General features: G+C 70.6%; 55 protein-coding genes (2 of these 55 cut by a window edge). 27 read left to right on the plus strand and 28 right to left on the minus strand.

Annotated elements, in window-relative coordinates:
• From ACIA5C_RS03705 to ACIA5C_RS03715, 3 genes are all read left to right on the plus strand, one after another.
• Positions 1-155, plus strand: partial view of a cupin domain-containing protein gene (locus ACIA5C_RS03705; protein WP_396050871.1) — the 3' end only. 235 nt of this gene lie to the left of the window's left edge; 155 of the gene's 390 nt are visible here — the last part of the coding sequence; its start codon lies off the left edge, out of view; its stop codon occupies positions 153-155.
• Positions 152-481: a hypothetical protein gene (locus tag ACIA5C_RS03710; RefSeq protein WP_396050873.1), complete on the plus strand. Its 330-nt coding sequence runs from the start codon at positions 152-154 to the stop codon at positions 479-481. Before ACIA5C_RS03705 ends, ACIA5C_RS03710 begins: the two co-directional genes overlap by 4 nt.
• A 75-nt stretch (positions 482-556) precedes the next feature.
• Positions 557-718 (plus strand): hypothetical protein, encoded by a 162-nt coding sequence (locus ACIA5C_RS03715; protein WP_396050875.1) that lies wholly within the window; start codon positions 557-559, stop codon positions 716-718.
• Positions 719-852: 134 nt separating this feature from the next.
• Here ACIA5C_RS03715 and ACIA5C_RS03720 read toward each other — a convergent pair whose 3' ends face one another.
• From ACIA5C_RS03720 to ACIA5C_RS03740, 5 genes are all read right to left on the minus strand, one after another.
• Positions 853-1,635, minus strand: a complete 783-nt coding sequence (locus ACIA5C_RS03720; RefSeq protein WP_396050877.1) for an SDR family NAD(P)-dependent oxidoreductase — start codon at positions 1,633-1,635, stop codon at positions 853-855.
• A 16-nt stretch (positions 1,636-1,651) separates the two neighbouring features.
• A complete protein-coding gene (locus ACIA5C_RS03725) occupies positions 1,652-1,993 on the minus strand; it encodes a methyltransferase family protein (protein ID WP_396052009.1) in 342 nt (113 codons plus the stop codon).
• A gap of 135 nt (positions 1,994-2,128) precedes the next feature.
• Complete coding sequence (locus tag ACIA5C_RS03730) at positions 2,129-3,094, minus strand: MurR/RpiR family transcriptional regulator (RefSeq protein WP_396050879.1); 966 nt, start codon at positions 3,092-3,094, stop codon at positions 2,129-2,131.
• A 22-nt stretch (positions 3,095-3,116) separates the two neighbouring features.
• Positions 3,117-4,754: a serine hydrolase gene (locus ACIA5C_RS03735; RefSeq protein WP_396050881.1), complete on the minus strand. Its 1,638-nt coding sequence runs from the start codon at positions 4,752-4,754 to the stop codon at positions 3,117-3,119.
• Complete coding sequence (locus tag ACIA5C_RS03740) at positions 4,751-6,019, minus strand: exo-beta-N-acetylmuramidase NamZ domain-containing protein (protein ID WP_396050884.1); 1,269 nt, start codon at positions 6,017-6,019, stop codon at positions 4,751-4,753. The genes ACIA5C_RS03735 and ACIA5C_RS03740 overlap by 4 nt, the downstream gene beginning before the upstream one ends.
• Positions 6,020-6,277: 258 nt before the next feature.
• On the opposite strand from ACIA5C_RS03740, the gene ACIA5C_RS03745 reads away from it, so the two are divergent.
• The 4 genes from ACIA5C_RS03745 to ACIA5C_RS03760 are packed head-to-tail and all read left to right on the plus strand — an operon-like array spanning position 6,278 to position 10,231.
• Complete coding sequence (locus ACIA5C_RS03745) at positions 6,278-7,216, plus strand: N-acetylmuramic acid 6-phosphate etherase (protein WP_396050885.1); 939 nt, start codon at positions 6,278-6,280, stop codon at positions 7,214-7,216.
• Positions 7,217-7,233: 17 nt separating this feature from the next.
• Complete coding sequence (locus tag ACIA5C_RS03750) at positions 7,234-8,505, plus strand: ABC transporter substrate-binding protein (protein ID WP_396050887.1); 1,272 nt, start codon at positions 7,234-7,236, stop codon at positions 8,503-8,505.
• The gene (locus ACIA5C_RS03755; RefSeq protein ID WP_396050889.1) at positions 8,490-9,413 is read left to right on the plus strand and encodes a carbohydrate ABC transporter permease; all 924 of its coding nucleotides are present in this window, start codon (positions 8,490-8,492) and stop codon (positions 9,411-9,413) included. Before ACIA5C_RS03750 ends, ACIA5C_RS03755 begins: the two co-directional genes overlap by 16 nt.
• On the plus strand, positions 9,410-10,231 hold the full coding sequence (locus ACIA5C_RS03760) for a carbohydrate ABC transporter permease (RefSeq protein ID WP_396050891.1): 822 nt from the start codon (positions 9,410-9,412) through the stop codon (positions 10,229-10,231). The genes ACIA5C_RS03755 and ACIA5C_RS03760 overlap by 4 nt, the downstream gene beginning before the upstream one ends.
• 2 nt (positions 10,232-10,233) lie before the next feature.
• Here ACIA5C_RS03760 and ACIA5C_RS03765 read toward each other — a convergent pair whose 3' ends face one another.
• Entirely contained in the window at positions 10,234-11,211 is a 978-nt protein-coding gene (locus tag ACIA5C_RS03765; RefSeq protein ID WP_396050894.1) for an NADPH:quinone reductase, read from the minus strand.
• Positions 11,212-11,282: 71 nt separating this feature from the next.
• On the opposite strand from ACIA5C_RS03765, the gene ACIA5C_RS03770 reads away from it, so the two are divergent.
• Positions 11,283-13,331, plus strand: coding sequence for a prolyl oligopeptidase family protein (locus tag ACIA5C_RS03770; protein ID WP_396050896.1), 2,049 nt, complete (start codon positions 11,283-11,285; stop codon positions 13,329-13,331).
• Here the strand turns inward: ACIA5C_RS03770 and ACIA5C_RS03775 are convergent.
• Positions 13,307-14,194 carry a hypothetical protein gene (locus ACIA5C_RS03775; protein WP_396050898.1) on the minus strand — a complete coding sequence of 296 codons (888 nt, stop codon included), beginning with the start codon at positions 14,192-14,194 and terminating at the stop codon, positions 13,307-13,309. The two genes, ACIA5C_RS03770 and ACIA5C_RS03775, sit on opposite strands and share 25 nt — an antisense overlap.
• A gap of 137 nt (positions 14,195-14,331) precedes the next feature.
• On the opposite strand from ACIA5C_RS03775, the gene ACIA5C_RS03780 reads away from it, so the two are divergent.
• The 6 genes from ACIA5C_RS03780 to ACIA5C_RS03805 are packed head-to-tail and all read left to right on the plus strand — an operon-like array spanning position 14,332 to position 18,754.
• On the plus strand, positions 14,332-14,856 hold the full coding sequence (locus ACIA5C_RS03780) for an RNA polymerase sigma factor (protein WP_396050900.1): 525 nt from the start codon (positions 14,332-14,334) through the stop codon (positions 14,854-14,856).
• Positions 14,853-15,653 carry a zf-HC2 domain-containing protein gene (locus ACIA5C_RS03785; RefSeq protein WP_396050901.1) on the plus strand — a complete coding sequence of 267 codons (801 nt, stop codon included), beginning with the start codon at positions 14,853-14,855 and terminating at the stop codon, positions 15,651-15,653. The genes ACIA5C_RS03780 and ACIA5C_RS03785 overlap by 4 nt, the downstream gene beginning before the upstream one ends.
• Positions 15,650-16,447, plus strand: coding sequence for an ATP-binding cassette domain-containing protein (locus ACIA5C_RS03790; RefSeq protein ID WP_396050903.1), 798 nt, complete (start codon positions 15,650-15,652; stop codon positions 16,445-16,447). Before ACIA5C_RS03785 ends, ACIA5C_RS03790 begins: the two co-directional genes overlap by 4 nt.
• Positions 16,444-17,769, plus strand: a complete 1,326-nt coding sequence (locus tag ACIA5C_RS03795; protein ID WP_396050904.1) for a hypothetical protein — start codon at positions 16,444-16,446, stop codon at positions 17,767-17,769. The genes ACIA5C_RS03790 and ACIA5C_RS03795 overlap by 4 nt, the downstream gene beginning before the upstream one ends.
• A complete protein-coding gene (locus ACIA5C_RS03800; RefSeq protein WP_396050905.1) occupies positions 17,766-18,371 on the plus strand; it encodes a hypothetical protein in 606 nt (201 codons plus the stop codon). The genes ACIA5C_RS03795 and ACIA5C_RS03800 overlap by 4 nt, the downstream gene beginning before the upstream one ends.
• Positions 18,368-18,754, plus strand: coding sequence for a nuclear transport factor 2 family protein (locus ACIA5C_RS03805; RefSeq protein WP_396050907.1), 387 nt, complete (start codon positions 18,368-18,370; stop codon positions 18,752-18,754). Before ACIA5C_RS03800 ends, ACIA5C_RS03805 begins: the two co-directional genes overlap by 4 nt.
• On the opposite strand, the gene ACIA5C_RS03810 is transcribed toward ACIA5C_RS03805, so the two are convergent.
• From ACIA5C_RS03810 to ACIA5C_RS03820, 3 genes are all read right to left on the minus strand, one after another.
• On the minus strand, positions 18,751-19,323 hold the full coding sequence (locus ACIA5C_RS03810) for a redoxin domain-containing protein (RefSeq protein WP_396050909.1): 573 nt from the start codon (positions 19,321-19,323) through the stop codon (positions 18,751-18,753). The genes ACIA5C_RS03805 and ACIA5C_RS03810 overlap by 4 nt on opposite strands.
• Positions 19,324-19,850: 527 nt before the next feature.
• Positions 19,851-20,090, minus strand: a complete 240-nt coding sequence (locus tag ACIA5C_RS03815) for an alpha/beta hydrolase fold domain-containing protein (RefSeq protein WP_396050912.1) — start codon at positions 20,088-20,090, stop codon at positions 19,851-19,853.
• Positions 20,087-20,407: a hypothetical protein gene (locus ACIA5C_RS03820; protein WP_396050914.1), complete on the minus strand. Its 321-nt coding sequence runs from the start codon at positions 20,405-20,407 to the stop codon at positions 20,087-20,089. The genes ACIA5C_RS03815 and ACIA5C_RS03820 overlap by 4 nt, the downstream gene beginning before the upstream one ends.
• Before the next feature lie 70 nt (positions 20,408-20,477).
• On the opposite strand from ACIA5C_RS03820, the gene ACIA5C_RS03825 reads away from it, so the two are divergent.
• Complete coding sequence (locus ACIA5C_RS03825; protein WP_396050916.1) at positions 20,478-21,311, plus strand: polysaccharide deacetylase family protein; 834 nt, start codon at positions 20,478-20,480, stop codon at positions 21,309-21,311.
• On the opposite strand, the gene ACIA5C_RS03830 is transcribed toward ACIA5C_RS03825, so the two are convergent.
• The 4 genes from ACIA5C_RS03830 to ACIA5C_RS03845 form a co-directional block, all read right to left on the minus strand.
• A complete protein-coding gene (locus tag ACIA5C_RS03830) occupies positions 21,308-22,735 on the minus strand; it encodes a glycosyltransferase family 2 protein (RefSeq protein WP_396050917.1) in 1,428 nt (475 codons plus the stop codon). The two genes, ACIA5C_RS03825 and ACIA5C_RS03830, sit on opposite strands and share 4 nt — an antisense overlap.
• Positions 22,728-23,780, minus strand: coding sequence for a HEAT repeat domain-containing protein (locus ACIA5C_RS03835; RefSeq protein WP_396050918.1), 1,053 nt, complete (start codon positions 23,778-23,780; stop codon positions 22,728-22,730). The genes ACIA5C_RS03830 and ACIA5C_RS03835 overlap by 8 nt, the downstream gene beginning before the upstream one ends.
• Positions 23,777-24,154, minus strand: coding sequence for a response regulator transcription factor (locus tag ACIA5C_RS03840; protein WP_396050920.1), 378 nt, complete (start codon positions 24,152-24,154; stop codon positions 23,777-23,779). The genes ACIA5C_RS03835 and ACIA5C_RS03840 overlap by 4 nt, the downstream gene beginning before the upstream one ends.
• 75 nt (positions 24,155-24,229) lie before the next feature.
• Positions 24,230-24,604: a response regulator transcription factor gene (locus ACIA5C_RS03845; protein WP_396050921.1), complete on the minus strand. Its 375-nt coding sequence runs from the start codon at positions 24,602-24,604 to the stop codon at positions 24,230-24,232.
• Positions 24,605-24,797: 193 nt separating this feature from the next.
• On the opposite strand from ACIA5C_RS03845, the gene ACIA5C_RS03850 reads away from it, so the two are divergent.
• Together ACIA5C_RS03850 and ACIA5C_RS03855 are read left to right on the plus strand one after the other, a co-directional pair.
• On the plus strand, positions 24,798-25,031 hold the full coding sequence (locus ACIA5C_RS03850) for a hypothetical protein (RefSeq protein ID WP_396050923.1): 234 nt from the start codon (positions 24,798-24,800) through the stop codon (positions 25,029-25,031).
• Positions 25,032-25,217: 186 nt separating this feature from the next.
• Positions 25,218-27,044, plus strand: coding sequence for an anthranilate synthase family protein (locus ACIA5C_RS03855; protein ID WP_396050925.1), 1,827 nt, complete (start codon positions 25,218-25,220; stop codon positions 27,042-27,044).
• A gap of 57 nt (positions 27,045-27,101) precedes the next feature.
• Here the strand turns inward: ACIA5C_RS03855 and ACIA5C_RS03860 are convergent, their stop codons facing one another.
• Complete coding sequence (locus ACIA5C_RS03860) at positions 27,102-27,590, minus strand: DinB family protein (RefSeq protein WP_396050927.1); 489 nt, start codon at positions 27,588-27,590, stop codon at positions 27,102-27,104.
• A 186-nt stretch (positions 27,591-27,776) separates the two neighbouring features.
• Here ACIA5C_RS03860 and ACIA5C_RS03865 point away from each other — a divergent pair, with 186 nt between their 5' ends.
• A complete protein-coding gene (locus ACIA5C_RS03865; protein ID WP_396050929.1) occupies positions 27,777-29,333 on the plus strand; it encodes a family 16 glycosylhydrolase in 1,557 nt (518 codons plus the stop codon).
• Here ACIA5C_RS03865 and ACIA5C_RS03870 read toward each other — a convergent pair.
• A complete protein-coding gene (locus ACIA5C_RS03870) occupies positions 29,330-30,553 on the minus strand; it encodes a serpin family protein (protein WP_396050931.1) in 1,224 nt (407 codons plus the stop codon). The two genes, ACIA5C_RS03865 and ACIA5C_RS03870, sit on opposite strands and share 4 nt — an antisense overlap.
• A gap of 140 nt (positions 30,554-30,693) precedes the next feature.
• Here ACIA5C_RS03870 and ACIA5C_RS03875 point away from each other — a divergent pair, with 140 nt between their 5' ends.
• The gene (locus ACIA5C_RS03875; RefSeq protein ID WP_396050933.1) at positions 30,694-30,990 is read left to right on the plus strand and encodes a GNAT family N-acetyltransferase; all 297 of its coding nucleotides are present in this window, start codon (positions 30,694-30,696) and stop codon (positions 30,988-30,990) included.
• Here ACIA5C_RS03875 and ACIA5C_RS03880 read toward each other — a convergent pair.
• From ACIA5C_RS03880 to ACIA5C_RS03890, 3 genes are all read right to left on the minus strand, one after another.
• Entirely contained in the window at positions 30,965-31,675 is a 711-nt protein-coding gene (locus tag ACIA5C_RS03880) for an alpha/beta hydrolase (protein WP_396050934.1), read from the minus strand. The genes ACIA5C_RS03875 and ACIA5C_RS03880 overlap by 26 nt on opposite strands.
• Positions 31,676-31,714: 39 nt before the next feature.
• Positions 31,715-33,364, minus strand: a complete 1,650-nt coding sequence (locus tag ACIA5C_RS03885; protein ID WP_396050936.1) for a glycoside hydrolase family 43 protein — start codon at positions 33,362-33,364, stop codon at positions 31,715-31,717.
• Between the two features lie 636 nt (positions 33,365-34,000).
• The gene (locus ACIA5C_RS03890) at positions 34,001-34,270 is read right to left on the minus strand and encodes a hypothetical protein (protein WP_396050937.1); all 270 of its coding nucleotides are present in this window, start codon (positions 34,268-34,270) and stop codon (positions 34,001-34,003) included.
• A 184-nt stretch (positions 34,271-34,454) separates the two neighbouring features.
• Between ACIA5C_RS03890 and ACIA5C_RS03895 the strand changes: the two genes are divergently transcribed.
• From ACIA5C_RS03895 to ACIA5C_RS03915, 5 genes are all read left to right on the plus strand, one after another.
• Positions 34,455-35,741, plus strand: a complete 1,287-nt coding sequence (locus tag ACIA5C_RS03895; RefSeq protein WP_396050939.1) for an ABC transporter substrate-binding protein — start codon at positions 34,455-34,457, stop codon at positions 35,739-35,741.
• Positions 35,738-36,673 (plus strand): carbohydrate ABC transporter permease, encoded by a 936-nt coding sequence (locus tag ACIA5C_RS03900; protein WP_396050942.1) that lies wholly within the window; start codon positions 35,738-35,740, stop codon positions 36,671-36,673. The genes ACIA5C_RS03895 and ACIA5C_RS03900 overlap by 4 nt, the downstream gene beginning before the upstream one ends.
• Positions 36,673-37,506, plus strand: coding sequence for a carbohydrate ABC transporter permease (locus tag ACIA5C_RS03905; protein WP_396050945.1), 834 nt, complete (start codon positions 36,673-36,675; stop codon positions 37,504-37,506). Before ACIA5C_RS03900 ends, ACIA5C_RS03905 begins: the two co-directional genes overlap by 1 nt.
• A 10-nt stretch (positions 37,507-37,516) precedes the next feature.
• Positions 37,517-38,722, plus strand: a complete 1,206-nt coding sequence (locus tag ACIA5C_RS03910) for an ABC transporter ATP-binding protein (protein WP_396050946.1) — start codon at positions 37,517-37,519, stop codon at positions 38,720-38,722.
• Between the two features lie 288 nt (positions 38,723-39,010).
• Positions 39,011-40,255 (plus strand): IS701 family transposase, encoded by a 1,245-nt coding sequence (locus ACIA5C_RS03915; RefSeq protein ID WP_396050948.1) that lies wholly within the window; start codon positions 39,011-39,013, stop codon positions 40,253-40,255.
• A gap of 363 nt (positions 40,256-40,618) precedes the next feature.
• Here the strand turns inward: ACIA5C_RS03915 and ACIA5C_RS03920 are convergent, their stop codons facing one another.
• From ACIA5C_RS03920 to ACIA5C_RS03950, 7 genes are all read right to left on the minus strand, one after another.
• A complete protein-coding gene (locus ACIA5C_RS03920) occupies positions 40,619-41,002 on the minus strand; it encodes a nuclear transport factor 2 family protein (protein ID WP_396050950.1) in 384 nt (127 codons plus the stop codon).
• Positions 40,999-42,456: an MFS transporter gene (locus ACIA5C_RS03925; RefSeq protein WP_396050952.1), complete on the minus strand. Its 1,458-nt coding sequence runs from the start codon at positions 42,454-42,456 to the stop codon at positions 40,999-41,001. Before ACIA5C_RS03925 ends, ACIA5C_RS03920 begins: the two co-directional genes overlap by 4 nt.
• Positions 42,453-43,712, minus strand: coding sequence for an aminotransferase class I/II-fold pyridoxal phosphate-dependent enzyme (locus ACIA5C_RS03930; RefSeq protein ID WP_396050954.1), 1,260 nt, complete (start codon positions 43,710-43,712; stop codon positions 42,453-42,455). The genes ACIA5C_RS03925 and ACIA5C_RS03930 overlap by 4 nt, the downstream gene beginning before the upstream one ends.
• Positions 43,709-46,777 carry a putative bifunctional diguanylate cyclase/phosphodiesterase gene (locus ACIA5C_RS03935; RefSeq protein ID WP_396050956.1) on the minus strand — a complete coding sequence of 1,023 codons (3,069 nt, stop codon included), beginning with the start codon at positions 46,775-46,777 and terminating at the stop codon, positions 43,709-43,711. Before ACIA5C_RS03935 ends, ACIA5C_RS03930 begins: the two co-directional genes overlap by 4 nt.
• Before the next feature lie 103 nt (positions 46,778-46,880).
• Positions 46,881-50,600: an SCO7613 C-terminal domain-containing membrane protein gene (locus ACIA5C_RS03940; protein WP_396050959.1), complete on the minus strand. Its 3,720-nt coding sequence runs from the start codon at positions 50,598-50,600 to the stop codon at positions 46,881-46,883.
• A gap of 61 nt (positions 50,601-50,661) precedes the next feature.
• Positions 50,662-51,213 carry a TetR/AcrR family transcriptional regulator gene (locus ACIA5C_RS03945; RefSeq protein ID WP_396050961.1) on the minus strand — a complete coding sequence of 184 codons (552 nt, stop codon included), beginning with the start codon at positions 51,211-51,213 and terminating at the stop codon, positions 50,662-50,664.
• Positions 51,206-52,021 carry an alpha/beta fold hydrolase gene (locus ACIA5C_RS03950; RefSeq protein WP_396050964.1) on the minus strand — a complete coding sequence of 272 codons (816 nt, stop codon included), beginning with the start codon at positions 52,019-52,021 and terminating at the stop codon, positions 51,206-51,208. The genes ACIA5C_RS03945 and ACIA5C_RS03950 overlap by 8 nt, the downstream gene beginning before the upstream one ends.
• Positions 52,022-52,103: 82 nt before the next feature.
• Here ACIA5C_RS03950 and ACIA5C_RS03955 point away from each other — a divergent pair, with 82 nt between their 5' ends.
• Positions 52,104-52,781: a GNAT family N-acetyltransferase gene (locus ACIA5C_RS03955; protein WP_396050966.1), complete on the plus strand. Its 678-nt coding sequence runs from the start codon at positions 52,104-52,106 to the stop codon at positions 52,779-52,781.
• Between the two features lie 3 nt (positions 52,782-52,784).
• Here the strand turns inward: ACIA5C_RS03955 and ACIA5C_RS03960 are convergent, their stop codons facing one another.
• Positions 52,785-53,732, minus strand: coding sequence for a helix-turn-helix transcriptional regulator (locus ACIA5C_RS03960; RefSeq protein ID WP_396050967.1), 948 nt, complete (start codon positions 53,730-53,732; stop codon positions 52,785-52,787).
• A 58-nt stretch (positions 53,733-53,790) separates the two neighbouring features.
• Here ACIA5C_RS03960 and ACIA5C_RS03965 point away from each other — a divergent pair, with 58 nt between their 5' ends.
• Positions 53,791-54,519 carry an alpha/beta fold hydrolase gene (locus ACIA5C_RS03965; protein ID WP_396050969.1) on the plus strand — a complete coding sequence of 243 codons (729 nt, stop codon included), beginning with the start codon at positions 53,791-53,793 and terminating at the stop codon, positions 54,517-54,519.
• Between the two features lie 18 nt (positions 54,520-54,537).
• On the opposite strand, the gene ACIA5C_RS03970 is transcribed toward ACIA5C_RS03965, so the two are convergent.
• Complete coding sequence (locus tag ACIA5C_RS03970; protein ID WP_396050971.1) at positions 54,538-54,765, minus strand: hypothetical protein; 228 nt, start codon at positions 54,763-54,765, stop codon at positions 54,538-54,540.
• A gap of 284 nt (positions 54,766-55,049) precedes the next feature.
• Between ACIA5C_RS03970 and ACIA5C_RS03975 the strand changes: the two genes are divergently transcribed.
• On the plus strand, positions 55,050-55,475 hold the beginning of the coding sequence (locus ACIA5C_RS03975; protein ID WP_396050973.1) for a DUF6879 family protein. It continues 546 nt past the right edge of the window; the window shows 426 of its 972 coding nt (coding positions 1-426); the start codon lies at positions 55,050-55,052; the stop codon falls past the right edge of the window.

A 55,475-nucleotide genomic window follows, 5' to 3' on the forward strand; every position in this document is an offset into this window, starting at 1 on the left:
CGGGCGGCGACGTCATCCACTACTCCGACGGCAACGCGCGCGACGACACCACGTTGCGCTTCACCGTGACCATGCTCTGCCGGCCCGGCCAGCCGATGCTCGTGCTGGTCGACGAGGATGAACTGGCCGCGCGCCAGGATCGGCGGGTCAAATGAGCGGGACCTACCAGCTGGCCGTGCTGCTCGACGACCCGGAGATCCGGGAAGTGATCGTTGCCCTCGGCCACAGCTACCCCGGTGGCCTGCACGGGCTGGCGACCACCGGCGGCCAGGTCATGCTGAGCGACGACGTCGTGGGCGGCGTGGCGGCCGACGTCGAATCCGAGCCGGCCGAGGTAGCCCGGCAACTCCGCCAGCTGCTGCCGGACCTGCTGGACGCCCTGGCACCCGGCGGCGAGGTTCTCTCGGCCACCGAACTGGCCGTCCTCATCCGCACCGACATCGTCGTCGACGACGGGGAAGCCGGAGCGTTCGGGGAGTAAGCCCCGCACTGGCAACCGCAACCCACCCCCGATGTACTCGAGCCTGAACTACGAGCACATCGGGGGATTCGGCAAATGCCGATCACTCACGGCCACCCCCGTACTGTTTCTGGCCGGCGGCCCAAGGCGTTCCCGCAACCGGGCGACGGCGCGGACGTCGACTCGGCCGACGTCCCGCTGCGCCGGGCCGAGCCGGCGATGTACGACCAGAAGCGCGGCGGTGGCAGGCAGGCCTGAAGCGGACGCGCTCGCTACCGACCTCGAGGAGGCCGAGCTCACCGTCTCCTTCCGCCCGATCGTCGCGCTCCGCCAGGTCTGTCGGAGGAGGAATTACGCCTCCACCGCTCGGCCTCACCGTCGTTGCGGCTGGGTCAGGGCAGGATCGCGTCGACGTAGCCGCCGTCGACGCGGACGGCGCCGCCGGTGGTTGCCGAGGCGAGCGGGGAGGCCAGGTAGACCACCATGTTGGCGATCTCTTCCGGCTCGATCAGACGCTGCAGCAAGGATTGCGGGCGGTGCTTGACCATGAACTCGCGCTGCGCCTCGTTCCACGGCAGGTCGTCACCGACCAGCGAGCGTACGAAATCTTCCACGCCGCCGGTGTGCGTCGGCCCGGCGATCACGCTGTTGACCGTGACTCCCGACCCGGCCGCCTCCTTGGCGAAGCCGCGCGAGACGGCGAGCAGCGCCGTCTTCGTCATCCCGTAATGGATCATCTCGGCCGGGGTGACCACGGCCGAGTCGCTGGCGATGTACTGGATGCGGCCCCAGCCGCGGTCGCGCATGCCGGGCAGGTAGGCCCGCGTCAGTCGCACCGCCGCCAGCACGTTCACCTCGAAGTAGCGCCGCCAGTCGTCGTCGGTGATCTCCAGTGCGGGCTGAGCGCCGAAGATGCCGAGGTTGTTGACGAGGATGTCGACGGCGGGCAGCCGTTCGAGCACCGCCTCGGCGCCCTCCGCGGTCGCCACGTCGGCCGGCACCGCTACGAAGTCGCCGTCGCCCATCTCCTTCAGCGCTTCCGAGACCGAGGCCGCGGACCGGCCGTTGACCCCGACCCGCGCCCCGGCGGAGGCGAGACCGCGGGCGATCGCCCGGCCGATGCCCTGCGTCGACCCGGTGACGAGCGCGGTCTTGGAGGTGAGGTCCAGTCGCATGACCCCATCCTCCTCCTCACCAGAGGCCGGGGATCAGCCGCTTGGTGCGGCGGCGGTAGGGTCGGTACGGCTCGCCGAGCACACGGCTCAGGGCCGCCTCCTCGACGCGGATGCGCAGCAGCATCGCGACGGGCGGCAGCACGAGACAGACCGCCAGGCCGGGCCCGGTGCCGCCGGCCAGGCCAAGCCCGGCCGCGATCGGCAGGATGCCGGTGTACGAGGGGTGCCGCACCAATCGGTAGGGTCCGCCGGTCACCACCTGTTGCCCGGCGTCGACCTCGACGGTCGTCCGGAACGAGCGGCCGAGCACGGCGATCGCCCAGATACGCAGGGCCAGGCCGAGCCAGGCGACGGCGATGCCGGTAGCGGCCGGCCGGCCGGGTCACCCGCGCGGCGGACGGAACGGTCGCCTGGAATCCGGTGCCGAGCACGGTCATCTCGGGCCCGCCGCGCCTGCTGGGCGGGCGAGGCGGCGCCGGGTCGGGGGAAGCCGTCAGCTGGGTCGCTGAATACCGTTCTTGTAGGGGGTGTGGCGGCTGCCGACGGCGCTCCGGGTCGCCTCCAGAGCGGCCACCGTCTGGCCGTACGTCCGCTGGGCCACCCCGACGAAGAGGCAGTCGACGACCGTCAGCTGGGCCAGGCGGCTCGCGGTGGCGCCGGACCGGAAGGTGGTCTCGCGGGCGGCCGTGGTCAGCACGTGCTCGGCCGCCTGGGCGATCGGCGAGCGCGGGAAGTTGGTCAGGGCGACCGTGAGCGCGCCGTGGGCCCGCGCCTCGGTCAGCGCGTCGATGGTGTCGATGGTCGTGCCGGTGTGCGAGATGCCGATCGCCACGTCGCCCGGGCGCAGCAGGGCGGCGCTGGTCAGCGCCACGTGGGTGTCCGGCCAGGCGAAGGCGACGCGGCCGATGCGGTGGAGTTTCTGCTGGAAGTCGAGGGCCACGAAGGCGCTCGCGCCGACGCCGTACAGGTCGACGCGCTGGGCGCGGGTCAGGGCCTCGACGACGCGTTCGAGGACGACGACGTCGAGCTGGGCGCCGGTCTCCTCGACCGCGCGGGCATCGGCGAAGGCGATCTTCTCGACGACGCGGGCGAGGTCGTCGCCGGGCTGGATGTCGGTGTCGATGACGCGTCCGCTGCGGTCGGCGCCCTGGGCGCGCCCGGCCTCGGCGGCCAGCGCGAGCCGCAGCTGGGGGTAGCCGGCGAAGCCGATCGCCTTGCAGAACCGGATGACCGTCGCCTCGGAGACGCCGGAGGCGGCCGCCAGCTCGGTGACCGTGAGGGTCGCGGTGGCGCTGGTGTCGGCCAGGACGTGATCGGCCACCCGCCGCATCGACGGCTGCAGGCTCGGCAGCAGCGCGCGGATGTGCACCGCCGTCGACTCGGACGAATGTCCCGTCGGCGAGGAAGAAGCGGCCGTCGACGAAGAGGCGGGCGAGGGAACAGCGCGGGTGCGTGCCATGGCAGTCAACGTAGCCGAGCCGTCAGACCCGGCTGACCTGCCATCCGCTGAGCTGGACGCGGGCGGCGTCGGCCGGCCGGCGATCGTCGAAGAAGGTGCCCCGCGGCCCGGTCACCCGGATGCCGTCCACGTAGACGCCGCGCCCCTCGTAGACCGCGTCGGTGGTGTAACGCCAGCGCAGGTCGGTCGTGCCGCCGGGAATGACCGCCGACTCGCGCAGCCACCGGCGGCCCTCGAAGCCGGCGAACGACGCCAGCGGCTGCCAGGTGCCGCCACCGTCCGGGGACGCCTCCAGGTAGGCGACGTCCGAAGCCTCGGTGTCGTACCAGAGATGGAAGGAGAGCCGGGCCCCCGAGGCGGGCACGCTGACCGGTACGCCGAGGGTCGCGCTGCTGGCATCCGCGGTGCCGGAGAAGTATGCGGTCGGGCCGGATGCCGGGCGTACGGGAATCGCCAGCGCGAGATCGCGTGCCACCGCTCGCCGGGCGGGGTTGTTGCTTCCCCAGTTGCGGCTCGGATGAACCCGGTTGGCCAGCAGGATGACGAACGAGTGCGACAGCGGGTCGATGACGATGTCGGTGCCGGTGTAGCCGGTGTGGCCCGCGGTGACCGGGGAGCTGAGCGCGTCCATGTAGAACCGCTGATCGAGTTCGAAGCCGAGGCCGTGCGCGTTGCCGGGGAAAGCCTGGTTGTAGTCGGTGAACAGCAGCCGCGTGCTCGACGGCGACAGGATCCGGGCCCGGCCGTACGATCCGCCGTCGAGCAGGGTCTGTGCGAGGACCGCGAGGTCGTGCGCGGTCGAGAAGATGCCGGCGTGGCCGGAGACGCCGCCGACGCAGTACGCGTTCTCGTCGTGCACCGTGCCCCAGACGATCCCGCGACCGGTCCACGGCTGGTATTCCTCGGCCGCGATGCGGGGCCGCAGCGAGGCGGGCGGGTTGAACATGGTGTCGCGCAGGCCGAGCGGGCCGGTGATGCGCTGCCGGATGACCTGGTCGAGCGACCGGCCGGTGATCGCCTCGATGACTTTGCCGAGCGTCATCATGTTCATGTCGCTGTAGAGGTAGGTCGTGTCGGGGGCGGCGACCGGCTTCACGGTGTAGACGGCGGCCCAGCGCTCGTCGTCGGTGGCGTAGTCGCAGAGCGACGGCACCGGGTCGGCCGGGAGCCCGGAGGTGTGGGTGAGCAGGTTCCGGATCGTGATGCGGCCCTTGCCGTTGGCCGCGAACGACGGAAGGTACCCGGCGACCGGCGCGTCGAGGCCGAGGCGTCCCTGCTCGATGAGCTGCACCGCGGCGAGCGAGGTGAACAGCTTGGTCATCGAGGCGATGTCGAAGATGGTGTCCCGCCGCATCGGGATCCATTGGTCCGGCGGCAGCTCGGTCGGCTTGTCGTCGGCGTATCTCAGGGCGTAGCCGGTGACGTCGTGGGCAACGATTACGCCGTTGTGGGCGGCGAGCGCGACGGCGCCGGGGTATTCGGGATAGGTGGGCGACGGCTGCGTGTAACGGGCGATGTCGTCGGCGATCCGGTCGATGTCCTCCGGCACGAGGCCGGCCTCGGCGGCGCTTCCATAGTGGAGCGTCCGGCCGGGGGTGAAGTGGATCGGAACGGGCGTGAGCGTGAGCGCCGCGACGGCCGCCACCACGATCGGCATCATCGGCTGCCCCTGTAGATGAGGAATTTCGCGCGTAGCCGCCGGAAGGCCACCAGCTCGCCCTGCCAGCTCGCGACGATCTCGTCGGCGCTCCGGCCGGCGTCGACGGCCTCCCGCACCGCCGAGGACCCGGTCAGGTCATCGATCCAGTGGTCCGGCCGCCACGCGAAGTCCTTCGGATACAGGGTCTTCAGCGAAACGATCATCGAAAGGGCGGTCCGGATCGGGTCGCACGCGCGGCGGTCGGTCACGATGACCTGCACGCCACCGACGGTCTGCCCGGCGAACTTGGCGAACGTCGGCGTGAAGTAGTTCTCCCGGAAGACCACGCCCGGCAGACGCTGGGCGGTCAGGGCTTCGGCCCAGAGCCAGTTCCCGTACGGCGCACCGATCATCTCGAACGGCCGCGTGCTGCCTCGCCCCTCGGATGCCTGCGTCCCCTCGAACAGGCAGGTGCCCGGGTAGAGGACCGCGGTGTCGACCGTCGGCATGTTGGGCGAGGGCGGCACCCAGGGCAGGCCGGTGTCCTCGAAGTACATGGTCCGCGACCAGCCGGTCAGCTCCACCACGGTGAGTGGAACCGACCGGCCGGCCTCCCCCGGAACCCAGACCGCGTTGAACATCCGAGCCAGCTCGCCGACCGTCATACCGTGTGACTGTGCGATCGGTCTACGGCCGACGAAGGTCGCGTAGGCGGGGTGCAGGACCGGGCCGGACGCCGGTCGGCCGGAGATCGCGTTCGGCCGGTCGAGCACGACGAACCGCTTGCCGGCCACGGCCGCCGCGACCATCGAGTCGTAGAGCGTCCAGATGTACGTGTAGAACCGCGCGCCCACGTCCTGGATGTCGAAGAGGATCGTGTCGACGCCGGAGGCGGTGAAGATGTCGGCGAGTGCCCGGCCGCTCTTCTGATAGGTGTCGTAGACCGGCAGACCGGTGCGCGGGTCCTCGGAAAGGCCCTCCGAGCCGCCCGCCTGGGCGGTGCCGCGGAAGCCGTGCTCGGGCCCGAACACGGCGACCAGATCGACCGCCGGGTCGCCGTGCATGACGTCGACCTCGTGCTCGAGTGACGGCAGAATGCCGGTCGGGTTAGTGATCACGCCGACGCGCTGTCCGCGGAGGATCGCGTAGCGGGTGGCGATGAGCCGCTCGATGCCGGTGCGGACCCGGCGCTCGCTCCGAGGCGCGGCGACCGCGACGGACGGGCGCGGCCCGAGGGCCACCGCACCGACCGCTCCGGCGAGGAGCCCGCGACGGTGGACCGGCATGGCTGCCCCCTCACGGGATGCCTGATCTTCCAGCGGGGCGCGGCTGGGCGCGGACAGCGCCCATCCGCGGGCCCCCGTTGCTGGCCGGTGCATGCGGAAGGCCGATGTAGACACCCGGCCTGACACTTGTTGACCGGCTTTTAGCTGAGTCCGAAGGTTACCTACCGCCCTCTCGGAACGTCAATGACTTTCGATATAAGGATCTAGGACACTTGTAATTTCTTGACTGGATTCGAGCCGTGGTGGAAAGTTCCTGTCGTGCCGCGTGAAACGAACCGAACTGCCGACACCCCGCTCTGGGTCATCGCTCCGACCGAGGAACGCAACCCGGACACGCTCGACATCGACCTGGTCGGCACGCTCGACATGCTCCGGATGATCAGCGACGAGGACGCCAAGGTGCCGGCCGCCGTGCACGCGGTCCTCCCCGCCCTGGCCGTGGCGGTCGATCTCGCCACCCAGTCGCTCAAGGACGGCCACCGGGTCCACTACTTCGGCGCCGGCACGTCCGGCCGGGTCGCGGTCATGGACGCGGCCGAACTGATCCCGACCTACAACATCGACCCGCTCTGGGTCACCGCCCACCAGGCCGGCGGGGCCGAGGCGGTGCAACGCTCGGTCGAGAACGTCGAGGACCATGCGGCGAACGGCGCCGCCGAGGGCGGCGCACTCGAGGCGGGAGACGTCGCGGTCGGCCTCACGGCCAGCGGGCGCACGCCGTACGTCACGGGTGCTCTCGCCGCGGCAAGGGCGACCGGCGCGCGTACCGTATTGATATCTGCCAATCCCAGCGCGACGTTCGGCAGCGAGGTCGACGTGCACGTCGCCGTGGCGACCGGCCCGGAGGCCGTCGCCGGATCGACCCGGATGAAGGCCGGCACCGCACAGAAGATGCTGCTCAACGCCTTCTCCACCGCGCTCATGGTGCGGATGGGCCGCACCTACTCCAATCTGATGGTGGCGCTCGACCCGCGCAACGCGAAGCTCCGCGGCCGCGTGGTGCGGATCCTGGCCGAGGCGACCGGCCTCGACCCGCAGGTCTGCGCCGACGCCGCGGAACGGGCCGGCGGCGACTGCCGGATCGCCATGGTTTCCCTGCTCGCCGACGTTCCCGTCGACACGGCGAAGCAGGCGTTGGAGCAGGCGGCGGGCGGAGTCCGGGAGGCACTGGCGATAGCCGGGCTCGACAGAGACTGACGCGAAGGGGACGCCATATGAGAGCGCGCAACGGTTTCGCGGCCCTCGCGGTCGCGGCCTTGATGGCCGGCACCGCCGCCTGCACCGCGACGGGTTCCTCGAACGGCAGCGGCGGTGACGTCAGCCTGTCGGTCTGGTCGTGGCGGCCCGAGGATGCCGCCCTCTACAAGCAGATCTTCACCGAGTTCCACCAGTCGCACCCGCACATCACGGTCGACTTCAAGCCCTACAAGCCCACCGAGTACAACACGATTCTCTCCACCGGCCTGACGCAGGCCGGCGGACCCGACGTGATGCAGCTCCGAACGTACGGCCTGCTGCAGCCCCTGGTCCAAGCCGGCGACCTGACACCGCTCGACGGCCACGTGGCCGGACTGTCCAACTTCGACGTCACGGCGCTGAACGGCGCGCGCGGCAAGAAGGACGGGAAGGTCTACGGCGTACCGCTCGAGGTGTCGACCTTCCAGGTCTACTACAACAAGGCCATCTTCGCGAAGTACCAGCTGCAGCCGCCGACCACGTGGGATCAGATGATCGCGGCGGCCCGGGTTCTGCAGAATGCGAAGGTGACGCCGTTCGCCGCGGCCGGCAAGGACTCCTGGCTGCTGCCACTCTACAAGGACGCCTTCGCCGCAACCCGTTACGGCGGACCGGATTTCGAGAAGAAGGTGCTGGCCGGGCAGGCGAAGTTCACCGATTCGTCCTATGTGGCCGCACTGGACGTGCTGCGTCAGCTCAAGCCGTACTTCCCCAAGGATCAGATGGGCCTGGGCGAGACCGACGTGCAGACGCTGTTCGCGACCGGCAAGGCGGCGATGATTCCCGAGGGTTCGTTCGCGCTCGCCCCGATCAAGTCGATCAACCCCGACCTCGACCTGGGCGTCTTCAACGTTCCCCCGGCACCCGGCGCGGTGGTGAACAAGCCGCTGCAGGTCGGCTGGGTCGACGCCTCGTACGGCCTCAACGCCAAGTCGGCCCATCAGAAGGAAGCCCTGGAACTGCTGCAGTGGATGACCACCCCCGACTTCGGGAAACTGGTCGCCGACAAGCTCAAGCAGGTCTCGCTGGTCAAGGGCGTGCAGTCGAGCGACCCGCTGCTCGGGCAGATGGTCTCCGCCTACCGCACCGATCCGACGCCCTACCTGATGCTTGTCGACTTCCGCTACGGCACCCCGCTCGGCAGCGACCTCGAGGCGGCCGGCCTGCAGAAGCTGCTGCTCGGCCAGCAGAGCGCGACCCAGGTCGCGACCGACATCCAGACCGGCATCTCCCAGTGGTTCAAGCCGTAATGCGGTGGCGCAAGATCATCTGGTTCCTGCTCCCCGCGTTTCTGCTCTACACGATTTTCATGGTCTATCCGCTGGTGTCGGCGCTGGCCGACAGCCTCTGGCGATGGGAGGGCACCGCCCGCCGCGACTTCGCCGGCACCGGCAACTTCTCGAGCCTGTTCGACACGTTCCCGCTCAACCACCAGCTGTGGCCGGCGTTCTGGCACACCATGGTGTTCTTCGCCGGCACGATGGTCGTGCAGAACACCTTCGGGCTGCTCGTCGCCGTGCTGCTGTTCGAACTTCCGGTGGCCCGCCGGTTCCTGCGCACCGTCTACACCGTGCCCTACCTGATCGGCGGGCTGGTCGTCGGCTATCTGTGGAGCCTGCTGCTCAGCCCGGTCTTCGGGCCGGTGAACGCCCTCCTCCACGGCGTCGGGCTCGACTCGCTGGCCCGGCCCTGGCTCGGTGACCCGGCGACCGCGCTGCCGGTGGTCGTGCTGGTCAACGCCTGGCAGTACGTCGGGTTCCCGGTGCTGCTGTTCGGCGCCGCGCTGGCCGGGCTCCCGCCCGAATATTCGGAGGCGGCCCGGGTCGACGGCGCGGGCGCGTGGCACCGGTTCCGGAAGGTGACGCTGCCGCTGCTGCTGCCGTCGATCGGCGTGGTCTCGATCCTCACGTTCATCGGCTCGATGAACACGTTCGAGCTCGTCTATTCGCTCGAAGGGGCCCAGGGCAACCAGCCGACCGGCCCCGGCGGCGCCACCGACGTGCTCGGGCTCATCTTCTATCGGGTCGCCTTCCAGGAGGGCGGCGTCAACGCGATCGGCCAGTCGTCGGCCCTGGCCGTGCTGCTGTTCCTCGTCACCTTCGGCATCGCGGTCATCGCCAACCGGATCGTCCGCCGGCGCGAGGCGGTCCTGTCATGAAGACCCAGGTGGTGCGGCTGGGCGGTTACCTCCTGCTGTGGGGGTACGCGGCGGCGGCGCTGATCCCCCTGATCATCATGCTGCTGGACTCGCTCCGCCCGAATCGTGAGGTGCTGTCGCACCCGCTGGCGCTGCCGTCGTCGCTCGACTTCTCCAGCTATTCGACCGCGTGGACGCAGGCGTCGTTCGGCACCTACGCCCAGAACTCGGCCATGGTGACGATCGGGGCGGTGGCGCTCGATGTGGTTGTCTCGCTGCCCGCGGCGTACGTGCTCGGCCGTTATCAGTTCCGCGGCAGCGGAACCCTCATCGCCTTCTTCCTGGCCGGCCTGATGCTGCCGGTCCGCCTCGGCATCGTGCCGATCTTCTATCTGATGGGAAGCCTGGGCCTGACCGACTCCCGGCTCGGGCTGGTGCTGATCTACGCGGCGAGCGGCATCCCGTTCTCGATCTTCATCCTGTCGGCCTTCTTCCGCACGCTGCCCCGCGAGCTGGAGGAGGCCGCCCGCATCGACGGCGCGGGCGACTTCCGGATCTTCGCGCGCGTCATGGTCCCGCTGGTCAAACCGGCGATCGCGACCGTGGTGGTGTTCCGCTTCGTGCCCCTGTGGAACGACTTCTTCTTCCCGCTCGTGCTCCTGCGCACGACCGACCGCTACACCCTGCCGGTCGGCCTGACCCAGTTCTTCGGCGAGTTCCAGACCAACTGGTCGGCCCTGTTCGCCGGCCTGGTCATCGCCACCGTCCCCCTCATCGTCCTGTTCCTGGTCGCCACCAAGCAGATCGTCCAGGGCCTGACCGCCGGCATGGGCCGCTAGGACTATTCGGGTATGGCGAGCAGCACCCGTTCGCGCGTGCCCGCATCGACGCGATCGTGCGCCTCGGCCGCCCGCTCCAAGGGCAGCGGAGCACCGATGCGGACGGACAACGCGCCGTCGCGGGCCGCGGTTGTCAGGTCGGTCGCCGCCTGCTGCCGGGCCTCGGCCGGGAAGTCGTCGCTGCCGATCAGCCGGATCGTGACATTGCTGAACAGCATCGGCCAGAACGGAAAGTCCGGCCGGTCGGCGCGGGTGGCGTACGCGGTGATGACGGCCCCGTTCCCGGCCACCGCGGCGTCGAGGTCGACGTTGTCGGAGAACGAGACCTCGACGATGCGATCCACACCCTCCGGCGCGTGAGCGCGGATCGCCGCCGCCGGATCGGCATCGTCCAACGCGACCACCGGCGCGCCGGGAACCGTCACCTGACTCAGGTCGCCTTGCCGGCGCACGGTGGCTATAACGTGCGCCCCACCCCAGACCGCCAGCTGTGCTGCCAGGGCACCGACTCCGCCGAGAGCCCCGTGCACCAGCACCGTCCGGCCAGTGACCGGCCCGTCCGCGAACACCGCGCGGTGCGCGGTGATGCCCGGAATGCCGAGCGACGCCCCGAGGTCGTCGCTCACCTCGTCCGGCAGATCCACGGCCTGCCCGCTGGGCACCACCGTCATCTGCGCGGCGGTCCCGAACGGCCGGTACGACTGGGCGCCGAACACCCAGACCCGCCGCCCGGCCCGGCCCGGGTCGACGCCCGCGCCGACCGCATCGATCACCCCGGCGCCGTCGCTGTGCGGGATGACCCGCGGGTACGGCATCCCGTAACCGGCCCAGTCCGCGCGCTTCTTCGTGTCGCCCGGATTGATCCCGGACCGGGACAACCGCACCCGGACCTCACCGGCGCCCGGCGTCGGATCGGGCATCTCGCCGACCTGAAGGACATCGGCCGCACGACCCGGACGTTCGTACCACACCGCACGCATCGATCCCCCGATCCCGAGCCTGCGCCCACTCTAGGCAACGCGGCGTACGGGTGGCAGGGTCGGGCTATCCGATGCGACCGGGGGTAGCTGTGCTGGACGCCGACGACCCGTACCTCTGGCTGGAAGACCTCGACTCCCCCGACGCCCGGCGGTGGGTCGCCGACCGCAACGACGAGGCGCTGGCCGCGGTCGCCGGCGACGGATTCGCCGCCCTGAAGGGCGCGATCCGCGAGGTTCTCGACAGCAAGGACCGCATTCCCTATCCCGGCTGGCGCGGCGACGGCTTCTACTACGACTTCTGGACCGACGCCGACCATCCGCGCGGGCTGTGGCGGCGCACCACCCGGGAGCAGTACCGCCGCGACGACCCCGAGTGGGACGTGCTGCTCGACGTCGACGCGCTCAACAAGACCGAATCGGAGAGCTGGACCTGGGGCGGCGTGACCGTTCTGCGGCCGGTCTACGACCGCTGCCTGATCAGCCTCTCCCGGGGCGGGGCCGACGCGGTGGAGGTCCGCGAGTTCGACCTCACCACCCGTGCGTTCGTGCCGGACGGCTTCGCCCTGCCCGAGGCGAAAAGCCGGGTCGGCTGGATCGACTCCGATCACATCTTCGTCGGCACCGACTTCGGGCCCGGCTCGCTGACCTCCTCCGGCTACCCGCGCGTGGTCAAGCGGTGGCGGCGCGGCACCCCGTTGTCCGAGGCGGAGTTCGTCTTCGAAGGCGACGCCGACGACGTCTCGGTCGGTGCCGACCACGACGCGACGGTCGGATACGAGCGCGACTTCGTCGTGCGGTTCCTCGACATCTTCCGCTCGGAGCAATACCTGCTGGCGCCGGGCGGCGGGCGCACACCGATCGACGTCCCGGCGGACGCCGACTGGAACGTGCACCGCGACTGGCTGCTGATCCGCACCCGGTCGCCGTGGACGGTCGGCGACCTGACCTACCCGGCCGGGGCCCTGCTGGTCGCCGACGTCGGCTCCTACCTGGCCGGCGGCCGGGATCTCACCGTGCTGTTCCAGCCGGACGACCACACCTCGCTCACGTCCTGGTCGTGGACGCGCCATCACCTGCTGCTGGCCACGATGACCGACGTCCGGACCTCTGTGCAGATCCTCACGCCGGGGGCGGCGGGCTGGGGCACGCGGCCGATGCCCCGCCAGGCCGCGTTCACCGACACCGAAATCGTCGACACCGACCCCGACAACGGTGACGCGTACCTGATCTCGTCGCAGGGCTTCCTCGAGCCGGCCGCACTGAGCCTGGGCGACGTCGGCGGCGACCTCACCGTCCTCAAGCGGGAACCGGCGTTCTTCGGCGCCGACGACATGGAGGTACGCCAGTTCTTCGCCGTGTCCGACGACGGCACGCGGGTGCCCTACTTCGTCGTCGGCGGCGACGGTCCCGGGCCGGCACTGCTCACCGGCTACGGCGGCTTCGAGGTCGCGCTGACCCCGTTCTACAGCGGCGTCATCGGCCGCGGCTGGCTGGCCCGCGGCGGCACCTACGTCGTGGCGAACATCCGCGGCGGCGGCGAGTACGGCCCGGCGTGGCACCGGGCCGCGCGACGGGAGAACCGGCCCCGGGCGTTCGAGGACTTCGCGGCGGTCGCCGCCGACCTGGTGGCGCGGGGCATCACCACCCCGCCGCAACTGGGCATCAGCGGCGCCAGCAACGGCGGCCTGTTGATGGGCGTGATGCTTACCCGCTTTCCGGCCCTGTTCGGCGCCGTCGTCGCCTCGGTGCCGCTGCTGGACATGCGCCGCTACACCCGGTTGCTGGCCGGCCGCTCATGGATCGCCGAGTACGGCGACCCCGACGATCCCGGCGACTGGGCCTTCCTGAGCGAGTTCTCGCCGTACCAGAACGTCGTTCCCGGCCGGCCCTACCCGCCCGTCCTCCTCATCAGCTCGACCCGCGACGACCGCGTGCACCCGGGCCACGCCCGCAAGATGACGGCCCGGCTACGCGAGTCCGGCTACGACGTCACCTACTACGAGAACGTCGAGGGCGGGCACGGCGGCGCGGCCGACAACGACCAGGCCGCCACCGTCTCCGCTCTCACCCTCGACTTCCTCCGGCGGCGGCTCGCTCACTCGTCGGGGTTCTCCAGCTGAAAGAAGTTGCTCCGCTCGCCGCCGATGCGCCGTTCCTGGTAGATGAAGTTGAGGCGCCGCTGGTCGAACGCCTCGAACCATTCCGCCCAGCTCACCTCGACGAGCCGGTCGTCGGTGGAGTAACCCGGGAAGTCGAGTCGCAGGACGCCGAGGTGGCCGTCGTGCTGGGTGCCGGCGATGGTGGAAGGCACTGCCCGGCGGCTCTTGGCCCACTTCCGGATGACCTCGTGATCGGTGGTGACGAGGCTGCGGCCGTCCCGCTCCGGCCGCTCGGCGGTCGACCTGATCTCCTGCGAGTAGTCGACGGACTTCGAGGTGTGCTTACCGGTCCGTTTGCCGCCGGACGTTTTCGCGGCCTTGGTGGTCTTCGCAGCCTTGGTGGTCTTAGCAGCCTTGGTGGTCTTCGCAGCCTTGGTGGTCTTCGCGGCCTCGGTGGTCTTCGCAGCCTCGGTGGTCTTCGCGGCCTTCGTCGTCTTCGCGGCCTTGGTCGCCTTCAGCTCGGCCTTGATGAACCGCTCGACGAGTTCCGCCTTCTTCATGTCGGCGGTGCCCTTGACCCCGCGCCGGACAAGCCGGGTGCGCAGCTCGTCCGCCTTCATCCGGGCGATCTTGCTCTCGCTGACCTCGGGGGTGTCCGGGGTGTCGTTGTGGCCGGTCGGATTCTTCCGACCGTTCCTGGCCGACCGCACCTCCGCCTTGATCAGTTTCTTGACCAGCTCCGGCTTCTTGACGTCCTCGGTGCCCTTGACGCCCCGCTTGCTCAGCTCGCGGCGCAGCTCACCGACCTTCATCCGGGCGATCTTGCTCTCGCTGACCTCGGGCGTGTTCGGAGTGTCGTTATGGCTGGTTCTGGTGGCAGCCACGCCACTTCACCTCGCATTCATCGGGGTTTCGTCCCTCGCACCTCTGCTACCCGCCTGGCCCCGGCCGACACAATTGTGACCGGGGTCACTCTCGATCGTGATCCGGCGAGGGGTCCCGTGCCGTCTGACGGGGTGTGATGGACGACGAGCAGCTGCTACGGCACGTGGCGCGGGCCGACCGGGCCGCGTTCGACGAGCTGTACCGGCGGACCTCGCCCTGGCTCGCGGTGCGGCTGCGCCGCCGCTGTTCCGACGACGGGCTGGTCGCGGAGGTTCTGCAGGACACCTACCTCGCGGTCTGGCGGGCCGCCGGCTCCTTCGCCGGCGTCGACGGGACGGCCGCGGGCTGGCTCTGGACCATCGCGGCACGCCGGCTCGTCGATGCCTTGCGCCATCGGGCGCGACGGCCGGAGGTGCCGGCCGAAGTCCTTCCCGTACGCAGCGTCGCCGCGGCCGAGGACGAGGCGCTCGCCGGAACCGTGGGCGACGAGGTCGGGGCGGCGCTGTCACAGCTGGCACCGGAACTGCGCGAGGTGCTGCGCGCGATGGTCCTCGACGGGCTCACCGTCCGCGAGACGTCCGTCCTGCTCGGGTTGCCGGAAGGCACCGTGAAAAGCCGGGCGCGTCGCGCCCGCAGTGCGCTCCGGGAGGCGCTGTCGTGACCAGTCATGCTTCGGCCGCCTCGCTCGCGGCCTACGCGGCCGGCGATCCGGCCCTCGACGACGCCGGCGCGTGGGCGGTGGAGGCCCACCTCGAAGGGTGCGCCGAGTGCCGCTCCCGGCTGGTCGGGCTGCCCGGTCCCGGGTTGCCTGAGTTGCTGGAGGACGTGCAGGTTCGCATCGACCGCGGCGTACGCAACGGGCCGCAACCAACCCGGAAGCGTGCCTGGCGTCGCCGGGCGCACCGATGGTCGGCGTGGGCCTTCCTTCCCTGGGCCGCGCTGACCGTCGTGGCCGTGTTCACCGCCTTCCTGCTCGATCGGAACTTCCCGGAACGGCCGTCGCTGGTGCTGCTGCTCGCCCCGGTGGCACCGCTGGGTGGCCTGGCCGCGGCGTGGTCGCGGCGCAGCGACCCGGCCTGGGAAATCATTGCCGGCACCGCCCGGGCCGGCATCGAACTGCTGTTGCGCCGCACGCTGGTCGTGCTCGCGACGGTGATCCCCCCACTGGCCCTGACCGGTTGGTACCTCGGGAAGTCGCCCGCCCTGTGGCTGCTCCCCTGCCTGACCTTCACCGCGACGACTCTGCTGCTCGGCGGCTGGATCGGGGTCGCCCGTGCGGCCGCGATCCTGAGCGGCGCCTGGCTGGTCGTGGTGGCCGCACCGGCGGTTGTCACCGAAAGCCTGCCGGTGCTGATCCGCCCGGCCGGCGTACCGGGCTGGCTCGCCGCCGCGGCGATCCTCACCGTGCTCACGGTGCTGCGCGCCGTCTTCCTACAATCCGCAAAGGAGAACCGATGATCCGCGCGGTCAGCGCCGAAGAGGTTTCCCCCACGCTGCACGCCTGGGACGTCGAAGCGGCCGGCCTGCGGGTCAAGGCCGGTCGGCACCTGGCCGTGGACGGTCTCGACCTGCGGCTCGGCACCGGCGTGCACGGCTTGCTCGGCCCGAACGGCGCCGGCAAGACCACCCTGATGCGGGCCCTGTCGACGGTGGTCCGGCCGAACGGCGGACGGCTGGCGCTGCTCGGCCTCGACGCCGCCGACCGCCGGGGCCTTCGGGGGCTGCGCCGGCGGCTCGGCTATCTGCCCCAGCACTTCGGGTTCTACCCCCGGTTCACGGTCCGCGAGTACGTCGAATACCTGGCCTGGCTGCGGGAGATGCCGGCGTCGTCGATCCCGGGCGCGGTGCAACGGGCCATCGAGCGGGTCGGCCTGACCGACCGGGCCGACTCGCGGCTCAAGTCGCTGTCCGGCGGCATGCTGCGCCGGGCCGGGATCGCCCAGGCGATCGTCAACGACCCGGCCCTCCTGCTGCTCGACGAGCCGACGGTCGGGCTCGACCCGGAGCAGCGGGTCGAGTTCCGTTCCCTGCTGCGCGGACTCGGCACCGACAGCTGCGTCGTCGTCTCGACCCACCTGGTCGAGGACGTGGTGGCGGCCTGCACCGACGTCGTGCTGATCGACAAGGGGAGACTGGTCTTCCAGGGCGTGCCGGACGACCTGACCCGGCTCGGCGAGCCGGGCGGGGTGGGCGACAGCCCGGCCGAACGCGGCTACACCTCGCTGCTCAGCCGGCACCGGAGCACGTCATGATGCGGATCGCGTGGATCGAGCTGCGCCGCTCCAACGCCCGCTTGGTCGGCCTCCTGATCGTGGTCCTCACCGGGGTCGCGCTGCTCACCGACGTCCACTACTGGGACACCCAGTGGACGCGGCTGGCCAACTATCACGCCAGCGCGGTGTTCGTGCTGCTGCCGATCGCGCTGGCGGGCGGGGCGATGCTCGGGCGGCGGGAACGGCGTACGCGGGCCGACGAACTGCTCGGCAGCACCGGCCGGCCGCGCTGGCAGCGGATCACCCCGGCGATGGCCGCGATGGCCGTCGCGGTGGTCCTCGCCCACCTGTTCGTCTTCGCGGCCGGCGGCGTCCTGGTCGCCCGCATGACCGATTACACCAGCGTGCGGTCGATGATCGTGCCGGTGGCCGACAGCGTGATCCTGGTCGGCGGAGCGTGGCTCGGCTTCGCGGCCGGGCGCTCGTGGACGTCCCCGCTCCTGCCGCCGGCGCTGGCCGCGACCGGCCTGCTCGGACAGCTGGGCCTCTCGCTGGCCGAGGCGCCCGGCCAGATGTCCCGGCTCGACAACCTGATCCTGGTGCCCCAGCCGCCGATCTACGACTGGGAGACCGTCACGGGCCGGGCGATCCTGGGCCACCTCGCGCTGGGCGCCGGCCTGGCCACCGCGGGCTTCCTGCTCGCCGCCGCCCGCCGCTGGCCCGCCCGCATCGTGGCCGTCCCGGTGGTGGTCGGCGCGATCCTGGCCGCCGCCCTCATCCCCGGCGTCGGCCAGGCCGGCCGCTACCGGGTCGACCACGCAGCCCAGCGGCTCGTGTGCAGCGGCCGGGTGTGCGTGACCGCGGTCCATCAGACCTCACTCACCACGATCGTCCCGCAGGCCGGCCGCGCCCTGACGCTGCTCGCCAAGCTCCCCGGTGCGCCGACGAAGGCCGTCGAGTGGCGAGCCGCGACCGTCTACATCCCCGGTGAGGCCGACCCGTCGGCGGTGCCGGTCGGGCCGGGGACGATCGCGTTCACTCTCGACCAGGAAACCGGGCAGCCCGGCCGGCACCTGGTCGAAGACCTCGTCTGGGGAGCCGGCGCCCCGCAGGAGCGGTGCGAGCACGCCGACGAGGTCGGTCTCGCGGCGGCCGGCGCATGGCTGCTCGGCACCGACACCATCACCACCGACGACCTGGTGCCGGAAGCCACCTTCGACACCCAGGTCCGCGACACCGTCCAGGCGCTGCGCCGTGCCCCCGCAGCCGAGCAGACCCGGCGGGTGACCGCCCTGCGCGACGCGGCCACCGCCTGCAAGCCCGGCCTGACGTCGATCCTGACCGGGAAGGACCACGGGTGACCGGCTGGCTTCCGCTCTACCTGCGCTCGCGGCGGCTGCCCGCCGCGCTCGGCACCTCCCTCGCCGCGGTGGTCGTCACCTGGGCCGCATGGTCGGCGACGACCGACCGGCGGGAGGTCAACCAGTCGCTCATGGTGCTGACCGTCGTGCTGGCCCTGGCGCCGCTGATCCCCACCCTCTCGAGCGACGACGACGCCCTGGAGTCGACGGCGGCCCTGCGGTGGCCGCCGCGCCGGGCCCTGCACCTGATCGCGTGCTTCGCGGCCGTCGCGGTGGCACTCGTAGTCACCCGCGCGACCGGCGCCCGGTTCGGGCCGGCCTGGGAGATCGTCCGCGACAGCGCCGGGCTGACCGGGCTGATCGGCCTGTCGGCGGCACTGCTCGGCACCCGCATCGCCTGGGCGCCGCCGATCGGATGGGCGGCGATCCAGGTCCTCTTCGGCGTTCCGGCGGGCGATGCCGTGCTGTTCTGGCTGCTCCAACCGGCCACCAGCCGCCCGGCGGCCCTGACCGCCGCCGTGCTGTTCGCCGGCGGGGTCGTGGCGTACGCCCGGCGGCCGGGGCCCTCGAAGAACCCGGCCGAGGCGACAATGAGCCAATGACCGACAGCGACGCCCGCACCCGGGCTGCCATCGAGGAACACTGGCAGGCCTCCGAGAGCGGCGACATCGAGACCGAGCACGCCATCTACGCCGACGACGCGATCCTCGACTACCCGCAGTCGGGCGAACGTTTCCTGGGCCGCGAGCGCATCGCGGCCCAGCGCGGCGGCCACCCGGCCGACCGGCACTTCACGGTCAAACGGATCACCGGCCGCGACGACCTGTGGGTGAGCGAATGCATCATCACCTACGACGGCGCGCCCACCCACTCGGTGAGCATCATGGAGTTCACCCACGAGCGGGTGGTGCACGAGACGCAGTACTTCGCCGACCCGTTCGAGCCGGCCCCGTCGAGGGCCGCGCTCGCGTCGCCGATCCCCTAGGACTTACCCCACCCGTGGAACTTCGAGAAGTCGCCGGACTCCCAGGCCTCACGCAGGCCCGGCGTGCTCAGATCCCAGTCGGTGCGGGCCTCGGCGCTCGCCTCCCGCAGGTCACGCCACAGGTCATAGACCGACGGCCGCCCCCAGAACCAATAGCCGTTGTAAATGCTGTGCACGACCAGCCCCGGCTTGAGCACCAGCGTGTGCGGCACCATGGGGTTGTTGTCCGGGTCGGTGTACTCCTGGATGTCGAGGTCCTGCTGCACGACGCGGCCGGGGTCGGACAGGAACGGCCACTGGGCGCCCACCGACAGCCGGAACTCCTGGGTCGTGTGGTGGTCGTCGGTCGAGATGGTGACGATCGACGTGTAGGCCACGGCGACCTTCGGCTGCAGCACCGTGGCCATCTCCAGGTGCTGCATGTGCTCCTTGGGGCAGTAGTGCCCGCGCGCCAGGGTCACAATCATCGGGTCATCGCCCTGCAGCTCACTGAGCCGGCGGACGGTGTCGGTGTGGTCGGGCAGGGCATAGTCGGGAAAGACCGCCCCCGGAACGATGTCGGAACGCATGGTCCCACTCTGACCCGGCTCGGCGGGCGCTCGCGCCCGTGGAACTCCCGGGCACAGCGCGATCCGGCTCCCGGCGACCGCCACCGCGACGAGGAACGGCCGAGCCAGGCGGCGAGCGACGGGATGCTGCGTTCAAGGCCAGGGCGAACAGAAAGATCGGCATAGTGCTGACGATCGGGCCGGTGGCCTCGACGCCCAGCAGCCCGTCGGAGCCGAGGCGCGTCCCTCCGGGAGACGGCCGAGCGGGGTCGGCTCCTCCACCTCGGCCGGATCCCCGAGTCGCTAGGCCCGGACGTGCTGCCTCAGGAACAGGGCCGCCCGGTCGAGCGCCGCGTCGGCCTCGTCGAGCACCCCGGCGTATGACTGGAAGACGTGCGGCACGTCGGCCGTGATGTCGAGGATGACGTCGACGCCGGCTTCCCGGGCTCACCTGGCGAATCGAGTTGAGTCGTCGAGCAGGACCTCGTTGGTGCCGCCCTGCAGGAGGATGGGTGGGAATCCGGTCAGGTCGGCGCGGCTTGCCGGGCTCAGCATCGGCCGCAGGTGGTGACGGTGAGGCCGCCGCCGGCCGAGTCGCCGGCGAACGGCACCGACCGGGGGTCGACCTCGTCGGCCAGCAATGCCCGGTAGGCAGCGACCGTGTCCTCGATCGCCGCCGGGAACGGATGCTCGGGCGCGAGCCGGTAGTCGACCGAGATCGCCCGCATTCCGGTGCGGATGACCAGGTTGGCGGTGAGCGACAGCGCGGTTTCGGGCGAGCCGATCACGTTCCGCCGCGTTCGCCATCGGCATCGGGGCGGCCGGCAAGGGCGTCGACCGCGTCGAGCAGCGCGGCTGGGTCGCCCGGCAGGCCAACCCGGCCGACCGCCGCTCGTCGCTGCTCGTGCTCACCGCCGACGGGGAAAGGCTGACCGGCGCGGCCGAGAAAACCCTCGACGACCTGCTCGGACAGCTCGTCGGCGAGGAGGTCGGCGAGGCCGTGCCGCGATTCCTCGCGACCCTGCGCGCGGCCCTGGAAGCCGATCAGGTCGGCATGCCGACGGGTTGAGCCGCCCGATTGGTTGACCGAAGTGAAGAACTCCACGCTCCGCAACTTTTGGCCCTCCTCGACGCATCAGGACGAGTGAAGATCAATCGAGGTTGAGGACGGGCGCGTGAAGAGAATCCGGGTGGCCGCGGCGGCCGCGGCGCTGATGATCCTCGCCGGCTGCTCCGGCGGGACGAGCTCACCGCGTACGGAAAGCCAGGCCGCAGCCGGCAACTGGGCCCAGCCCTCGGCCTCGGGCCCGCCGGCGTCGCCGCAGGCAACCGCCCAGGCGGCCGCCTTGGCGGCCCTGCCGGAAGCGCTGCGCAACCGGGTCCCCAAGTTCGGCCCGCCGCCCGCCCCGACCAAGGTGACGCTGCCCGGCGGCGGCGGTGCCGGGTGGTTCAGCGCCATCCCGACCAACGAGAAGATCGCGTTCATCACGATCGACGACGGCTGGTCGAAGGACCCGATGGCGCTCAAGCTGTTCCAGGCCGCGAACGTGCCGATCACGCTGTTCCTCGAGGTCAACGCCATCAAGGACGACCCCAACTACTTCAAGCCGTTGCGCGACCTGCCGGGTGTGACGATCGAGGACCACACCATCAGCCACCCCAACCTCAAGGGCCGCTCCTACGACTTCCAGAAGCACGAGATCTGCGGGGGCGCCGACAAGCTGGAGCAGTACTACGGGAAGCGGCCGACGCTGTTCCGGCCGCCGGGCGGCACGCACGACGCGACCACGCTCAAGGTGGTGCACGACTGCGGGATGAAGGCGGCGTTCTACTGGCATGAAACGACCGACCACGGCGTCGTCTTCTACCAGAGCGTGCACAAGGTTCAGCCGGGCGACATCATCCTCATGCACTTCCGGCCGCGCTTCGTCGACGACTTCCTGGCCGTGCTCAAGGCGATCCACAAGGCGGGTCTGACGCCGGCGCGCCTGGAGGACTACATTCCTTAGTCCGGGCGGTGGCCGGCGCCGACCATCTCGAAACCGGACCGGTTCGTGGTTCCCCGGACCGCTTCGCGGCCGCGCCCGGCACCGAGCGCGCCGGCCACCTGCCACAACGCGAGGATCTGCCGGTAGCCGAAGTTCTCCAGCGCGGCCGCCCCGACCCCGCGCAGGATGTCCGTCCATCGCGGACCGCGATGGACGAAGAGGGCGGTCAGACTGACCAGCAGGCCATAGCCGTACGCGACGAGCACGAACCGCCACCCGAAGGCCGCGTCGACCGCCGACGCCCACAGGCCGAGCGGGAGCAGGATCAGGGCGGCCAGCTCGACGAACGGCGCCAGCAGCTCGAAGATCAGGTAGTAGGGCAGGGCCACCATCCCGACCCGCCCGTAGCGAGGGCGGAATATCATGCCCCGGTGCCTGCCGAGGATCTCGGCGATGCCCCGGTGCCGGCGGCGGCGCTGCCGGCCGAGCGCCCTCATCGACGACGGGGCCTCGCTCCAGCCGACCGGCTCGGCGACGAACACGGTGCGGTAGTCCTCGCCCCGCTCGCGCAGGTGGCGGTGCAGCCGGACCATCAGTTCGGCGTCCTCGCCCACGGTCTGCGGGTCCATCCCACCGACCCGCACCACCAAATCGCGCCGGAACACCCGCAACGCCCCGCTGATCACGACCGGGCCGCCGGCCCGCGACCAGCCGGTGCGGCTCATCAGGAAGGCCCGGAGGTACTCGACGACCTGGATGCGGGCCGGCCAGCCGCGCGGCATCCGTACGTCCACCACCCGGCCACCCACCACCCGGCAGCCGTTCGCAATGCGCATCATGCCGCCGCAGGCGGCCACCCGCAGCGGGTCGTCGCCGATCGGCTTGGTCACCGACAGCAGGGCGTCCGGGTCGAGCAGCGCGTCCGCGTCGACCATGCAGATCAGCGGGTGCCGGGCCAGGTTGATGCCGACGTTGACGGCGTCCGCCCTGCCGCCGGCGGTCTTGCGGACCACGGTCAGCGTCTCCGGGTCGGCCCGCGCGACGAACACCGCGATCACCTCGGAGCGGTAGGGCACCTCCCCCGGCATCACCCGCGGCACCTCGACCAGGTCGAACTGCTCGCGCAGCCTCTCGAACGTGTCGTCGGTCGAGCCGTCGTCGACGACCACGACCTCGTACCGCGGATAGCGCAGCGCGGTCATCGCCAGCACCGCCGGCACGATCGCGGCGCCCTCGTCGCGGGCCGGGACGATGACCGACACCGGCGGCGTGAGCGGGCTGCGGAACATGTCGTCCGTCCCGGCGAACGCGGCCCGGCGCAGTTGCCTGGCAAAGCCGGCCGCCGCCGGCCCGATCAGCACCAGACAGCTGCTGTTCAGCGCCACGAAGTAGGCGAAGATCGCGATGTCGGAGCCGCGGAGCAGTTGCCGGACGAAGTCATGCACTGGCTATCGCCAATCCGATGTCGTGGACGGCCGCGGCGGCAAGCGCCTCCTCGCAGTGGCCGGCGGCCGTGCCGCCGGAGGGGCGGGTGTCCCGCAGAGCGTCCAGTCCGGGTCCTCCGAGCCGCCTCAGAGCGTGGGCCGCCTGGTGAGCGACCTGGAATTCCGGGTCGCCGAGCAGGGCGGTCAGGTAGGGCACCGCGTTCGGCGATCCGAGATCGCCGAGGGCCTGGGCGGCAGCGGCGCGCAGGGTCGCCGGCCGGGCCGGCTCCAGCGCATCGGTCAAGGGCTTCATTGCCGTACGCGTCCCCAACCGACCCAAATTCGCGGCGGCCGCCCGCCGCACTTCGAGCACCTCGTCGTCGCGCAGCACCCTCGCCATCCGGTGCACGGCCCCGGTCGCCCCGAGCAGGCCGAGCGCGTCCAGGCAGACCGCCCGCACCCGGGCCTGCGGGTGGTCGAGCGCGGCCGAGAGCACCACTTCCGCCTCGCGTCCGAGCTGCACCAGCGTTTGGGTGGCGAGCAGGGCCGGCACCGGGTCGGGCCGGTCGAGGCCGGCGATGATCCGCCAGGCGGCGGACGGCTCCCCGATCTTGCCGAGCGCGCGGACGGCGACCGCCCGCACCTCGTGGTCGCGGTCAGTGAGCAGCCGGCACAGCTCGGGCACCGCCTCGGTCAGCTCGAGGTCGCCGAGCAGCTGGGCCGCCCGGGCCCGTCGGACGGCGCTGCGGGCATGCAGGTCGGCCAGCGCCGCCCGGCCGGCACCGCGGTGCAGGAACACCGAAACCAGTGCGGCGTGCGCCTCCCCGCGCAGCTGGGCCAGCAGGTTGAGCGCGACCGGGAGCACCGCCCGCCAGGCGTCCGACGGGATGGCGATGAGGTCCTCGCTGCCTACCTCGCCGTTGTCGGCGAGGAAGGCGAGCAACGCCCGGCGGGGTCCGGCGCCGAGGGCGGCCAGCCTCCTCCTCCGTATGGTCCGCAGCCCGCGCACGACCACGATGGCGGCCGCGGCGAGAAGCTCCAGGGCGAGGACGTACAGCACGATCATGGACTGCCCGCCCGGGTCAGCACGTCCTCGACCCGGCGCACCAGCTCGCGCGGGCTGAACGGCTTGACGATGTAGTCGGTGGCACCGGCCGCGTAGCCCAGCTGGGCGTCGAGCCCCCGGGTGCGGGCGGTCAGCACGATGACCGGCAGGCGGGCGGTGCCCGGGTCGGCGCGCAGTTCGCGGAGTACCTCGAGGCCTTCGAGCCGGGGCATGCGCAGGTCGATCAGCACCAGGTCGGGACGCCGGCGGCGGATCGCGGCGAGCGCCTCGGCCCCGTCCGCGGTCTCGATCACGTCGAAGCCACTGCGGAGCAGCTTGGCCGAGACCAGGTGCCGGATGTCAGGATCGTCCTCGGCCAGGAGGACCGTGCTCATCCACTCCACCGCCTCGCGCCCTTGACGATACGAGAAATATATCCGTTTCGTGGCGTCCCGGTGGCAAAGCCCGGCTTACGCCCGGGCGCGACTCAGCAGCGCCTGGATGCGGGAGACGAGTTCCCGCGGGCTGAACGGCTTGGTCACGTAGTCGTCGGCGCCGGCGCTGAACCCGCCCTCGACGTCCTGCTCCTGCACCCGCGCGGTGAGCATGATGATCAGGATGCCGGCCGTGGCCGGCTCGGAGCGCAGCATCCGGCAGACGTCGATGCCGGAGAGCCCGGGCATCGACACGTCCAGCACTGCCAGCGTGGGCTTGCGGCTCTGGGCCTGTTCGAGTGCGGTGTGGCCGTCATCGACGGCGATGACCTCGAACCCCGCCTGTTCCAGCTTGAACGCCACCAGGTCGCGGATGTCGGCGTCGTCGTCGGCGACCAGGACCACCGTCACGGCATTTCCCCCCAGCTGGTCGGCCCGTCTTCACCGTACTGATTCGCACCATATCCGGTTGATCCGGGTCGGGACGCCCGCTCGCGAAAGCCGACCGCAACCCAGGCGCAACCCGGCTGCAGCGCGCTTGCAGCCCCGCTCCGGTCTTCTGATTGCAGCCGACCAGAATGACCGCCGAGGCCGGAGGAAGCCGATGATCGCGTTCGACCAGCACGTGCGCAGCGAGGCGCTGTTCGTTTCAAACCTGCAGCGTTCCCAGCAGCCCACCCCCGAGTCGATCCGCAAGGCCGTCCTCGACACGGTCGGGCGCCTCGGCGAGACCGGCTGCGCGGAACTCGTCGCCCAGGAGTTCGGCGAGCACCCCGACTGCGCGCTCGGGCGCATGCAGTGGGCGCGTACGGCCGTACAGTCGGCCTTCGCGGCCTGAAATGCTGGCGTGCCGCAAGGCGCGCCCGTATGCTCCTCGCCATGCGCGCGCATAAAAACATGATGTGGTGGCCCGCCTGACCGGCGGCCACTTCTCCCGCGCGTAACCACCACGCGGCCGCCTCACCGAGGCGGCCGTTTTTCGTGGCCTCACCTCGGCGGCGCCCCAGCCGAGGAAGAGGACCACATGCAACCGTTCGCCCTGCTCCACCGCGACGGCGCCGACCACGTCGAGGTGCTCACCGGAGACGTCGTCACCGTCGGCACGCTGGCCGAGATCCCGCTCGAACCCGGCCGGCCCACGCTCGCGGTCATCCCCTACCGGCAGATCGCCGAACGCGGCTTCGAATGCGTCGACGACGGCGCGCCACTCGAATGCCTGCCGGTCACGTCCCGCCGGGAAGAGCCGCTCGACGCCTTCCCGGCCGGGCCGCTTAACATCACCGGCCGCGGTTTCGACCTGACCGACGACGAGTACGGCCGGATCGTCGAACAGGTTCTGCGCGACGAGATCGGTCACGGCGAGGGCGCCAACTTCGTGATCCACCGGGTCTTCCAGGGCCGGGTGTCCGGCGACCCGCTGTCCGCGGCCCGGGCGGCATTCGGACGCCTGCTGGCCGCCGAGTCCGGCACGTACTGGACGTTCCTGGTGAGCACCGGCACCCGGATCCTGGTCGGCGCCACCCCGGAACGGCATGTCAGCGTCGCCGACGGCCTGGTCATGATGAACCCGATCAGCGGCACCTTCCGGAACGGCTCCGGGTCGCTGCTCGACTTCCTCCGCGACCCGAAGGAGGTCGAGGAGCTCTACATGGTGCTCGACGAGGAACTCAAGATGATGGCCAAGGTCGCCGAGCAGGGCGGCCAGGTGGCCGGGCCCTACCTCAAGCAGATGGCCCACCTCACCCACACCGAATACCTGCTGGCCGGCAAGGGCTCACTCGACGTGCGCGACGTCCTGCGGGAAACGATGTTCGCACCGACCGTCACCGGCAGCCCGATCGAGAACGCCTGCCGGGTCATCGCCCGCCACGAACGCCGCGGCCGCGGCTACTACGCCGGCGTCCTCGCGCTCCTCGACCACGACGCAGCCGGACGCCAGACCCTCGACGCGCCGATCCTGATCCGCACCGCCGAGATCTCGCCGTCCGGCGCGCTGCGGGTTCCGGTGGGCGCCACCCTGGTGCGGCATTCGACCGCGGCGGGCGAGATCGCCGAGACCCACACCAAGGCAGCCGGCATTCTGGGGGCGCTGGGTGCGACGGCGACGGCGCCGATTTCCGTACGCCCGGAAGCCGAGTCCCCGGAGGTCCGCGCGGCACTGGCCGCCCGCAACGACGGCCTGGCGCGCTTCTGGCTCGACTCGCGGGAGCCGGACGCCCTCGTCGTGCCGGCTCTGCTGCAGCGGACCGCCCTGATCGTCGACGGCGAGGACACGTTCACCGCGATGCTCGCCCACGTCCTGAAGGCGCTGGGCCTGGTCGTGACCGTCGCGCCGTGGTCGTCACCGGGCACGCCGGCCGACTTCGACCTGGTCGTGGTCGGCCCCGGCCCGGGCGACCCGTCCGACCCCTCGGACCCGAAGATGGCGGCGATGCGATCTTTGACGTCGGACCTGCTCGCGGCGGGACGACCGGTGCTCGGTGTGTGCCTGGGCCACGAAATCCTCGCCGTACTCCTGGGGCTGTCCCTCGCCCGGCGCGAGTCGCCCTATCAAGGTCTCGCCCGCGATGTCGATCTGTTCGGCGCATCGCGCCGGGTCGGCTTCTACTCGAGCTTCGCCGCGGCCGCCCCGTCCGCCGCATTGACCAGCCCCTATGGCCCGGTCGCCGTCGCCCGGGATGCCCTCGACGGCACGGTCCACGCTCTCCGGGGCCGCTTCTTCGCCGGCGTGCAGTTCCACCCCGAGTCGGTTTTGAGCCGCGACGGCGTCGCCGTCCTCGCCGACCTGCTGCCACCCCTGCTGTCCGAATCATCGCGCCCGGATGTGATTAGCCCCGCCACGAACGGGTAGCGAAAGAAGCGTCGGTGGTCCAAGGGGATCGAGAGCCTCCGCTTGGGCCACCGGCCCCTACTTCCGCCGCTCGATGTCCATCCGGTGATGGCGCACCTCATGCAGGGTGTGCGCGGCGACCCAGCTCAGTGGCCGCTCGGCCGGCTCGGGATAGGTGTAGATCAGGGTCAGCTGCCACGCCTCGCCCGGCAGCCTCCGCAGAACGTTGGCCAGGAGCCGCGCGGCGTCCGCGAGCTGCCGGGCGACATCGGCCGGCTCCTGCTCGTTGTAGCCCTCGTGCTCGACCCGCTCATCGCGCCCCATAGGCACCGCGACCGGCTGTTCTTCCCGGCGCGCGAGCAACACCCGCTCCCGCTGCACGAGCAGCATGTCCCGCAGGTGGCAGGCATACTCCAGAGCCGACCAGACTTCCGGCCGCGGCCGGAGTCGAACGCCTGGCCCCCTCAGCAATGCCGCCACGTCGTCGGCCCCCGCGACGATCGCCGCCCCCACCTCTTCCGGCGGCGTCTCCTCATATCGAAACCCACACTCCGCACACGCAGTCACCCACGCAATGTCTCACCCGACCGTGCTTAATACACGGCTAAGAAGGGGCACAGAGTGGGATAACGGATTCTCGGGAGCCGGTGCAGATCTTGGAAAAACGGTCGGTTCGAGTTGTCGATCATGGTTGGGGGGCGGCTAGGTTTGCCGCCGCCACGTCCCCCGGCGCTGATCGATCTGAGGAGCGACATGTCGGATTCCTACGGCCCGCCGGACCGTCGCCAGCCGTCCGGGCCTTGGGATCACCACGCCGAGGCCCGCGACCAGTGGGTAGACGAGCCGCCGGGCCACCGGCTGCCGGAGCCACACGGGCCCGTCGCCGAGCCCTCCTGGATCGACGAACTGACCGGCTACCAGACCCCCAACCGGCATGACCCTCAACCCACCGAACCGTACGACCCGCGGGGCAACGACGGCCTTCCGATCCGCCGGGCCGCCGAGCACCCGGCCGGCGGCCCGGACGCCGGAGACTTCCGGACCGCCGCCTACGACCCGCTGCGGAGCGAGCCCGGTCCGACGTGGACCGGCACGGGCCGACAGGACCAGCGGCCGCCGCGGGCCGGCCGCGAGCGCGAAGACCAACGACCGGCCTGGAGAGACAACGGCACAGAGCCGGAAGGGGCCGAGCCGGAACGGGGCGGGCGGCACGCTGGGCGGTCGTCGCGACTGGTGATGGGTGGGGCTGCGGCCGCTGTCGTGTTCGTGCTCGTGGCGGGCGCCGCGGTGCTTGCGATGCACCGGGCGTCGCCGGACGCCTCGGACGCCGCGCTCAACCGCGGGGCGACCAGTCCGGCGACCGTCGGGGCGGTGCCGGACGCCGCGTACCCGTCAAGCGCGCGGCCCACCGCCAAGCCGTCGCCGTCCGGGTCGAAGTCGGCGGCCGGCCAGGCCGCCGCGAAGAAGACCGCGCCGCCCAAGGCCGGCAACGGCGGCGGCGTTGTGCCGGCGCCGCCGGACGGATTCACGCTTACCTTCGCCGACTCGTTCGGCGGGGCGGCGGGCACCGGCCTCGGCGGCGGCAAGTACCGGTATGACACCGGGCCGGGCAGCAAGTTCGGCACCGGCGAGATCGAGACGATGACCGACAGCACTCGCAACGTCTTCCACGACGGCGACGGGCATCTGGTGCTCAAGGCGATCCACGACGGAAACGGTTGGACCTCCGGACGGTTCGAGACGCAGTCCGATGCGTTCGGGGCAGCCAAGGGCGGCAAGGTCCGCATGCAGGCGTCGATCGAGCAGCCGGCCGTGACCAAGTCGAACGGTGCCGGGTACTGGCCCGCGTTCTGGATGCTCGGCAACGGCCTGCGCAACGGCGGCACCTGGCCGAAAATCGGCGAGGTCGACATTCTCGAGGATGTCAACGGGCGCAGTTCGGTCTTCGGCACCCTGCATTGCGGGACCAGCCCCGGCGGCCCCTGCGGCGAGTCGAGTGGGATCGGCTCCGGGGAGAAGGCTTGCGCCGGGTGCCAGACCGGCTTTCACACGTACGCGGTGGAGATCGACCGGTCGTCCTCGCCCGAGAGGATCCGGTGGTTCCTGGACGGCCGGAACTATTTCACGCTCAGCCAGGACCGGGTGGACGGCTCGACCTGGTCGAACGCCGTCGACCACCCGTTCTTCATCATCTTCGACCTGGCCATGGGCGGCGGCTTCCCGGACGCGTTCGGCGGCGGCCCGACCGCGTCGACCGTCTCCGGCGGCCAGATGAAGATCGACTATCTGGCGGTCTACAACTCGCGTTAGCCCCGGGGGTCGGTGACCGCCCCGAGGAACAGGATCGTGCCGGTCTGCTGGTCGGAAATGCTGAACGCGAACGGGTGGTCGGCGCGGAAGACCAGCGCATTCGACCTGGCCGAGGTCGCCATGACACCGCCGGAGACCGCGGCGGCCTCGGTGCCGTGCTCGTCGACCTTCACGTACGTCTTCTGCACCACCCCGGACAGCGGCGCGTTGACCGTGGACATCGGGCGGAAGTCCGCGTTCGGTCCGAACGCCGTGGGCATCCCGAGCCGGGCCAGCACGTCGTTGAGGCCTCCTTTCCAGCGAAGCTCGAACTTCGGCAGCGCCAGCTCGTCGATCTGCGTGGGCTGCAGCGCGGACACCGTGGAACGCCATTCGGTGGCGTCGAGATGGCCGAGCATGTCGGTCAGGGTGTGCCGGTCGTCGGGGAGCATGACCTCCATCGCGTACCGCCCGTGCTTGCCGTAAGGCAGGCGCAGCATCCGATAGCCGTCGCGCTGGGTGTAACCGAAGCTCTCGTCGTTCAGGTGCATCATCGGCACGTTGCCGACCTGCTGAAAGGGCTCCGGCCGGGTGAGTGAGGGGTCGAACGGTGTCTTCCACCGGCCGAGGAAGTAGACGGCGTTGAGCAGCACCAGCACGGCCGACGAGTCGGGCAGCCCGAGGTCCTGGGCGATACCGTCGATGAGCTTGTTTGTGTTCTTGCGCGCCCACTTGTCGATGTCCGCGGCGGTGGCCGGCGAGCCGAGGTCACCGTTCTGCACGGTCGCACCGAAGGTCTTCTTCAGGAACTCTTCGTAGTCCGTCTGGAGCGGCACGTTCGGGCCGGCCCAGAGCGCATCGGCCACCGAGAGTGTCACCTGGTCGGTGTCGGAGAGTTGCCGCAGCAGCGCGCCGACCCGCACGTCGCGGCGGTCGTTCAGGTGCAGGACCTTGGCGATCTCGGTCGCGGTGCCACCGTCCGCCCCGGCCAGCAGCATGGCCAGGAGTGCGGTCATCGACAGCGGCGACACGATCGTGTTGGCCTTGCCGTCGGCGAGCTTGCCGAACAGGTCGAACCCGAAGGCGTCGACGGCCTGGCCGACGGTTTGGGCGTCGCCGGGCTTGAGGTCGGCGACCAGCTTCTTGTCGATGCGCGCGGCGTCACCGCGCGGCGCGGGTGATCCGCAGGCGGCCAGCAGCAGCGCGGCGCAGGCCAGAGCCGCGGTGAGTGTCTTTTTCAAAGGGTCGCCCTCCTGTGTGCCGGGTAAGACGGTGGGACGGCGCCGGGCGTTCCGTGCGAGGTTCGGCGGCATGGAAAAGCTCTACCGGTTCCTCCCCGACGAGCCGTGGGTGCGCCGAACACCCGGAGCGCCGGCCGTTCGTGGCGCACGAAAGCTGGGTCGAGATCGGGTGGGCGGTACGCGGAGCGTTCTGGGGCCGGGGCTACCCGTCGGAGCTGGGGCGGGCGGCGCTGGCGTTCGCCTTCGACACGCTGGGGGTCCGGGCGGTGGTGTCGTGCACGATCCGGCACAACGTGCGATCGCGGGCGGTCATGGAGCGGATCGGGATGCGGTACGCCGGCGAGATCCGCAGCCGCGGCCTGGTCGAAGGCCTCGAGGGCGAACGGGACGACGCCCCCTACGCGGTGTGCGTCAAAGACGGGCCTCGACGGCGGTGAAGGCCTGCTCGATCGCGGCCCGGGACTCGTCGGTGTCATCGAGCATGTCGAAGCTGTGGTGGCCGTTCGGCACGTCGACGACGGTCAGCGGGGTGGCACCGGCGCGGGCCGCTTCGACGAACGCCTCGACCGTCGCGGCGATCACCGGGTTTTCGAGGCCCACCCGGGTCAGCACCACCGGGACCGTGGTGGCCGCGGCCTCCACCGGCCGGAAGCGGGCGTCGAGGCCGAAGCCCGGCAGTTCGGCCAGGAGCGGGTAGGTGAGGGCCACGCAGCGCAGCCACGGCTTCGGGGCGCGAAGCCAGTCGGCGGAGAGCGGGCCACCGCCGGAGAAGAACCAGAGGGCCACCCGGTCGGCGTCGACGCGGGGATCGGCGCGGGCCAGTTCGACGGCGGCGGCCACGTCATCGGCGGCGTCCGGGTAGGCACCCGGGTGGTGGAGCCGGTGGTCGACCGTGACGCCGGCGTAGCCGCGAGCGGCGGCCAGCGAGGCGTACCCCCGGAAGACCGGCCACTCGCGCGGCGTCGGGGTCAGCCCGGCCGGGACCGGGCCGCCGTGCACGAACACGATCGCCGGGCGGGGCTGCGACGAGGAAGGCAGGTAAAGGTCGACTCGATCGTGGCGTTCCGGCTCGGCTGGTGGGACCGGCAGCACGAACGGCTTCAGGAAATCGGGAGCGGCCATGGCCGGCAGCCTACGACCCCCGGCCCACCCGCCCCCTTCTCACCAGGTGCGGTAGACCGCCCGGTCGAAGTCGGCGAAACCGCCCTCGGCGCCCAGGTCCTGCACCCAGAGGCCCAGGAAAGCCCCGGTGAAGCCCCACGCCTCGGGTTCACCGGCGACGACGTTGGCCGCGTACTCATCGGAGAGCGTGGTGGCGTCGAGCACCGGGCCGACGTCCTGCCACGGTCCTTCGCCGGGGCGTCCGGCCCAGGCGAACGTCAGCGAGGGGCCGTCGAACGTGGCTCGGAGGCCGACGCCGAGGCCGCCGGTGAGCGGGCGCCGCACCCCGGGCACGACGCTGACCCGGCCGTTGTCACAGGCCAGCAGGTCGAGGACCGGGCGGCCGTCGTCGTCGGCGGTGACGTGCAGGTAGTACCAGTTGCGGGAGTTGTAGTAGGCGGTCAGGCCGGCCAGCTGCCGATAGTTGCGGGGCTCGAACTCGACCACGGTCTCCAGCGAGCAGCGGAAGGCGGTGACCCGCCGGGCGACCAGGCTGGGCCGTTGACGGCCCGCCGCCGACTGGCCGCCGAAGATGCGCAGGAAGCCGGGCCGCGCGGCGAGGGTGACCCAGTCCGGACCGGCCGGGCGGCGCAGCGTCGACCAGTCGAGCCCGAGCGTGGCCGAGTCGAATTCGTCGGCTTCGTCCGACGGCAGAGACGCGGAAGGCGAGGCTGAGACAGCACCGGGGCCCGGCACGTCGTCGACCGGTATGCCGCCGTCGACCCGCGGCCACCCGTCGGGACTCCAGGTGACCCGCTGGATCGCGGTCTCCCGCCCGAGCACACACCGGCCGAGCGGTGTGTAGGGACGCCCGACCAGATGGGCCAGGAACCATTCACCGTCCGGTGTGGAGACGAGGCTGCCGTGTCCCGCCTTCTGCAGCGCCAGGTCGGGACGGCCCAGCGACGTGATCATCGGGCCGGCCGGGTCCGCCTCGTACGGCCCCAGGAGCTCGCGCGAGCGAGCGACGGTGACCTGGTGCTCCCAGCTCGTGCCGCCCTCGGCCGTGACCAGGTAGTACCAGCCGTCGATGCGATAAAGGTTGGGGCCCTCGGTGAGCGCCGCCGCCGTGCCGGTGAAGATCATGTGCTCGGGGCCGGTCAACCGGCGCGCCGACCGGTCGTACTGCTGGATCGAGATGCCGGCGAACCGGTTCCGCCCCGGACGCCAGTCGGCGACCATCGACAGCATCCAGGTCGTGCCGTCGTCGTCGTGGAAGAACGACGCGTCGAAGCCGCGCCCGTGCAGCACCACCGGGTCGGACCACGGTCCGGACGGGTCGGTTGCGGTGACCACATAGTTCTGCGGGTCCCAATAGCCGGACAGGAACGTCGCGACGTCGGTGTAGACCAGGTAGAAGAGGCCGTCGGCCCAGGTCAGGTTGGGCGCCCACACCCCGCAGGAGTCGCCCGCGCCGGTCAGGTCGAGCAGCCGCTTCTCGGTCAGCGCCCCGCGCATCGGGCGCCAGCTGACCAGGTCGGTGGAGTGGTGCAGCCGGACCGCCGGGAACCACTCGAAGGTCGAGGTGGCGATGTAGTAGTCGGTGCCGACCCGCAGGATCGACGGGTCGGGGTGGAAGCCGGGCAGCACCGGGTTGTGGATGGTGCGCTGCTCAGTTTCGACTTCAGCTGGCGTCGTATGGCTGGTCATGCCCATCCTAAGCGTCGTAAGTTTCGCGACTATACCGTAAATTGCGGCCATTGAACCATCCGTCGAAGAGGTCGGTACACAGGTTTGTGGCGAAACGGGTGGTCGTCGTGGTCGCCGGCGTGCCGCTCTCTTTGGCCGTCGCCCGGCTGTTCGAGTTGCCGCTGTAGCGCTACAGCTCGTGGCGAGCCGTCGAGAGTGGCTCTGACGCCACGGGCAGCCGGGGCCGGCGGCGGCTGCTCTCCGGTCGCGGTCCACAGGCGAAGCAAGCCGGGCGGGAGCTCGCCGTCGAGGCGTCGCTCGGTTCTGCTGCGGGCGCAGGCGCTGAAGGCGGCGAGGGCCTATGCGCAGCTGGCCGCCAGGCGGTCCGGGTCCGGGTGGGACCGGCCTGCGGACGGCCTGGATCTGTCCGACCTGCTGAGCGGGGTCGGGGCCGAGTTCACCACGCAGGCCGTGACGATGGTCGCGAGTTCGACGTGCTCGCATGGCTCGGCGCCGGCCCACTACCGGCGAGGGTGGCGGCCGAGCGCTGACGAGGGCTCGAACATCCGCTCGCGGCGGGGCCGTGCCTGCCGCGCAAGTGGACCTTGCCGAATTGACCGGCGCGGACCTCGGCCGGTCAGGTCGTCGGCTCCGCGGCTAGCGACCCGCGGCGATTGCCTCGGCCACCTGGCGCAGCTGGGCGTGGTCGGGCTGGAAGCCGGCCGCGATGTCCGGGTGCAGGTGCTCCTTCGTGCGGTCCAGGAGCTGCTGGCAGACCGTTTCGACAGGCTCACCGGCGTACGTCTGGCGGGTTTGCTCGGTTGCGGCCTGTAGGGCCGAAGTCAGCTGTTCCTCGAGTGGCCGGCGCAGCTTCTCCTCGACCTGGTTGAGGCTGTGCGGATCCAAGGTGACCTGCGGCTCGGTCATGAAGAAAACCCCCTGTGGCTCGATGGCGCGACGCGGATACCCATACCCCTCTCCTGGATAAACGCTCCGGCGCGAAGATCGTTGTTTCGGGGTTTGTCCAATCACTCACCGGGGCAGTGGGATCACGTACCGCTAAAGTGACAGGTGTCACTTCAGCGGTAGAACCTGCCGGATGGAGGGGTCCATGGCACAACCCTACCGACATCCGCAACGGCGTACCCGACGCGCCCGGGCCTTCGCGGCCGGGGCTGCGCTCGCCTTGGCCGCCCCACTGGCGGCCTGCGGATCCAGCGACGAGGGCGGCGTACCCGTCCTGAACTACTACCAGTTCCCGGTCGAGCACATGCAGAACGTGGTCGACACGTGCAACCAGCAGGCCGCGGGTAAGTACAAGATCGACTATCAGGTGCTTCCGCGCACCGCCGACGACCAGCGCATCCAGATGGTGCGCCGGCTCGCGGCCAAGGACAGCAGCATGGACATTCTGGGCATGGACGTCACCTGGACCCAGGAGTTCGCCAGCGCGAACTGGATCCGGGAGTTCGCCGGGGCCGACAGGACCCAGGTGACGGACGGGACGCTGCCCGGTCCGCTCGCGTCCGGCACCTACAACGACAAGCTGTACGCGGCGCCGAACAACACCAACGTCCAGTTGCTCTGGTACCGCAAGGACCTCGTGCCCACCCCACCGAAGACGTGGGACGAGATGATCGGCATGTCCCGGCAACTCAAACAGCAGGGCAAGCCGTACCAGATCCTGACCATGGGTGCGCAGTACGAGGGCCTGGTCGTGTTGTTCAACAGCCTGGTCGCCAGCGCGGGCGGACACGTGGTCAGCGACGACGGCAAGAAGGCGATCATGGATGCCGGGGCGGTCAAGGGGCTGCAGGAACTCAAGGCGTTCGCGACGGCCGGCGTGACCAACGCGTCGTTCTCCAACATGATCGAGGACGACGTCCGGCACGCGTTCCAGAACAACGAGGGCGCGTTCGAGCTGAACTGGCCCTACGTCTACGCCTCGATGCAGACCGAAAACCCCCAGCTGGCCAAGGACTTCGCCTGGACGCGCTATCCGGCGATCGACGCGGGCACGCCGAGCGTCACCACGATCGGTGGGTCCAACCTGGCCGTCAGCTCGTACAGCAAACACCCGGATCTCGCCTTTGACGCCGTCAAATGCCTGCGCGGTCCGGAATCCCAGAAGTACCTCGCGGTCAATGCCGGCCAGCCGCCGTCGATCGAGTCGGTCTACAACGACCCGGACATGGCCAAGGCGTACCCGATGAGGAACGAACTGCTCGACGAGTTGAAGAATGCGGCGCCCCGCCCGCGGACCCCGGCCTACCAGAACCTCTCGACCGTGGTCGCCGCCCAGCTGTCGCCGCCGTCGAAGATCGACCCGCAGAAGACCGCCGACTCGCTCAGGAAGGCGATCCAGGACGCGATCGACTCGAAGGGGGTGCTGCCGTGACCGCAGTCGCCACGCGGGAGCAGACCAAGCAGAAACCAAAGGCCGTACTCAGCGAGGGCAAACGGCAGGAAAGGAAGCTGGGCTGGCTGCTCTGCGCGCCGGCCGCGATCGTGATGGTCGCGGTGACCGCCTATCCGATCCTCTATTCGCTGTGGCTCTCGTTCCAGCGCTACGACCTGAAGTTCCCCGATCAGCGCAAGTTCGTCGGCCTTTCCAACTACGCCACCGTATTGAGCAACAACTACTGGTGGACGGCGTTCGGCGTGACCGTGCTGATCACGGTCGTCTCGGTCGTCGTCGAACTGGTTCTCGGCATGGCGTTGGCCCTGCTGATGCATAGAACCGTGATCGGTCGCGGTCTGGTGCGGACCTCCGCTTTGATTCCGTACGGGATCGTCACCGTGGTCGCCGCATTCAGCTGGCGTTACGCCTGGACGCCCGGCACGGGCTATCTGGCCAATCTGGTCACCCCGAACGGGGCGCCGCTGACCGAACGCGCCGACGCCCTGGGCATCATCATTCTCGCCGAGATCTGGAAGACCACGCCGTTCATGGCCCTGCTGCTGATGGCCGGGCTTGCGCTGGTGCCCGACGACCTGCTCAAGGCCGCCGCAATGGACGGCGCCAGCTGGTGGCAGCGCTTCACCAAGGTGATGCTGCCGGTGATGAAGCCGGCCATCCTGGTCGCACTACTGTTCCGCACGCTGGACGCGTTCCGGGTCTTCGACAACATCTACGTGCTGACCAACGGCGCCAACGAGACGTCATCGGTGTCGATGATTGCCTACAACAACCTGATCAAGGGGTTGAACCTCGGTATCGGCTCGACCATGTCGGTGCTGATCTTCATCGCGGTGGCGATCATCGCGTTCGTCTTCGTGAAGCTGTTCGGCACCGCGGCGCCCGGCAGCAGCGACGACGGGGGGCGCTGATGGCTACCGTGACCGCCGGAACCAAGGCGAAGTACGGCGCACTCGACGCGATCGTGGTCATCTTCGCGCTCTTCCCGGTGCTCTGGATCGTCTCGCTGTCGTTCAAGACGACCTCGACCCTGACCGACGGCAATCTCATCCCCCGTCAGTGGACATGGGCCAACTACAAAACCATTTTCGAGACCGATCAATTCGTACGCGCGTTGATCAACTCGATCGGCATCGCACTCATATCGACCTTGATCGCTGTGGTTCTGGGCACCATGGCCGCGTACGCGATCAGCCGCCTCGATTTCCCGGGGAAATCGCTCCTCGTCGGGGTTTCCCTTCTCATCGCGATGTTCCCGCAGGTGTCGCTGGTGTCGCCGCTGTTCAACATCGAGCGGAACACCGGCCTGTTCGACACGTGGCCGGGCCTGATCCTGCCGTACATCACGTTCGCGCTGCCGCTGGCGATCTACACGCTGTCGGCGTTCTTCAAACAGATCCCGTGGGACCTCGAAAAAGCCGCCAAGATGGACGGTGCCACCCAGGCCGAGGCGTTCCGCAAGGTGATCGCCCCGCTGGCCGCGCCGGGCGTATTCACCACCGCGATCCTCGTCTTCATCTTCTGCTGGAACGACTTCCTGTTCGCGATCTCGCTGACCTCGACCGAGCGTTCCCGTACGGTGCCGGCCGCGCTGTCGTTCTTCACCGGCGCCTCCCAGTTCGAGGACCCGACCGGCGCCATCTCGGCCGCGGCGGTAGTCATCACGATTCCGATCATCCTGTTCGTGCTCTTCTTCCAGAAGCGCATCGTCGCGGGCCTGACGTCCGGCGCGGTGAAGGGTTAGGTGTGCTCAATTGGCTGAGATCGTTCTCGACAAGGTGACCAAGAAATACCCGGACGGCACGACCGCGGTGCACGAGATCGACCTCTCGATCGCCGACGGCGAGTTCATCATCCTGGTGGGCCCGTCGGGGTGCGGGAAGTCGACGACACTCAACATGATTGCCGGGCTGGAAGACATCACGTCCGGCGAGTTGCGCATCGCCGGGGAACGCGTCAACGACAAGGCCCCGAAGGACCGCGACATCGCGATGGTCTTCCAGTCGTACGCGCTTTACCCCAACATGACCGTGCGGGAGAACATGGCGTTCCCGTTGCGGTTGGCCAAGATGGACAAGGCGGTCATCAATTCCAAGGTCGACGAGGCGGCGCGGGTGCTGGAACTGACCGACTACCTCGACCGCAAGCCGGCCAACCTGTCCGGCGGCCAGCGCCAGCGGGTGGCGATGGGCCGCGCGATCGTACGCAGCCCGAAAGCGTTCCTGATGGACGAGCCGCTGTCCAATCTGGATGCCAAACTGCGGGTGCAGATGCGCACCCAGGTGTCGCGCCTGCAGAAACAACTGGCGACGACCACCGTCTACGTGACACACGACCAGACCGAGGCGATGACACTCGGCGACCGGGTCGTGGTCATGCGGGGCGGCTACATCCAGCAGGTGGGCGACCCGCAGACCCTGTACGACAACCCGCTCAACCTGTTCGTGGCCGGGTTCATCGGCTCGCCGTCGATGAACTTCCTGGCGGTCACGATCGAGGACAGCAAGCTGCGTACGCCCCTGGGTGACCTGCCGCTCGGCGACCGCCTGCGGCAGAAACTGACGGCCGGCAACGCCCCGAAGCAGTTGATCCTGGGCATCCGGCCGGAGCACTTCGAGGACGCGGCCCTGATCGAGGAACACCAGCGGGCCCGCGGCTTCGAGTTCAACGCGCCGGTCGACCTGGTCGAATCGATGGGCTCCGACAAGTACGTCTACCTGACCGTGGAGGGCGACCAGGCGGCCTCCGCCGACCTCGAAGAATTGGCGGCCGACGCCGGCGGCGCCGACCTGCCGCCACAGGACAGCCTGGTGACCCGCCTGTCCGCCGAGTCCCGGGTGCGCGACGGCCGCGAGGCCCAAATCTGGATGAACCTCGACAAAATCCACCTCTTCGACCCGTCCGACGGCCGCAACATCACCCTCGACGAGGGCATGGCCGCCGACGTCCCGGCATCTTGACCCGCTGATCAATCCGCGGAGACCGGCGGCCCGCGCCATGGGCCGCCGGTTTTCCATGCGCACTTCTCCAGGCATGGAGTATGCGAAGAGCGTTGCTCGGGAATGAACATCCGCTCAGCGGGTCGGCGCCGGCCCGGGGCGAGCAGGTTGCGGATGCGGTGGCTAGCGGTAGTTTGCCGCCTTCGTAACCTTCTTCCGGTCTGGGGCGTTGCGTTCGACACGTGTTGTGTCGAGCGGTGGGGTGCTGAGTGGTTCGTTCGTGCAGTGTGTCCGCCGGCTGCGGGTCCGTTGGAGGACTACGCAGCCGAGTTTGACGAGTTGTTCTCCCGGCTGGCGCAGCGGCGCGGGTTCCGTGATTATCTGACCGGTCTGCTGGCGCCTCGAGACCGCAACAAGACGCTGACCGGGCTGGCCGGTTCCGAGCCGGTCATCGGGGCGCAGCACGCTGCGGCGCAACGGCTGCAGTACTTCCTATCGCAGTCCACATGGGATCCCGATCAGGTCAACCGACGGCGGCTTGAGATATTGGTGAACGACCCGGCGACCGCGCCGCACGCTCGTGGTGTGATCGCGATCGACGATTCCGGCGATCGTAAAGACGGGACCGCCACGGCACATGTCGGGCGGCAGTGGCTGGGCCGTTACGGCAAGACCGACAACGGCATCGTCACGGTGACCACGGTGTGGGCCGACGAACGCGTCTACTACCCGTTGCACGCTGAGGCCTATACCCCGGCCTCGCATTTCGAGAAGAAACAGGCTGATCCCGAGTTCCGGACCAAGCTGCAGATCGCTAAAGACTCGATCGGCAAGGCGCTCACGGCCGGCGTCATCTGCCGGGCGGTGGTAGCGGACAGCTACTACGGTGACCACGACCCGCTGCGCGCAGAACTGAGCCGCAGCGGGCTGGGTTTCGTCATGGCCCTCAAACCATCCCGCGGCACGTGGCAGTACGGCGCCGATGCATACACCCCGAAAGACGCCGCCCGAGTCGTGCCGTGGGGCGGCCCGGACGATCCCGGCGGCTGGCAGCCGGTCGTGCGCCGGTTCCGTGACGGGCACACCGAGACCTGGTGGGCCACCGACGCCCAGCTCGGCTGGTGGGGACCCGACGGACACACCCGCCTGGTCATCGCGACCACCGACCCGCAGATCCTGCCAGACAAAGGCACCTGGTATCTGGCCACCAACCTGCACCGCCCCGGCGGCCCCCACGACGTCCAGAGCGCGGCCCACGAGCCGGCCGATCTGACCGAGGTCGTGCGGCTCTACGGCATCCGGCACCGGATCGAGCAAAGCTACAAACAGGTCAAAGACGAACTCGGCTGGGCCGACTTCCAAGTCCGCTCCGCCATCGCGATCCGCCGCCACCAAGCCCTGGTGAACTGTGCGTTCTCGTTCTGCTGGGACACCTGGTTCGACCCACCATCCACAAAAGACCTCAGCCCGACCCCGCCGGACCCGTCAGACGACGACTCCGCAGAGAGGGGGCCCAACCGCCGGCCCGCCAGCCAGATACCCGAGCTGGCCTAAAGCGCTACGCGCCGTCCGCGCCTGGCTCACCCCATGGCCCCTGCTACATCGTTGCTGGCAGGCATGGACTGACAAGCCACCACCCCGCGAACTCCAGCAACTCCTCAACGCCGTCGCCAACGGCCACGCCCTCAACCTCTATCTACCACCATAAAGACGACAAACTACCGCTAGCGGGCTGTGAGCGGTGACCGCCGCGATCGTCCGCGGGCCGGTCTCGGTCAAGCCCGGATCGGCCTGCTTCTGGATCACCGCGCCGCCGTACGCTCCGACCTCAGTCGACACGTACGGCACCACCGATGACGACAGGTCGTATGGCAGCAGTCCACCCCCGACGGGTAGGAGCCGTCGGCTCCTACCCGGCTAGCCGGTGGGTTCGCTGCCCTGGCAGTGGCGCCAGAGCCAGCGGTTGTTCACCAGCTCGACCAGGCCGGCCAGGCGGTAGGCGAAGAACTCCTCCGTCTCGTCGTCCCGGCGGGCGCGGCCGTCCGCCTCGGCGAAGACGTAGGCCGTTGGGCCGTACTGGTGGATGACCACCGTGGTGGGGTGCCACGAGTAGGCCTCCTCGCGAGCGAAGAGCTTGCCGAGCAGGGCGGCCACGCCACCGCGGTCGTTCGCGGTCTCGTCGCGTTCCGAACCGGCGTAACCGATCTCGTCGTCGGGCACGAAACACGCCAGAGCCGCGTCCAGACTACGGGCCGAGAAGGCCTCGCTGAGGTCGTGCACCGCTTGGATCGGTCCGCTCATACGGCCACCTCTTTCTCCACCTCGGAGCCGTCCGGACCGGCGTACACCGGACCGGAAACCGTGCGCACAATAGCGATCGACTCGTCTGCCGCCGACCCGGGACCGGCCGGCGGCAGACGACCGGGCGGGAGCGCGTCCGGCCGCTCCAGGTAAACCCGGTCGTCGGGCCCGTCGCCCGACAGGGAGTGCGACGTCATCCGTTCCGGGGCCCGCATTCCGGGCAGGTACAGGAACGCGAACGTGACCACGGCGCCGAGCAGTCCGGCGCCGAGCAGGGTGTGCCGCACGCCGATCGCGTGCGCCACCGGGGCGGCGAGCGCGTACGAGAGCGGCAGCAGCGCGGTCGAGACGAACCAGTCCACGCTCGACACCCGGCCGAGCATGCCCTGTGGTACGAGTCGTTGCTTGGTCGTCGCCCAAGCCACCGTTCCCGCCGCCTCCAGGCCGTTGACCAGGACACAGGCGAGAGCAAGCGCCCACGTGTGCGTGGCCAGGCCGTAGCCGGCCACGGCCAGGGTAGCGACCGCCCAGGTGACGTACATGAACGTGATGAACCGGCGCGGAATGCCGGCCCAGCCTACGAGCAGAGCCGCCGCGACGGCACCGATGCCGCCGGACGTGAGGATCACGCCGAGCTGGCCGGCGGTCCCGTGCATCTCGTGCTTGACCAGGTAGGGCAGCAGCACTTCGGTGGGACCGACGAACAGCAGATAGGTGAAGGTGGCCGATAGGAACGTACCCCACAACCAGATGTGCTTGCGGACGAACGAGACACCCTCCCGAATTTCGGTCCACACCGACGGGACCTCTTCCGAGGATTCCGCAGGCGTAGCCGGCATGGGTGCGGCGGGTACGCGGGAAATCGTACGTCTCATGATGAGTAGGCAGGTCGCCGAGATGAGGAAAGTCCCGGCGTCGCCGGCGAGGGCCCAGCCCGAGCCGACGGCGGCGATGACCGCGCCGCCGAGCGCGGGTCCGAAGATCTGAAGGCCGGCCGGGCGGACGAACTGGTCGAGGGCGTTCGCCGCGACCAGGTCCTCCTCCGGCACGATCTGCGGGACGAGGGCGTCGAACGCCGGTCCGAAGAAGCCGGCGGCGGCGCCGTAGATCGCGATGAGACCGAGCACCATCCACAGGGACGTCAGCGTCCCGGTGATGCTGAGCACGGCCAGTACGGCCAGCACGGCGCCGCGGACGATGTCGCTCACCAGCATCACGCGCCGCGGGTCGAAGCGGTCGCTGACCACTCCCCCGAACAGCAGCGTGACCACCTGCGGCAGGGACAGCGCGACGCCGACCGCGGACATCGCCCGCGGCACCCCGAACAGCGTGTAGACCTGCCAGGCGAGGGCGACGAGAAGCATCCCGTCGCCCACCAGCGAGGCGCTCATACCGGTCCACAGCAGCCGGAACTGCCGGTGCCGCAGAGGCGCGAGCGGGCCGGCGGAACTCACTCGGTGGTACGCAGCTTGCCGGCCTGCGCGAGCTCGGTGATGACCGCGTTCAGCTCGTCGATCTCCTGGTCGGTGTTGGCCGCCGTCAGCTGGGCCCGGAAGCCGATCTGGTCGCGCGGGACCAGCGGGTACGCGGCCAGCGTGACGTAGATGCCCCGGTCCCAGAGGAGCCGGCCGACCGCGTCGATGTCCTCGCCGGCGGCCAGCGGCAGCTCGACGACCGGCGTGTTGCCGGTGTTCGGCGTGTAGACGCCGAGGGCGCGGACGTGGTCGAGCACCTTCATGCTCTTGCGGTAGAGGTCGGCGCGGATCGCGTCGCCGCGCTTCGCATTGACCTCGAAACCGGCCAGGACGGTGGCCAGCGAGGCGGTCGGGGCCGGGCCCGAATAGAGGTACGGCGGAGCCGACACCTTCAGGTGGTTCTTCAGCCAGGTCGGCAGCGCCAGGAAGGCGAGCAGCGACGAGTACGCCTTGGAGAAGCCGCCCACCAGCACGATGTTGTCGTAGGTCTCGCCGCTGTACTTGACGATCGCGTTGCCCTTGATGCCGTACGGGGAGATCTCGTTGGCCGCCCGCTCGCCGATCACGCCGAAGCCGTGCGCGTCGTCGACGTAGAGCAGCGCGCCGTACTGCCGGGCGACCGCGGCGAACGCCTTGAGGTCGGGCGCGTTGCCGGTCATCGAGTTGACGCCGTCCATCGCCACGATCTTGGCCTCGCCGGTGGGGGCTGCTTTGAGCAGCTCGGCCAGGTGCTCCGGGTCGTTGGCCCGGAACCGCTGGACGGTCGCGCCGAGCCCCTTCGCGTACATCGAGCCGTCGTAGATCGTCTTGTGGGCCTGCGAGTCGAGGAAGATGTGGCCCTTGCCGGCCAGGATCGGCAGCACCGACATGTGTATGTGGGTGATGGTCGGCATCACCAGGGTGTCCGGCGCGTCCAGCAGCTCGGTCAGCTGCTCCTCGATCTGCGGGTAGAGCGCCGGGTTGCCGAGCAGGCGGGACCAGCTCGGGTGGGTGCCCCAGCGCTTCACCTGCACGTCGATCGAGTCCATGATCTCGGGCTCGAGGTCGAAGCCGAGGTAGTTGCAGGACGCGAAGTCGGCGAGCCAGTGGTCACCGACGCGGATCCGGCGGCCCTTGATCTCCTCGATCGTCGCGTCGTACATCGGGTTGCCGCTGCGCAGCCGCTCGAGATCAGCCCAGCGCTGGTCGCGCTTCACGAAATCCAGACCGGATCCTGTGACGGGAGCGAGGGTCATTTGTTTCCTTTCACCAAAGGGTTTTCTTCCGGGGTGAGCCAGGCGACCGCTTCCTGCGCGGTGACCGGCTTCGAGAACAGGTAGCCCTGTCCGTAGGGGCAGCCCATGCGGACCAGCGCGTCGCGGTGCTCGGCGAGCTCGATGCCCTCGGCGACCACGGCCAGATCCAGCGTGCGGGCCAGCGCGACAATCGTCTCGACCAGCGCCATCTGCTGCGGGTTGAGCAGGATGTCGTCGATGAACGACTTGTCGATCTTCAGTACGTCGACAGGCATCTGGCTCAGGTAGCTCAGCGACGAGTAGCCGGTGCCGAAGTCGTCGATCGCGATGCGTACGCCCATCGCCCGCAGCTCGCGCAGGTCGCGCCAGACCTGGTCGGCGTCGTGCAGCACCAGGCTCTCGGTGATCTCCAGCAGCAGCCACTCGGGCCGGGTGCCGGTCTCGGCGAGCACCTCGCGCACCCGGTCGACGAACCCGGGGTGGCGGAACTGCCGGGCCGACACGTTGACGCTGACGTAGCGCAGCAGGCTGTCCGGCGCCTCGGCCCGCCAGGCGGCGAACGTCTGCAGGGCCTCCCGCAGCACCCAGCCGCCGATCGTGACCACCGAGCCGTTCTCCTCGGACAGCTCGATGAACTCGTTCGGGCCGAGCAGGCCGCGGACCGGGTGCTGCCAGCGGACCAGCGCCTCCAGCCCGATCATCTCGCCGGTCGGCAGGTCGACGATCGGCTGGAACCGCAGGCGCATCTGGTCGCCGGGCACCGCCTCGTTGAGCGCCGACCGCATCTCCAGCCGGCGGATCATCGCGTGGTGGACCTCGTCCTGGTAGCGCTGCCAGGTGTTCTTGCCCTCGGTCTTCGCGCCGTACATCGCCACGTCGGCCCGCCGCAGCAGCTCCGAGATGCCGTCGGCCTCGCAGCTGGTGGCCACACCGACGCTGGCCGCGCCGTGAACCTGGTGCTGGGCGCCGGTCGCGTCGGTGACGTCGATCGGCTCGGCCAGCGCGGCCACGATCCGGGCCGCGATCCGCTCCGCCTCGGCCGGGTCGTCGATCTGCTCGACCAGCACCGCGAACTCGTCGCCGCCGGTACGGGCGGCCGTGTTCATCGGGCCCACCACGTCGGTGATCCGGGTGCCGACCTCGACCAGCAACTGGTCGCCGGCCGCGTGCCCGAGGCTGTCGTTGATCTCCTTGAAGTCGTCCAGGTCGATGAAGAGCACGCCGACCAGCCGGTCGCCGTTCTGCGCGATCAGGGCCGCCTGCTGAAGCCGGCTCTGGAACAGCGCCCGGTTGGCGAGGCCGGTGAGCGAGTCGTGGTAGGCCTGGTGGGCCAGGTCGGTCTCCAACCGGCGCCGCTCGGTGACGTCGCGGATGGTCACGACGAGTCCGGCCACCGCCGGGTCGTCGCGCAGGTCGCGGCAGCTCACCTCGACCTGCAGCAGCAGGTCCTCGCCGGAGATCGCGGTCAGGTCGACGCCGTCGCGCGGGCCGCGGCCCTCGCGCACCTGGTCGATCAGGTGCCGCAGCTCGACGTGGTCGGTGCCGGCGATCAAGCCCTTCAGCGGCGTGCCGACCAGGCCGGTACGCCCGAACACGGGCAGCGCGGACGGGCTGGCGTACCGGATCAGCTCGTCGTCGCCGACAATCATGATGACGTCGGACGCGCTCTGGATCAGCGCCCGGAAGTAGTCCTCGCTGTTGCGGCGGGTGACCTCGTCGGTGAGCACGATCCGCTCGACCGCCATCGTCCCCTGCGTCATCAGCGACTCGAACGCCGGGCGCAGCGCGGCCAGGACGTCCCCGTCGGCGGCCAGGAAGGCCTGCTTGCGCAGATTCGGGCTGCCCTTGGCGCGGCCGGCGGTGACCGTCTCCGCGCTCAGCGCCCACTCGTGGTCTTCGAGCTGGTCGCGGACGTCGTCCGGCAGGCCCGCCACGGCGACCAGCTGCGAGCCGTAGCCCCCGATGGACATGTCCGGGCCGGCGTCCACGAGCCGGAAGTAGAAGACGTACTTCTCGGACGCCATCATGTCGTCGATCGCCTTGCGAATCGCGACACCGGCCTCCTCATCGGTTCCCGCGGCGACCAGGTCGGCGCCGCTCAGACGCAGGGTCCGCTCCCGGGCGGCAGCATCCCGCTGCGCCTTCAGCAGGCCGGCCACCCGGGCCATGACCAGCAGGAACATGGCGGCCGAGGCAGTCGCGATCATCGGGGCGTCGCGGACCTCGCCCTCGAGGTCCTCGATCAGCAGCACGGCGGGCGCGATCAGTGCGGCCAGCGACATCGAGGCGATGCGGCGGCCGGCCTTCTGCCGGCGCTCCTCGCCGGGTGCCGAAGTCAGGCGGCGCATCGAAGGGTGCAGCGCGGACAGGGCGGTGGCGGTGTAGAACAGCACCCAGCCGGAGTCGGTCGGGCCGCCCACGTGCCAGCTACCGGCGAGCTGGCACAGGCCGTAGAGCACATCGGTGATAAGCAGGCTGGTGACACCGCCGGCCAGAATGCTCAGCGCCAGCGGCTTCCGGCCACCGGAGGTGAGCAGGCGCAACAGCATGGCCAGGGCGAGCACGTCACCCAGCGGGTAGCCGACCGAGGTCAGCTTCTCGGGCAGCGTGAGGTCACCGTCGTGCACGTACGGCGCGATCAGGAACACCCACGACAGCAGGCCCAGCCCGGCCGTCGGCACCAGAGCGTCGAGCAGCGCGGCCCGCTTGTCGGTGCCCGAACCCACCCGGATGAAGATCAGCAGAGCGATCGCCAGCATCGGGTAGACGAGCAGATAAAAGCCGTCGGCCGCCGACGGAAACGGATTCGCCCGGCCCAGGTAGTCGGTCAGGATGTTGTAGGTCGTGTCCCCGGCGGTGAAACTGACCAGAACGGCCGAGAGCAGGTACCAGGGCAGCTTCCGCGACGGCTGATGCAGGCGCACACCGAGCAGGACGCCCGCAGCCGCCGACAGCCCGATCGCCGCCCAGGTGAACATGCTGATCGCGGGGAAGCAGTAGAAGGCCGCCAACAGTGCGACCATCCAGCCCGCGAAGCAGGCCTGCAGGCGCGCCGTGGCACTCATCGGTGCTCCGATCTCGAGAGGGGAACTCAGGCCCCACAGATCGGCAGCCCGGCCGCCGGCTCAACCAACCGCCGGGCCCCGCAACCGAACAGCAACCGTCACGTCACGTCATGCGCGTGAGAACCGCCCGCATCCGGTCGAAGTCGCGGCGCCGCCGCTCCAACGTCGCCGCCAGCACAACCAGCAGCAGTCCGGCCGCGGCGAGCGGAATCCAGCGCGGCACCAGATCCCAGACCTGCGCCAGCTCGTGCAGCGCGACCAGAGCCAGGGCGCTGCCGCCGGCGACCACCGGGGCCTGGAGGCGGGCCCGGGCGCCGGCCAGGAAAATCGCCAGGGCGGCCAGCCCGAGCAGCAGGCGGCGCAGATATTGGCCGTCGCCCCCGGCGATCCCGGCCAGGCTCGGCAGCAGCCCGGCGGCCAGTGCCGGACCGTAGGCGACCCAGCTGGTCAGCTCCCGCCGACGGCGGCGGGCGGTCAGGCCGGCCAGCAGGGCGACGGCGGCGGCCGGAATCGAGTACGCCTCGACCAGCCCGACGTGGTGCACCGCCAGGAGCCGGCACCACCCGGCCAGCTCGGCCACGGCGGCGGCAACCAGGTAGGCGTCCCGGCGATCGGGCCGCAACGCCCGTACGGCCAGCGCGGCACCCCAGACGAAACAGACAACGGCCGGCCGCGTCCCGGCGAGCGAGAGCAGCAAGGCGAGAAGCGCGGTGGCGTGGGCGGCGGCTTCAACCGCCCGGGACTCGAGGATGCGGCCGTAGCGGTGCAGCAGCCACGAAAGCGCAAGCGTCAAGGCGGCGACGCCGAGCAGCGGGAACGCTTCGCTTCGACCGGCCAGCCCGAGTACGTCGTGCACGATGCCGATGCTGGCGGCGACCGCGGTGAGCCAGCCGATCAGGCGGGACGGGAGGGTGCGGCCGGAGGCGCCGGCCATCGATGCGGCAACGAGGACGGCGCCCAGGGCGGCGATGGCGGTGGGGCGGCTCGGCAGGGTGGCGGCGAGGCCGGCCCAGGTCAGGAGGGTGGAGACCAGGGTGAGGAAGGTGCGGCTTGAGATGGGGTACGCCGGGGGTGCGGTCGCGGTTGTGCTTGGTGTGGCCGGGGCTCGGAGGGCAACGGTGAGGAAGCCGACGAGGCCGAGGAGCAGTTCGGCGGCGGGGAGACAGGGCCAGGGAACGTGTGCGGCTGCGAGGGCGAGCGCCACCGTCAGTGCGAGGAACGAGGCGGCGACGTCAAGGATTTTCGAAGCCGTTCGTCCTTGATCGGATCTTGGTTGCGGCCGGGCCCCGGACCACCCCCACCCCGTTCTGGGTGGGGCCGAATTAACCAGCCGGGTGTGACGTTTTTCGGCGCTTGTCCACAGGGTGGCTGCGGCGGTCACGAGCAGGAAGGCGATCGGGGCCGAAGGCGGGACGTCCGGGGTCTGCTTCCAATCGGTGGCGAAGGGGTCCTCGAAGAGGAGGCGGGCTGCGGGTTCGGCGGTGGCGATGATGAAGGCCGCGGCGGGGAGCAACGCCGCGAGCCAGGCGGCGCGGTCGGCGGCGAGGGTGGCGAGGGCCAGGAGGGCTACGCCGGCGTAGATCGCGGTGGAGTCGCCGGCCGCGGGTGCCCAGGTGGGGGCTATGGCGATCGGGATCAGGGCGGCGGCGAGGGCGAACGGGCGGAGGTTGCCCAGAGGGTGGCCCTGGAAGAGGTAGGCCAGAAGGGGTAGGAGGGTGGCGGTCAGGGCGATCCGGGACTGCCATATCGGGGACGGGGTCAGGGCCGCCGTGGTGGACCAGGCGATTGCCGGTAGGAGCAGGAGGCCGGCGAAAACGCCCGGGCCGGCCAGGTCGAGGCGGCGCGGGCCGCGGCGGGTCAGGACGGCCAGGGCGGCGGCGAGGGCGGAGAGGGCGGTGAGGGTTGCGGCGAGTACGGCAGGGGTGCCGAACGCGGCGGCTGTGCCATGAGCGGCCAGGAGAAGGGCGGCGGTGAGCTCGCTGCCATAGGTGACGGTACGGGCCGAGGCTCCGGGAGCGGACGGGGACGAAGCGGCGGTGGCCGGGTAAACAGCCGCGGCCGACGGGCGGGCGTATGCAGACGTCGCCGAGGGAACCGCTGAGGTCGGCGCGTCCGTGGAAGACGCGGAGACGGCCGGGTCAAGAGAAGCCCAAGGACCCGCCGCGCCCGACGTGGCGGAAGAGGCGGTCGAGTGCGAGGCCGCGGAGCTTGGTGCGGCCTGAGAGGCGGCCGAGCTTGGCGCACCCCAAGAGCTTGTAGTGCGTCGCGTGACGGACGACGGGGCTGCGGGGGTCGCGTAGCGGCTGGCCAGGAACAGGGCGGCCGCCAAGCCGGCCAGGTCGACGATCGGGGCGGTCCACCAGTGGAGGTGCAGGGCGGCGGGCACGGCCAGGATGGCCAGGGTGCCCGCGGACAGCATGGTCAGGCGCCGCCATGCGGGTGGGACCGTGACGGCGACTGCGGCGGCCAGGCTTGCCAGGGCCAGCAGCAGGCGGGGGTCGGCGGCGGGGACGACGCCGGTCAGGGTGGCTTCGAGCGGCGGGCGGGCGGTTTCCAGGGTGCGGGCGGCGTTCCCGATGGCGGCTGCGGCGGCGGCCACGGCGAACGGGGCCAGGGCGACGCCGGCGCCGATCCGCACGCCTCGGCCCGCGGTTCGGTCCAGCCAGACCGATCGGACCGTTGCGGCCAGGATCGCCACGCCGAGGAGGGCGAGCGAGTCGGCCAGGAACACGTGTGCCGGGGCGACCAGCACCGCCATTCGGACGGCTACCGCGGCTACCTCGACGACCATCAGGGCCGCGAAGATGGCCTGGACGACGGCCGGCACCGAAGCGGGGCCGGAGGAGGCACCCACCCGGCGGCGGAGTACGGGCAGGGCGGCCAGCGGGAGGACGGCGGTCAGGAGCAGGGCGGCGCCGGCCGCGGCGGCCCGGCCCAGGTTGCCGGCCGACAGCAGACCCGCGATGGCGAACGCGCCCGTCGGCAGCAGGGTCACCCCGGCCAGGGAGCCGGCGACGATGCGGAGCGGGCCGCGGGTCACCACCAGGACGGTCAGGTCGAGGGCGAGCACCCCGGCGAGGACGAACGCGTGGCCGGTCGCCGGCAGGTGCGCCGGGACGGTCAGCAGCGGCAGGACCGGCTGGGCGAGGAGCACGGCCGCGAAGCGGGGGCCGGTCAAGCGGGGGAAGGCGAGTGCCACCGATGCGGCGACCGCGCAGACCAGCGCCGCGTAGGACCAGGGTGACCACAGGATCACGCCGGACAGGTTCACGTACCAGGCGGCGTAACCGTCCAACAGGATCAACAGCAGGCCGATCGCGGCGAAGGTTTCGGCGGTCGCGGCCAGGCCGCGACGCACGGCCGGCACGGGTACGGCGAGAGCCGCCCCGGTGAACGCGGCCAGCAGGGCGGCCCGCCCGCCGACGCCGAACTGGGCCCAGGCGACCGCGGTGAACACGATCGCGGCCACGGCCAGGAGCAGGCCGCCGAGCAGGAACAGCGAGTTCTGGATCCACTTCGGGGACGCATCGGCGCGGGGCGGGACCGGCCGGGGCGCCGGGCCGGGCACGGGGACGGCTCGGGCCTGGGCGACCGCGTCGCGTACCTCTGCCGCAGCCGCCGCCCGGCGCACCCAGGCCTGCTTCAGCTCGCCGTCCAGGCGCTGCGCCGCCAGGCGCGTGGCGTTGAGCCGTGCCGTCAGATCGGCGATGACGCCGTCGAGGCGGACGACCTCGAGGGCGAGCCGGTCGGGGCCGCGACCGCACGACGGGCATCCGGTCGCGTCGGTGGCGGCCGCGCCGCAGAAGGGGCAAGGGTAGGTCACATGCCGATCCTTGTCGGCCTTTCCGTTCGAGGATTGAGCACGAGTACCTAATTGCCGCGCTCTAGGAACGCAGACCCCGGTCGGCGAAGTCGATCAGCCACTCGAAGCTCCGGTCCACATCGGCCGACCACTGGAAGCCGTTCGCGGCCTGCAGCGTGGCGAACCCATGGAGCAGGCTGCGCACCGTCCGCAGCGCGTGGTCGACGTTTTCCGGCCGGATCGGATAGGCGCGCAGCACGGCCCGCAACGCGTCCAGTGCCCGGTCGCCCGACGCCCGCAGGGCATCGTCGGCCGTCATCCCGACGGTCGCCGCGTACCGCCCCGGATGAGCCAGCACATAGTCGCGGAAGGCGCGCGCCGCCGCGGCCAGCGCATCGCGGCCCGCATAGCCCTGGATCGCGGTCCCGATCGCGGCGGCCGCCTCGTCCAGGGCCCGGGCCGCGATCCGCCGGTTCAGGTCTTCCTGGCCGGCGATGTGTTTGTAGAGCGACGGCGTGCGTACGCCGAGCCGCTCGGCCAGCAGCCCCATCGTCAGCCCGGCGAACCCGACCTCGTCGGCCAGCGCCGCCCCGGCCGCCACGACCGTGGCCGCGTCCAGTCCCGCTCTAGGCACGGGCCCCCTCCAGGATCAACTCGACCACCCACTCCGGGTACTGCACGTGCGGGTAGTGTCCCGCCCCTTCGATCATCTCAAGGCGGCCCAGGCCGGGCTTCAGGGCGGCCACGATCGCCTTGCCCTCGGCCTCGGGGTCGACCCAGTCGGGGTCGAGGGTGCCCTCGACGACCAGCACCGGGCACTGCACGTTGGGCAGTTGCTCCCCCGCGTCGGTCGGGGCGGCCCGTCCCATCTTCTGCATCGCCTTCATGCGGCCCGGCTCGCGCATCATGGCGTCGATCTCGGCGAGGCGGGTGTCCCAGTCGGCCGGCCGCCGCCCCGGGTAGGCGACGTCGAGGTAGCTGCGCCACATTCGCACGCTGCCCAAGACGGCGGTGCCGACCAGCCGCAACGCACCCTTGCGGTAGCGGGCGTTCAGGAAGTCACCGAGCCGGATCTGCTGCTTGCGCGTGAACGGCGCCAGCTCGACGACGGCGCTGACCAGTGCCGGTTCCATCGCTGCCGCGATGGTCACCGCGCCGCCGGAGATCGAATGACCGACGAGCACGGCCGGACCCCCGAGGTGGTTGATCAGGGCGATCAGGTCACGCGCGATTTCCGTACGCGAGTAGCCCGGCCACATCGCACTCGATTCGCCGCACCCGCGCAGGTCGACGGCGGCGACCCGGTAGCCGGCCGCGACCAGCGCCGGGGTCACGAACCGGTACGCCTCCCGGCTGTCCCCCATGCCGTGCGCGAGCACGATCAGCGGCCCGTCACCGGCCACCTCGTACGCCAGCGTCCCGCTCTCGACGTCCAGTTTCATGACAACCTCCCGGTCTTGGCTAACCTTGTTAGCTAAAAGCTAATCTAGTTAGCCGGAAGTGTCAACGTGGCAGGATGCGACCGTGATCACGGTTGCCGATTGCCAGCGCGTGCAGACCGCATGGTTCCGCTACCGGGCCACCGGCCTCGGCGGCGCGATCTGGGAGGACGGCCCACTGACCTGGACCGACGGCCCCGACGGCCTGAACCTGATGTTCCCGCCGGCCCTGACCGACGCAACCCTCCTCCGGGGCCTGATCCGCGCCGGCGACCGCCCGATCGGCGCCTGGCTGAACCTCGACGTCGACCCGGCCCCGCTGCTCCGGGCCGGCTTCGAGCGGGGCTGGTCGCCGTGGTGGATGGCCGCCGACCTGACCGGGTTCTCGACCGACGACCCGCGCGTGCGACTGCAGACGTCGTCCACCGACTACGAGGGCGAGCACGCGGCGTACGCCGATCAACTGGCCATCACCCGGCTGCGGCCCCAGCGGGCCTGGTACGCCGCCGCGTACGACCGGGGCCACTTCGCCGGGCGGGCCTGGTCCTTCGTCGGCAACGACGGCCTGGCCGGCATCTTCGACATGGCGGTCTGGCCCCCGTTCCGCCGCCGCGGCCTGGGAACCGCCCTGCTGAAGGCGGTCAGTGTCGCCTCCGGTGCGCACCGGGCGGTCCTCAACGCCACCCCCGAGGGCAAGCTGCTCTACGAGACGTGCGGCTTCCGCCCGGTCGGCGAAGGCATCACCTATTGGCGCCACCGGTGAGCCTCAGGCCTCCGCGAGCCGGGCCGCGAGGGCGCGCAACTCGTTCCGCAGTGCCTCCGGCTCCTCGACCCGGAACGCCAGGCCGAGGCCGGCGAGCAGCCGGGCGGCACCGTCGAGGCGCTCGGCCCGGGCCTCCAGGCGTACGCCGCCGGGCACCTCGGTCAGCGTGCCGACGCCGGCCGGCACCAGCCGCCGGGCGCCGGCCAGGTCGGTCCGCAGCAGCACGCTGATCCGGTGCGTGTACGGCACCGCGGCCAGGCCCGCCAGCACCTGCGCGGTCGGGTCGAAGCCGGCCGGCACCTCGAACCTGCCCTCCTGCGGCGCGACCGAGTCGACCCGGTCCAGCCGGAACGTGCGTACCGCGCCACGCGCGTAGTCGAAGCCGGTCGCATACCAACGACCCGAGTGGAACACCAGGCCGTACGGATCGAACCGGCGCGACTCGTCAGCCCCGCGCCAACTGGTGTATCGCATGTGGACCGGCCGCCCGTGCCGCGCCGCCTCGGCCAGCACGAGCAGTACGCCCGCCTCCGGCGGCGCGGAGTTCCGCACCGGTGCGGTGACGTCGAGCTTGTCGAGCAGCGCGTCGATCCTCCGGCCGAGCGCGGCCGGCAGCACCCGCCGGACCTTCGCGGTGGCGCTGTCCGCGGCCGCCTGCTCGGCCGTGACCAGCCCGCTGCGCCGCCCGGCGACCAGGCCGAGCAGCACCGCCACCGCCTCGTCGTCGGTGAGCATCAGCGGCGGCAGCTTGAAGCCGGGCGCGAGCCGGTAACCGCCGTAGCGACCCCGCCGGGCCTCCACCGGAATGCCCAGGTCGGACAGGTGCGTCGCATATCGCCGGACGGTCCGCTCGTCCACGCCGAGCCGCTCCGCCAGCACGCCGACCGTGGTCGTGCCGCCGCCCTGCAGGATCTCCAGCAGGGTGAGCACGCGAGCGGTCGGCCGGGTCATGATTTCTCTCCGTTAATCCGGGCGGATACTGCCCGGTATCGATCGTAGCGTCGACCGCATGACGACCTATGTCCTCGTTCCCGGATTCTTCCTCGGCGGCTGGGCCTGGCGGCCGGTGACCGAAACGCTGCGCGCCCACGGCCACGACGTACACCCGCTGACCCTGACCGGCCTCGCCGAGCGCTCCCACCTCGCCTCGCCGTCGATCGACCTCGCCGTACACACCGACGACGTCGTCAACCTGCTGCACTGGGAGGATCTGCACGACGTCGTACTGGTCGGCCACAGCTACGGCGGGCTGGTCACCACCAACGCCGCCGACCGGGCGCCCGAACGGATCGCCGAGCTGGTCTACGTCGACACCGGCCCGCTGCCCGACGGCGCCACCCAGGCCGACTTCGCCGGCCCCGAGCAGGCCGCACGCGACAAGGCGGTCGTCGACGAACAGGGCGACGGCTGGCTGCTGCCCCCGCCCCGGTGGGCCGACCTGGCGGCCGGCGTCGAGGGCGTCGACGAGCCGACACTGCGCCGGCTGGCCGCGCTGAGCACACCCCAGCCGTACGCCACCAGCACGGCCCCGATGCGGCTGACCGGCGCCTGGGAAAAGCTCCCGCGGCACGCGATCACGAGCAGCTTCACCGCGGCCCAGATCGAGGCACTGGCGGCAAGCGCGCCCCTGTTCCGCCACATGGCCGGCCCCGGCTGGACCCACGCCGAACTGCCCACCTGGCACTGGCCCATGTTCAGCCGCCCGGCCGACCTGGCCGCCCTCCTGCTGGACCGCTGAACCTCACACCCGGAACCGCTACCGGCGGCGGTTGCGGGGGTGATCGCTGGCCGTCCGCTCGTTGCCGTGCTTGTAGTTGGCGGTGAGGCGCGCCATCAACTCCTGCGGATCGTCACTCTCCACATCGGCCAGAAACCGCGCCGCGGCGACACCGCGCAGCAGGGCCGCCGGGCGGCCATGGTGCAGCACCTCCACGTCCCCGTTCTTGCGGACGCGATAGCTGAACCCCTCAGGCACACCGGGCACCACCGCATCCTCTCCGCCGCCGGCTCCGCCTGCCACCGACTTTCGACCGACCCGGCAGCCGGCACCGCTCAGTGGATCGACTGGATCGCGGTCGACAGCGGATGTCGCCCTTCGAGTTGTTCCACCCCGGCCCTGTCCGGCGACGACGGGAATCGATACGGTTGGTTCGTCACCTGGAACCGCCGCGCGAGCCGACGGTGACACACGCTCAATTGGAGCCGGAAACATCAGGGGCATGGCCGCCCAGCAACCACCGCCGAGTGAAGCCGGTCCGAGGTGACCCCATGCCCAGTGCCCCGCAAACCGTGCCACTGTCCGGCCACCCAAGTCTCTTCCGAGGGGTATTTCTGACGGTCGGCCCCGCAGTAGTCACGTTCCTTGTCGTCCGGGCGCTCAACCAGCCGTTGGCGACCGCCATCATGCTTTCGATCCTGATCGGCAGCCTCGCCCTGCTCGTGCGCCTCCTGATTAACTTCGAGATGCGCCTGCACGCCGTGGAAACGCTGCAGCAGACCGGATCGGAGGAGATGCGGCACCTGGTCGGCACCGCGTTCTCGGAGATCAGCGAGGCGACCGAGCTGTTCGGCCTGATCGAAGCGTCGGCGGTGCAGACCGACCTGGTCACCCAGCTCGTCCGCAATTCCACCCGGATCACGCCGAGCTCGCCGCCGATCGTGTACCAGTTCGTCCAGTCCAAAATCAAAGAGATG

This window comes from Actinoplanes sp. NPDC051343 (assembly GCF_044455125.1).
In the GTDB taxonomy this organism is placed as follows: domain Bacteria; phylum Actinomycetota; class Actinomycetes; order Mycobacteriales; family Micromonosporaceae; genus Actinoplanes.

What these genes read in the sequence shown, in the direction of transcription:
- ACIA5C_RS03880 (WP_396050934.1), bottom strand. Translation starts at nt 31,675, where the DNA reads ATGGCCGCTCCCGATTTCCTGAAGCCGTTCGTGCTGCCGGTCCCACCA.
- ACIA5C_RS03710 (WP_396050873.1), top strand. Translation starts at nt 152, where the DNA reads ATGAGCGGGACCTACCAGCTGGCCGTGCTGCTCGACGACCCGGAGATC.
- ACIA5C_RS03750 (WP_396050887.1), top strand. Translation starts at nt 7,234, where the DNA reads ATGAGAGCGCGCAACGGTTTCGCGGCCCTCGCGGTCGCGGCCTTGATG.
- ACIA5C_RS03780 (WP_396050900.1), top strand. Translation starts at nt 14,332, where the DNA reads ATGGACGACGAGCAGCTGCTACGGCACGTGGCGCGGGCCGACCGGGCC.
- ACIA5C_RS03935 (WP_396050956.1), bottom strand. Translation starts at nt 46,777, where the DNA reads ATGAGTGCCACGGCGCGCCTGCAGGCCTGCTTCGCGGGCTGGATGGTC.
- ACIA5C_RS03965 (WP_396050969.1), top strand. Translation starts at nt 53,791, where the DNA reads ATGACGACCTATGTCCTCGTTCCCGGATTCTTCCTCGGCGGCTGGGCC.
- ACIA5C_RS03810 (WP_396050909.1), bottom strand. Translation starts at nt 19,323, where the DNA reads ATGCGTTCCGACATCGTTCCGGGGGCGGTCTTTCCCGACTATGCCCTG.
- ACIA5C_RS03885 (WP_396050936.1), bottom strand. Translation starts at nt 33,364, where the DNA reads ATGACCAGCCATACGACGCCAGCTGAAGTCGAAACTGAGCAGCGCACC.
- ACIA5C_RS03730 (WP_396050879.1), bottom strand. Translation starts at nt 3,094, where the DNA reads ATGGCACGCACCCGCGCTGTTCCCTCGCCCGCCTCTTCGTCGACGGCC.
- ACIA5C_RS03715 (WP_396050875.1), top strand. Translation starts at nt 557, where the DNA reads ATGCCGATCACTCACGGCCACCCCCGTACTGTTTCTGGCCGGCGGCCC.
- ACIA5C_RS03735 (WP_396050881.1), bottom strand. Translation starts at nt 4,754, where the DNA reads ATGATGCCGATCGTGGTGGCGGCCGTCGCGGCGCTCACGCTCACGCCC.
- ACIA5C_RS03890 (WP_396050937.1), bottom strand. Translation starts at nt 34,270, where the DNA reads ATGACCGAGCCGCAGGTCACCTTGGATCCGCACAGCCTCAACCAGGTC.
- ACIA5C_RS03905 (WP_396050945.1), top strand. Translation starts at nt 36,673, where the DNA reads ATGGCTACCGTGACCGCCGGAACCAAGGCGAAGTACGGCGCACTCGAC.
- ACIA5C_RS03855 (WP_396050925.1), top strand. Translation starts at nt 25,218, where the DNA reads ATGCAACCGTTCGCCCTGCTCCACCGCGACGGCGCCGACCACGTCGAG.
- ACIA5C_RS03865 (WP_396050929.1), top strand. Translation starts at nt 27,777, where the DNA reads ATGTCGGATTCCTACGGCCCGCCGGACCGTCGCCAGCCGTCCGGGCCT.
- ACIA5C_RS03760 (WP_396050891.1), top strand. Translation starts at nt 9,410, where the DNA reads ATGAAGACCCAGGTGGTGCGGCTGGGCGGTTACCTCCTGCTGTGGGGG.
- ACIA5C_RS03765 (WP_396050894.1), bottom strand. Translation starts at nt 11,211, where the DNA reads ATGCGTGCGGTGTGGTACGAACGTCCGGGTCGTGCGGCCGATGTCCTT.
- ACIA5C_RS03770 (WP_396050896.1), top strand. Translation starts at nt 11,283, where the DNA reads ATGCGACCGGGGGTAGCTGTGCTGGACGCCGACGACCCGTACCTCTGG.
- ACIA5C_RS03850 (WP_396050923.1), top strand. Translation starts at nt 24,798, where the DNA reads ATGATCGCGTTCGACCAGCACGTGCGCAGCGAGGCGCTGTTCGTTTCA.
- ACIA5C_RS03930 (WP_396050954.1), bottom strand. Translation starts at nt 43,712, where the DNA reads ATGACCCTCGCTCCCGTCACAGGATCCGGTCTGGATTTCGTGAAGCGC.
- ACIA5C_RS03840 (WP_396050920.1), bottom strand. Translation starts at nt 24,154, where the DNA reads ATGAGCACGGTCCTCCTGGCCGAGGACGATCCTGACATCCGGCACCTG.
- ACIA5C_RS03795 (WP_396050904.1), top strand. Translation starts at nt 16,444, where the DNA reads ATGATGCGGATCGCGTGGATCGAGCTGCGCCGCTCCAACGCCCGCTTG.
- ACIA5C_RS03895 (WP_396050939.1), top strand. Translation starts at nt 34,455, where the DNA reads ATGGCACAACCCTACCGACATCCGCAACGGCGTACCCGACGCGCCCGG.
- ACIA5C_RS03790 (WP_396050903.1), top strand. Translation starts at nt 15,650, where the DNA reads ATGATCCGCGCGGTCAGCGCCGAAGAGGTTTCCCCCACGCTGCACGCC.
- ACIA5C_RS03920 (WP_396050950.1), bottom strand. Translation starts at nt 41,002, where the DNA reads ATGAGCGGACCGATCCAAGCGGTGCACGACCTCAGCGAGGCCTTCTCG.
- ACIA5C_RS03805 (WP_396050907.1), top strand. Translation starts at nt 18,368, where the DNA reads ATGACCGACAGCGACGCCCGCACCCGGGCTGCCATCGAGGAACACTGG.
- ACIA5C_RS03740 (WP_396050884.1), bottom strand. Translation starts at nt 6,019, where the DNA reads ATGCCGGTCCACCGTCGCGGGCTCCTCGCCGGAGCGGTCGGTGCGGTG.
- ACIA5C_RS03960 (WP_396050967.1), bottom strand. Translation starts at nt 53,732, where the DNA reads ATGACCCGGCCGACCGCTCGCGTGCTCACCCTGCTGGAGATCCTGCAG.
- ACIA5C_RS03720 (WP_396050877.1), bottom strand. Translation starts at nt 1,635, where the DNA reads ATGCGACTGGACCTCACCTCCAAGACCGCGCTCGTCACCGGGTCGACG.
- ACIA5C_RS03835 (WP_396050918.1), bottom strand. Translation starts at nt 23,780, where the DNA reads ATGATCGTGCTGTACGTCCTCGCCCTGGAGCTTCTCGCCGCGGCCGCC.
- ACIA5C_RS03950 (WP_396050964.1), bottom strand. Translation starts at nt 52,021, where the DNA reads ATGAAACTGGACGTCGAGAGCGGGACGCTGGCGTACGAGGTGGCCGGT.